This window comes from Martelella limonii (assembly GCF_013344475.1).
Lineage (GTDB): Bacteria > Pseudomonadota > Alphaproteobacteria > Rhizobiales > Rhizobiaceae > Martelella > Martelella limonii.
Window position 1 is genome coordinate 113,868 of sequence record NZ_JABUOU010000010.1, and the last position, 57,671, is coordinate 171,538.

Below are 57,671 nucleotides of genomic sequence, written 5' to 3' on the forward strand. Positions count from 1 at the left end.
GCGCCGCCCCTGGAGGCGCCGGCGCGGTACTGGCCGCGCACCGTCACGGCATTCGCGTTCTCTTCGGTGATCGGCTTCAGCGAGCGCAGGACCTTGAGCTTCTCGTCGCGCACCGCCTCTGCTTCCATCGAGTTCGGCGTTTCCATCGCCACCATGCAGAGCACGTTGAGGATGTGGTTCTGTACCATGTCGCGCAGCGCGCCGGACTTGTCGTAATAGCCCGCGCGGCCTTCAAGGCCGACCTCTTCGCCGACCGTGATCTGCACGTGGTCGATGTGATTGGCGTTCCAGAGCGGGGCATAGAGCGCATTGGCAAAGCGCAGCGCCATCAGGTTCTGCACCGTTTCCTTGCCGAGGTAATGGTCGATGCGGAAGACCTGCTCCTCGCGGAAGGTCTTGGCGATCATGGTGTTGAGTTCGAGCGCGGACTCGAGGTCGCGTCCGAGCGGCTTTTCAACCACGATCCGGGTCTGCTTGGTGATCAGCTTGTGGTCGCGGATGCCATCGCAGATCGGGCCGAAGATCGAGGGCGCAACAGCCATGTAGAAGGCGCGGACCCGTTCCTTGCCTTCCTCCAGCATCTTTTTCAGCTGATCCCAGCCCTTGTTGCTGGTCGCGTCGACGGGCACGTATTCGATGCGAGCGAGGAACTTGGCGACCTCGTCCTTGTCGTATTCGCCTTCCTTCAGATGTTCCTTCAGCGCCTTCTGGGCGTGGCTGCGAAACTGCTCGCTCGTCAGTTCGGAGCGCGAGGCGCCGATGATGCGCGTCGGATCCGTGAACTGGCCGGAAATCTGGCGGTGGTAAAGCGCCGGCAGAAGCTTGCGCTCCGTCAGGTCCCCGGTTGCGCCAAAAACAACATAGTCGAAGGGTTCGACCGGAATCATCTGACTGCTCATGGTCAGTCCTCTCAATCGTCAGCGGGTTGGCGGTGTTTTATCAAATCGATTTAAAAATGCCAGTCCGATTTCAAAAAAAAGCGGATGAAGGCGGGAGGTGGATCGGCATGTTACGCAACAGCATACTAGAACAGGTCCTTGAGTGCGAACCAGGTGAGCGCCAGAAACGCCAGCGGCTTGCGCAGCGGTTGGCCGCCAGGGAATGCGGGAATTTCGAGGTCGCGGTAAAGCCCGAGATCGGCGGAACGCCCGGCGATCTCGTCGGCATAGAGCTTGCCGCAATAATTCGACAGCATGACGCCATGGCCCGAGAATCCGCCGATCGACGTGACGCCCGGCATGATGTCGTGAACGAGCGGCCGGCGCGGCATGGTGATGCCGACCGACCCGCCCCAGGCATGGGTGATGTCGATATCGGCAAGCTGCGGATAGACCTGGGCAATCTGGCGGTGGAGGTGCTTGGTGATGTTTTTCGGATCATCGGCGGAATAGACCTCGCGGCCGCCGAACAGCAGTTCCCCCGTCGGCGCCTTGCGAAAATAGCGCACCACGAAGCGGCTGTCATCGACCGATTCGCCGCCCGGCAGGATCTTTGCCGCCTTGGGCAGCGGCGTGGTCGCCGCGATGAACGAACGGATCGACATGATCTTCGCCGCCGTCTTCGGCTCCAGATGTTCCTCGATATAGCCGTTGCAGGCAATCAGCGCGCGGTCGGCGGTGATATTGCCGCGCTCGGTTTCGACGACCACCTTGCCCTCGGTGCGGTCGATGTTCACGGCCTTTGTCAATTCGAACAGGCGCGCGCCCGCCTTGTCGGCGGCCGTCGCTGTGCCGACGAGCAGCTTCAAGGGGTGGATATGGCCGGTGCCGATGTCGCGGATGCCGCAGTGGTAGTGCGTTGAGCCGAGGCGTTCTGCGGTTTCCTCCCGGCTCATGAAGGAGAGGTGCGGATAGTCGTAGCGATCGGCGAGCACCTCCACGTGGTTGCGGTAGGTGTAATCCAGTCCCCGCTTGTGGGTGACGGAAAGCTGGCCCGGCTTGAAGTCGATATTGATCTTGTTAGCCCGGGCAAAATCCAGGAGATGCGACTTGGCATCTTCCGCCATGCGGAAGAACGCCGCCGAGCGTGCCTTGCCGAGCTTGTGTTCCATGTCCTCCGGCCACCAGTGCTGGCCGGTGCCGAGCTGCCCGCCATTGCGGCCCGAGGCACCATCGCCGAAGCGGGCGGCGTCAATCAGCACCACGTCGACGCCGTCCGCTGCAAGCTGGTAGGCGGCTTGCAGCCCGGTGAACCCGCCGCCGACCACCACGACATCGGCCGTTGTCGACCCGTCAAGCTGGGGGTAGGTCGGTCGTTCAGAAAGTGTCGCCTGATACCAGGACATGCCCGGGGCGATCGGGCTTTGCCATTCCATGCGCCTTAATTCTCCGTGATCACGAGGCCGCCATTATACATGAAGCAGCAGGAATTCCCGTTCCCACGGGCTGATGACTTGCATGAAGGTTTCGAACTCTCCGCGCTTGATGCCGGCATAAAGGTCGATGAACTCGTGCGAAAGCACCGGGTGCAATGCCGTTTCCGCTTCCATCAGCGCAAGCGCCTCGAGAAGCCCGCGCGGCAGGTCGACAATGCCTTCATTGGCGGTGTCGGCTGTCGGCGCCGAAGGATCGGTCATGTTCTCGATGCCGAGATATCCGCAGGCAAGCGAGGCGGCAAGCGCGAGATAGGGATTGGCGTCCGAACTTGGCAGCCGGTTCTCGACGCGCCGCGAATCGGGGTCCGAGACCGGAATGCGGAAGGCGGTGGTGCGGTTGTCATAGCCCCAGGCGGTGTTGACCGGGCAGGCCATGTCGGGCGTCAGCCGGCGATAGGAGTTCACATAGGGGGCCATCATCACCAGCGTGGCGGGCACGTATTTCTGCATGCCGCCGATGAAGTGGAAGAATTCCGGCGATGGCTCGCCATTGTCCAGCGTGAACACGTTGCGCCCGGTCTCGATGTCGATCAGCGACTGGTGGATGTGCATCGCCGAGCCCGGCTGGCCCTGCATCGGCTTCGCCATGAAGGTGGCGAAGGTGCCGTGCTTGGTTGCGGCTTCGCGGATGGTGCGCTTGAAATAGAACACCTGGTCGGCAAGCTCGAGCGGATCGCCATGGCGCAGGTTGATTTCGAGCTGCGCCGGGCCTTCCTCGTGGATCAGCGTATCGATCTCCAGGTCCTGCGCCTCGCAGAAGTGGTAGATGTCGTCGATCAGCTCGTCGAATTCGTTGATGCCGGCAATCGAATAGGCCTGACCGGCGACGATCGGCCTTCCGGACCGGCCGACCGGCGGCGTCAGCGGCAGATCGGGGTCGTCGTTCTTGGCAACCAGATAGAATTCGATCTCGGGCGCGACCACCGGCCGCCAGCCCTTCTTCTCATAGAGCTCGATCACCCGCTTCAGCACGTTGCGCGGCGTATAGGGCACTTCCTCGCCATCGGAACCGACGACGTCGCAGATCACCTGCGCGGTCGGATCGGCTTCCCATGGAACCGTTGTCAGCGTTGACAGATCCGGCACGAGCTTCAGATCGTTGTCGCGCGGCTCATAGCGGAAGCTGCCGCTTTCATCCGGATAATCGCCCGAAATCGTGTGCCGGTAGAGCGCCGAGGGCAGGGCCAGCGAGGTGTTGGAGGTGAATTTCGAGGTCGGCATCATCTTGCCGCGCGGCACGCCTGCAAGATCGGGCGTGATGCATTCGATATCCTCGATCCCGCGCGCCTTCAGCCAGCGGGCGGCCTCCTTCCAGTCGGAAACGCCCCGCGCCGAGGCGGGGGAGGAGAGGACGCTTGGCTTCTTTGCGCGTTTCAATCGGCTGCTGTGAGACTTGGATGCGGACTTCATGGTCATTTTTTTGGATGGCATTTCTTTGGCCGGGTATCTTTCGGGTTTTCTATATCATAACCACCGCAGAGACATTGGCGAGGGGGCAAGACGTGTTTTCTCGGCCAAATCCGCGTTGGAGGGTTCATGAAGGACTATGATGTCATAATCGTGGGTGCTGGTGCGGCCGGGCTGATGTGTGCCGCGCGCGCCGGAAAGCGCGGGCGCCGCGTGCTTCTCGTCGACCATGCGGCAAAGCCCGGCGAGAAAATCCGTATCTCCGGCGGCGGACGCTGCAACTTCACCAATATCCATGCGGGCCCGCGCAATTATATCAGCGAAAATCCGCATTTCGCCAAATCGGCGCTGGCGCGCTACCGGCCGCAGGATTTCATCGATCTCGTCGATCGCCATGGCATCGCCTGGCACGAGAAGACGCTCGGCCAGCTGTTCTGCGACGGCTCGGCGCGCGAGATCATCGCGATGCTGCTCCGGGAATGCGAGGAAGGCGGGGTCACGATCGCGCTTTCGACCTCGGTCTTGGATATCGCACGCACCGGCGACCGGTTCACGCTGAGGCTCAATGATGTGCCTGCCTCAGCAGAAGCCCTTGTGGTTGCGTCGGGCGGCAAGTCGATCCCGAAAATGGGGGCGACCGGCCTTGCCTATGAGATTGCTGCCATGTTCGGCGTGCCGATGGTCGAGACCCGTCCGGCGCTGGTGCCCTTCACGCTCGATCCTGTGTTGCAGGAGGCCTTGCAGCCGCTGTCGGGCATTGGCGTCGACAGCGAAGTTCGCTGCGGCAAGACCGCGTTTCGCGAGGCGATGCTGATCACCCATCGCGGCCTTTCCGGCCCTGCCATCCTGCAGATTTCGTCTTACTGGAAGCCCGGCGGCGAGATCGCCGTCAGGATGCTGCCGGATGTCGCGCTCGAGGATGAGCTCATCAAGGCAAAGCGGGAAAATGGCAGGCAGTCGGCCCAGACCGCGCTCGCGCAGCACCTGCCGAAACGGCTCGCGCAATTCCTTGCCGAGCGGCACGGGCCGCAAGGCGCGCTTGCCGATGCCAGCGACAAGGCGCTCAGGCGGCTTGCGGAAGCGGTTCAGGACTGGCGGATCAAGCCCAACGGCACGGAAGGCTACCGCACGGCCGAGGTCACCCTTGGCGGCATCGATACCCGTGCGCTGTCCTCGGCCACGATGGAGACGCGGTCTGTTCCGGGGCTTTATTTCATCGGCGAATGCGTCGATGTCACCGGCTGGCTCGGCGGCTACAATTTTCAGTGGGCCTGGGCCTCCGGCGTTGCTGCGGGCGATGCCGTCTGAGCGCTTTTACGGCCCTCAGCAGCCATGCAGCAAGCGCGTAACACGGTCGCGGAAGCGGTCTCGCAAAAGCGCGGTAATAGTCGTCCTCGGTGAGTCTGCGTTGCTCAAAAAACGCCTGGAAGGCACGATGGCGGTGTTCATGCATGGTGATGTCTCCCTGGTCGAAGCCATCCCCGTTATTAAGAGCGAAAATTACCGTTTGATACCGCCGCAAACGCACGCTATTTTTCATTTATGAAAAATGCTCCATGGTCGCTCTATCAACTGTTTCTGCTTGTCGTTCGACACGGCGGCCTCTCGGGTGCGGCGGATGAAAGCGGACTGAGCCCGGCTACGGTCGGCCGCCATATGCTCGATCTCGAAAAGCGGTTGGGGCGCGCCCTGTTCCGGCGCAGTCAGCGCGGCTATCGGCTGACCCAGGACGGAGAGAAGCTGTTTGCCATGCTGAGGGAGGCAGAAGGCAGTCTGCGCCGCGTTGCGGACTGGCAGGGCGAAGCATCAGCGCCGACCCTGGTGCGGCTGGCGATCGGCACATGGAATGCCTTTTTGATTAGTCAGCATATCAACGATATCCAGCCGCCCGGGGATCGTGTGCGCCTGCAATTCGTTGTCGGCGAGCAACGCGCAAGCCTTGCCCATCGCGAAAACCATATCGGCATTCGTTCATTCCGGCCGGAGGAGACCAATCTTGCCGCCCGGCGCCTCTGCGCCGTGGCCTATGCGCCGTTTGGAGCGAAAAATGCCCCCGCATCTCAATTGGAGCGATGGGTGGCCGTTAGCCAGGACGAGGCGGTTTCAGACTATCTGCGCTATCCGCACAGACAACGCGCTAGGGCGATCGCCATAACCGCCAGCCGTCCCCGTTCGATGCTCGATCTTGTCGAGGCCGGAGCGGGGATTGCCGTGCTGCCCTGCTTCATCGGAGATACCAATCAGAGGCTTGAGCGCGCTGGCGCCATCATCGACGAACTCACGCATGAGCAATGGCTGGTGCTCCACGATGATGACCGCCATCAGCGCGAGATCAGAAAGATAGCGGATCGGCTGGCGCGGTTCATGAAGGCCCGCCAGCAGCTTTACGCGGGAAAACGTTCGGAAGCGGACCTGTGAAACGCCATTCCAGTCGGGCCGGAGATGAGGATCTTGACGCCTGCCTCACTCGTCGGCGGCAGGCGGCGTCGCCTCGCTGACCCGTGCAAAGGCCGCCAGCGCATTGCCGTCGATATCAAGCGCGATCGGCGCACCATCGCCGGATGTGGGAACGGCCGTCAGATGCGCGGAGAGCTTTCCGGTATCGGTGTCGATCCGGCCATTGATGGTGATCTCTTCGTTTTCGGCCTCGATGGTGACGCCGTCAAGCGTCAGTTCCGCGCCGTTCAATGTGCCGCGTCCCTTGATCGCGCGAAATGCATAAGGCGATTGTTTGAGCGGCGAAAAGGCGAAGGAGCGGCTGTTTCGGGCGGTCTCCAGGATTGATGCGAGGTCCAGCCAGTTCAGCGTTCCCGCCTGTGCCGAAAACCGGAAGCTGCCGGTGAGCCCGTCCTTGCCGTCGCGCGCGAAGGGGAGCGCTGCGGCATAGTTCAGCTCGAGGCTCAGTGCATCGCTTTCGAGTGGCACGGCGACGCCCAACTGGCGGAACAGCGGGGCGGACTTTACCGCCTCGGCATTCAGCCGAACGTCGGCGCTGTCATCGTTGCGCACGGAGATGTGGGCGAACAGCGATCCGGTGTCGAGCTTGCTGTCGGCGATATCGAAGCTTGTCTGCTCATCGGTGCGGATCACGCTCGCCGCGACGTCGGAAAGGGTGATGTCGGAAAGGCGCACGGTGCCCGCCGAGATCCTGAGGTCGAGATCGGAGAGCGCGTAGCGTTCATCATCGTCCGACCGGTCCATCATCGTGTCGATCCAGCCGGGCAGCGATGATTCGGCATCGAAAAGCGCAATATCGCTGAACGCCATGGTGGCGGTCACGCGCGAAGGCCCGTCTTCGGCCTGGGGCACGATATCGAGAACGCCGCTTCCCTTGGCATCGCCGAATGCAAGGTCGATGGGGGAGAAGCGGAGCGCGTTGCCGCTGCGCGATACCTGCCCCTTGAGCGAGGCCCGCTCGACGCTTCCGAGCAGCCGGGTTTCGACGCCAAGCGCGGCCAGGAGCTTCTGGAGATCGCTCGTCGACAACGAGAATGTGCCGTCAAGGAAATAGGGTTCGCGCCCCGAGGCCGTGCCCTGATAGCTGACCGTATTGGCGGAATTGGTGATGCTCAGTTCAACCTTCGAGGACTGGCCCGCAAGCACGGCTGCGGGCTTTGCAGCCCAGACCGAAACCGTGGTCGGCTCGCCGGCAAATTCGGCAGAGCCGCTGAACTCGGCCGCCCCGTCCAGTCTTGCCCATTCGAAATCGCCGTTGACGGCCTTGATGATCCAGGGTTCTTCTTCGCCGGCGATCGCGATCGTGCTGTTTGCAAGCGTCAACGCGCCGGGTCCCTTGCCGTTCAGGACATCGACATGGCCGTCGCGTGCCGATGCGATCGCCTTGGCCATGGGGTTTGCGGCGGTCGCACCCTCGGCATCCTCGAAGATCAGAACCGCATTGTCGAGCGCCAGGTTGGAAAAGGAAGGGTGTCCGGTGAGCGCGCCGTAAAGGCTGATATCGGCGGTGAGTGTTCCGGCATTGCCGTAGACCAGAAGTCCGCCGCCCCCCGGACGGGGAACCGCTGCGCCATGGGTGATGAGCCTTGGGCGCGGCCAGTAGGAAATGTCCGCCTGCCCGGTGATCGATGCCGGCGCGCCCAGCCAGCCGCTCAGTTCCTCTTCGAAGGCGCTGCTCATTGCGCCGGGCGAAATCACCGAGGGCACCAGATGATAGGCACCGACCGCAAGCAGGATGCCGCCGGCGAGCCCGTAGCGCACGAGCGGGCTGCGACGCAGCCGTGGTGTGCGGCCGGACGTTCTGCCGGTGGTAAAGGGATTTTTCATAAGGTCAGGCCTGTCTGTGCACGCTCCTCAACCGGCGATAGCCGAAAATGCGCAGCGGCACAATGTTTCGACCGCACTTGCTTGCGACATTGGGGATCGCGGGCGAGCGGCGGCGGCAGGAAAGGCCGGGCGCGATCCCTGCTGCAGCGCCGGTGCGACAAGGACTTTCACCCGTCATCGGCAATTTTGGGAGCGCCGGGCCGGGGCCCGCTCCTTGGCTATTTTCGAGCCTGGTGTTGTAATCGCCGCCAAGACGGCCTATATCTCGTCCATCGACGATTGCTTGTGATGCCTTCGGCCATACGCCGACCGATTTCCTCTCAAAATCGATATTCTCGTGCCGCAGAGGATGAAAGCAAGCGGTCCGCGCCCGTTTTTCGGGTTCGCGTCTTCCTCACTCATGGCTTTTGCCGCTGATTGGAAGATTTGCACATAACCGCTCTTTTAGAAGAGCGCGGCCGACGATCTTATTTCGGCTTGATCTTATTGCCCGGTTGACCACGGATGTACTGGCAGCCACACCGGCATTGGTGTTTTTCACCTTATTTCAAGCTGTTCAAGAATTGTCATTCATTGTCGCTGACCACGGATGTACTGGCAGCGGCTGAGAAGAGGTCGGGTCATTCCCGGCCTTTTTGTTTTCGCTTCACCGGTTGCTGGATTTTTGCAGCCGGTGGCGAAAGTAAGCAACAACAAGGAGGTTTTCTTGCAGGTACTGGTAAGAGATAACAATGTCGATCAGGCGCTGCGCGTGCTGAAGAAGAAAATGCAGCGCGAGGGCATCTTCCGCGAGATGCGGGCGCGCCGTTCTTACGAGAAGCCTTCGGAAAAACGCAATCGCGAAGCGGGTGAAGCCGTGCGGCGCCTGCGCAAGCTCAAGAGAAAGCAGCTCCAGCGCGAGGGCCTTCTGCCGTCTCGCGGAAAGCGCTGATCGCGAAGAATTTCGATCACGGCCACGAGGTGGATATGACTGAGACAACGGAATTGAAGCCCGGCCGCGTGTCGGCCAGCGACAAGCTGGCGACGACTGACAAGGTGGCCCGCTCCATCATTGCTGAAGAGGCCTCTCTGAAGCAGAAGAAGACCGAGCGCCTGCGCCGCCTGCGTGAAGAGCGCGAGGCAGAGGCCGAAGAAAAGCCCGCTGCCAAGAAGGCTTCCGGCAAAAAGAAGTGAGGCCAAGGCCTTTAGACGATCACGACGGCTCGCAGCGATGCGGGCCGTTTTTGTATCGGCGGCCGGAGACGCAGTGTTCATGGTAACACCCATTGCGAACGCCTGAAAGGATGGGCATCTTCCCGGCAACAGTGCCGTATCCGGCTTGCGCGCGGAACGGCCAATCACATGGGCATCGAAGATGCCGGAGGTACGCATAAAATGAAGAAGATAGGATTTCTTTCCTTTGGTCACTGGACGCCGTCGCAGCAGTCGGCCACACGTTCGGCCGCCGATGTGCTTTCACAATCGATCGATCTGGCGGTTGCTGCCGAGGAACTGGGCGCCGACGGCGCTTATTTCCGCGTCCATCACTTTGCCCGCCAGCTGGCCTCGCCGTTTCCGCTTCTCGCCGCCATCGGCGCGAAGACGAAGAAGATCGAGATCGGGACCGGCGTCATCGACATGCGCTACGAGAACCCGTTCTACATGGTAGAAGATGCCGGCAGCGCCGATCTGATTTCCGGCGGCAGGCTGCAGCTCGGCATTTCCCGCGGCTCGCCCGAGCAGGTGGTCGAAGGCTACCGCTATTTTGGCCATGAGCCCGCCGAAGGCGAGGATGATGCCGCCATGGCGCGCCGTCATACGGAAGTGTTTCTGGAGCAGCTGGAAGGCCGTGGCTTTGCCGAACCCAATCCGCGCCCGATGTTTCCGAACCCGCCCGGCCTGTTGCGGCTTGAGCCGCACGCGGAAGGGCTCAGAAAGCGCATCTGGTGGGGCTCCGCGACCAATGCAACGGCCGAATGGGCCGCAGGGCTCGGCATGAACCTGCAGAGCTCGACGCTGAAATTCGACGAGACCGGCGAGCCGCTGCACAAGCAGCAGGCCGACCAGATCCGGACATTCCGCGCGGCCTGGAAGAAGGCCGGCCATGATTTCGAGCCGCGCGTTTCCGTCAGCCGCTCGATCTTTGCCCTGACAAACGATCTGGACCGGGCCTATTTCGGCCGCAGCGGCGGCGGGCAGGACCAGATCGGCTATCTCGACGAGAAAACCCGCGCCGTATTCGGCCGCTCCTATGCCGCAGAGCCCGACAGGCTGATCGAGCAGCTGAAGGGCGATGAGGCGATCGCGGAAGCCGACACGCTGCTCTTGACCGTTCCGAACCAGCTCGGCGTCGATTACAACGCCCATGTCATCGAAGCGATCCTGAAGCACGTTGCGCCCGGACTTGGCTGGCGTTGACCATGGATTGCGGGCGGCGCGCGCATGCACGCGCCGCCCTGTTTTTCCGCACCCCTGCAGAACCTGCTTGCCCCTCCGTGCATTCGCGCCTACCTTCCCCTTAAGCAAAGCAAAAACAACGGGCTTCGGCGCGTGTGGGTGGGGACCCAGGAGCATAGTTGCGTCGTGAATACTGCGCGGTCCGGTGAGGTCCGCCGGACATGATGCGGTCTTGCGCTTTGTGCACAAACAGGGGGACTTGCAGTGCAGTTTTTGGATACACTCTTCAATTATATCAATGATCTGACATGGGGCTGGGCGCTGGTTCCGTTCCTTGTCGTTCTCGGCGTGTTCTTCACGATCGCCAGCGGTTTCGTCCAGTTCCGCTTCTTCAAGCGCATGTTCGGCGTGTTGTGGGGCGATGAGGATGGCGATCCGAGCAAGATCAGCGCGCGCGAAGCGCTGTTCGTCTCCGTCGGCGGCCGCGTCGGCGGCGGCAATATCGCGGGCGTCGCGGTTGCCATCACCGCCGGCGGCCCGGGTGCCGTGTTCTGGATGTGGGCGATCGCGCTGGTCGGCATGTGCTCCGGCCTTGTCGAGGCCACGCTTGCCCAGCTCTACAAGCGCACCGAGCCCAATGGCGACTATCGCGGTGGCCCCGCCCGCGCCATCATCCACGGACTTGGCACGAATTATCGCTGGCTCGCCGTCATCTACTCTGTCTGCCTGATCGCAGCCTTCGCCATCGGCTTCAACGCCTTCCAGGGCAATACGGTGGCGGGTGCCGCCGCCGACAGTCTCGGCATTCCGCGCTACATCACCGGCGTCGTGCTGGCGGCGGCCACGGGCTTCATCGTCTTCGGCGGCATCCATCGCATCGCCAAGGTCTCCGATGTGATCATCCCGATCATGGCCTTCGGCTATATCGCCATGGCGCTGGTGATCATCCTGCTCAACATCACCGCCCTTCCGGCCGTGCTGTGGGATATCGTCGCCAATGCGCTCGGCTTCCGTGAGGCGGTTGCCGGCGGCATCGGCGCCGCAGTGTCGAACGGTCTGAGGCGCGGTCTGTTCTCCAACGAGGCCGGTCTCGGCTCGGCTCCGAACGTTGCCGCCACCGCCTATGTCCGCCACCCCGTGAGCCAGGGAATCACACAGAGCTTCTCGGTGTTCATCGACACCATCATCATCTGCTCCTGCACCGCCTTCGTCATTCTTCTTGGCGATGTCTACCAGCCGGGCCAGGAGGGTGTCGACGGCGTGATCCTGACGCAGCAGAGCGTTGTCGACCACCTTGGCAGCTGGGCGCAATATTATCTGACGGCGGCCATCTTCCTGTTCTCGTTCTCGTCGATCATCTACAATTACTATCTCGGCGAAAACGCGCTGGACTTCATGACCAACAAGAAGAGCGCGCTGCAGATCCTCAGGATCATCATCATCGCGATCGTCTTCATCGGCGCGGTGGCGCCCGGTGCCACATCGGTCTTCAACTTCTCCGACCCGATGATGGGCATTCTGGCCGTCGTCAACCTTCTGGCGCTGACCATGCTGTTCCCGACCGCGCTGCGCCTGATCAACGACTACCGCAACCAGCTTTCGTCCGGCATCAGGCGGCCGCTGTTCGATCCGAAGAAGTTCCCGGATCTCGACACCGACCCGACCGCCTGGCCGGACGCGAAGTAAGGCGCGAAGTAAGACGCGAAGGAACAGGGGCAACCGTAGCCTTCGGTTATCGGATGCAGTCTCGAACGCCAACCGCCGGGCTTTGTGTCCGGCGGTTTTTTCATGACCGGCGGTGCTTTAGCCGGATGAGCCGGTCAAATCGGCGGTTTCTTCGCTCAACGGTGCGCAAAGCAGATTGAGGCGACTTTTCAGCATGTCGATCTTGAAGCGGGCGGCGGCGAGCTCCGATTTCGCCTTTTCAAGCTCCACCGCGGCCAAGCACTGCTGGTCTGGCGCGGCGTCGCCATTCTTGGCTTCGGCACGCGCAAGAGAAGAGCGGGCGGCGGCAAGGTCGCTGTCTGCGGCGGCGATGCTGAGCTTCAATGTATCGAAATCATTCATGAAGGCGCGGCGGTTGTCCTGCGCGGAAAGAATGGTTTCCATGAGCGTCAACCGGGCATTCTGCGTCAGACGAAGAGCATCGCCCTCATCGATCAACGGCAGCACGTAGGAAACCAGGAACTGCAGGTTCAGGCCGCCCGCCTGCGTCATGAAGCTTGGGATCGAGGTCTTGAGTTTGGTAAAACGCGATTGGCGTGCAAGACCGAGCTGTGCATCTGCGGCGGCGACCAGAAGGTCTTCCAGCCGTTTTTTCCCCGACGATGCAAAGCAGGCTTCCGCGTTCGCGGTCGGCAGGGAACGGTAGTCCGGCAGCGCGGCGAGCATGGACCCTGCCGGCTCCACCTCATAACCGCCCTCTGCAAGCCCTGCGAGACCCAGAAGCGTGTCGCGCTTCGCGTTCAGCGATCGCACGACCGCCTTCTCCTCCCGGCGGACAGCGGCGATCTGGTCCCTCATGGCCGCAAGCTCACGCTCGCTCCTCCTTTCGCCCGGATCAACCTTTTCTTCGGCATCGATACGGCATTGCAGGCCCTTCGCCCTCAGCGCCACCGACTGTCTGCGAAAATCGACTTTGGTATAAGCATCGTAGGCGCTCAGAAGGTTGGACATGGCCGTCTTCTGCGCAATCTGATACTGGACGGGGATCAGCCTGCCTGCAACGTCCACCGTCGAATGGTCGAGCTTCAGCAGAGCCTTGGATATATCCCAGTTCACCCCGAGCACGACATTGGAGACGCTCGCGAGATTGGCAAGATCATCGCCGGTATAGGTGCTGCTCCGTCGCGCCTCGGCGCTGAAGCGCGGGAGCCGCTCCGATTTAACCTGATCGAGCGCCAGCATGGCGCGTGCACGGCTGATGCGCGCGCGCATGAAATCCTTGCCGCGGCTTTCCGCGCTTGCAAGCAGTTGAGGCGGGCCGATGGCGCCTGCGTTCCCGGTTGCGATCGGCGGAGGCGGCGCGCTCAGTTCCTGCTCGAGAAGATCGATACGCGACGTCGTATCCTGCAATTGCGGGGATGCGCAGCCCGCAAGCGTGAGCGCAGCCATCAGCGCGAAGGCTTGCGCCGCGCCCGGCGGTCGAAGACGCGATGACGGCGCGCACTGCCTCCATATCAGATTCAGGATGGAGGTGGGTTGTGCAGCCGCGAACGCGGGTTCAGCGCAAGCAGGGTGACTTGAAGCGCGTTCAGTCTGCGTCGAAACGGTCATTGTGTTTTCGCCTCGCAAGCCATGCATGGCGTCGCTCTCCATCAAAACTGACGGGAAAATAGCGGATGCGGCATTCTCCAAAACGGACTGCTTCGAAAACAGTCAGTTGAAAGTCCGCAGCGTCGGGAGCGCAACTCGTGAAGGCAAAGCTTGGCAAAAATGGGGAATCTTGCTGCAGCGCACGCGCATAAAAAAGCCTGACGGAAATCGTCCGTCAGGCGCGGTACGCAGACATGGGCTCAGCGTGTCAGGCTGAAGGCTTCGCCTCGAACACCACTTCGCCCTCATTGACGACGAATTCGACGGCCATGCCGGATTCCTCGGCGAGCAGCGCCGTGTAATAGGGCTGGACATTGTGCGACGTGATCGGGTCTTCCATGACGCCGCCATAGATGCGGGCAAATTCCGACGGCATCTGCACGTAATTGCCGCGGGTGCGGATGATGAAGGCGAAGATGTCGCCTGCGGCATCAAGACCCACATCGATGGTGCCGCCGCGCGGAATGGTGGACTGGGCGACGAGGAAGAGGTTGAGAAGCAGCTTCACCCGGTTCTTCGGCGCATTGATGCGCGGGCCGGCCCAGTTCAGTGTGACGCGCTTGCCGAGCGAGATCAGGTCGCGGGCTGCCGTTTCCGCCTCGCCGGTGTCGAGCGGCGTGTCGAGCGTGCCGGAGGCGCCGAAGGCGATCCGGGCGAATTTCAGATGGATGGTGGCCGAAAGCGTGCTCTGGCGGATGAGCTGCAGCGCGTCCTCATCCATCCCGCCCTCGTCGAGAAGCTCGAGCCCGTTGCCGGCCGCCCCGATCGGGTTGACGACATCATGACAGATGCGGCTTGCAAGAAGGGCCGCAAGATCTGCGCCGTTCAGGGTCAGGTTCGGGTTCTTCATCGCTTCGCACATCCTCAAGGCTTTGGCCTGTCACCGGCCGTCGCTGTCTTTTGCTGGTATCGCCGCAATCTTTCAAGCGATATTCGCATCACCGCAAAATCCTCGCATTTGGTAAATCCATTGTTAAGGGGTCTGGCCCACAATAGCGTCAGAGGCTTGCCGTCTGCCGGTATGTTGTTTCAAGGCAAATCGGGCATCGGCGCGCCAATACCGAAAGCAACAGGAATGGAACCGCCATGTTTGCCAGAAAAACCGCAAGGTCCGTGCCGGCACTTGTCTTCGCGCTCGTGATGACGGTGCTCTTTGCTGTTCCCGCAGCCGCACAGCAGCAGCCGCAAACCATGCAGAGCGGCACGTTTTCACCCGATGAGCTTGTGACCGCCGGCAATACCTTCTTCGGCGAGGCAAGCTCCGGTCTTGCGCAGACACTGCAGAATGCGTTCTCGAAATACGGCCTGCCGAACGGCTATATCCTCGGCGCGGAAGGCTCGGGCGCCTTCATCGCGGGGCTGACTTATGGCGAGGGCACGCTCAACACCAAGAATGTCGGCGCCCACAAGGTATTCTGGCAGGGCCCATCGCTCGGCATCGATTACGGCGGCGACGGGTCGCGGGTGATGATGCTGGTCTACAATCTGCCCTCGGTGCCCGATCTCTTTCACCGCTACGGCGGCGTTTCGGGATCGGCCTATATCGTTGCGGGCTTCTCGATGCAGGTTTACAAATACCGCAACGTCATTCTGGTGCCGGTCCGCTCCGGCGTCGGTGCGCGTCTCGGCGTCAATGTCGGCTATCTGAAGCTGACCCAGCGGCCGACCTGGAACCCCTTCTGACGGAGCGCCGTTTGGCCGATCTGAAGCGTGAAATCGAAAACCGCTATGCTGAGCTGTTGGGCCGCATCGATGCGGCGCATGGCTCGGACCGCGAGGATGAAGCCCTGCGCGATGCCTTTGCGGAGCTTGCGGCCATGATGATCGCCTACAGCCATCGCGAGGGTGCCGAGGAAGCGCTGGAGGCGGCGCTTTGCAGCGGCGGCGCCGGCAACGCTCACCGCGTGAGCCTTGCAGAACGCGCCCGCGCGCTGATCGACGAACGCCGTTAGCGCAATTCCAGGTGAAGTGGACACCGGTTCACCGTCCGGAATTGCGTAAAAACAAAGAGATAGAGCAATTTCGCGTTTCCGTGAAACGCGGATTTGCTCTAGCCGATCCGGCCCTTGGCAAGTGCCAACTGATAGAGCGCAATTGCCGCGGCATTGCCGACATTGAGGCTGTCGAGGCCGGGTGCCTGCGGGATCCGGATGGTCCTGAATGTCTCCATGATCTCCGCCGGCAGGCCTTCGCCCTCGGTGCCGAGCACCAGCGCGGTGCGGCCGCGCGGGCTGACGTGCTGAAGCGCCTCACTCCCTTGCGGGGAAAGCGCGATCACCTCGAACCCGGCCTGTGCAAGCGTGCTCAGAAGTGCTGCCCCGTCACCCTCGCGGGTCCACGGCATCTTCAAAACGGAGCCGACGGAGACGCGGATCGCCTTGCGATAGAGCGGATCGCAGCTGGTCGCGTCAAGGAAGATCGCGTCGGCGCCAAGGGCGGTGGCATTGCGGAAGATCGCGCCGGCATTGTCATGATTGGAAAGCCCGACACAGACGACGACGAGCGCGTCATCGGGGAGCGTTGCGGCGAGGTCGGCTGCACTGTGGGTCCCGGTGATCCGCCCGAGCGCCAGCACCCCGCGATGCATGTCGAAGCCGGTGATGGCGTTCATGACCTGGCTGTTGCAGGTGTAGACCGGCACATCGTCCGGATAGGCGGCGAGCACGTCTTCAATGCCTGCGAGCCGGTTTTCCAGCACCAGGATGCAATCGGCGGAAAAACGCTCTGCAGGCGCCTCGGCCAGCACCCTCAGCACCACCGTGCCTTCGGCGATGAAAAGCCCTTTGCGCCCGACCAGATCCTTCTCCCGTATCGCCCGAAAGGGGGCAATGCGCGGATCATCGGGATCGGTGATCGCGATCATCTCAGTCGAAGCGCAGTTCGACATCGGCGGCCATGCGGCCGGAATTGATGTCGAAGAGATAGAGCGTCTGCTCGCCGTTTTCCTTGGTGCCGTAGATCAGCGCCTGGCCATCGCCATAGCTCACGTCGGAGATCGTGAAACCGCGGGGCAGGTTCGCCGTCAGCGCGCGCGGCGCATCAGCGGGAACCACCGCGCCGCCGCGTTCGGCAACCGGCGCCTCGTCCGGGCGGCTCATCACCTTGTAGAGAATGGCGCCGAAAACCGCCATCAGCGAGATCATCATGATCAGCGCCGATATGATCTGCAGCCGCAGCATCCGCCGCCGCACCAGTTCGACAGCCGGGTCGAGCGGCTTGTCTTCTTCGTCGTCTTCAATGCGATGTTGCGACATTGTCCATTGCTCCGCAGGCCGGTTTCGCTTAACAAGCGCGGACCGCACTTGCAAAGTTAAGATGACAGACGACCCGTTTAAACAAAGCCAGCCCGATAGAAAAGACTTTCTCGTCCCCGAGGGTACGAAAGAACGTCTGGATGCCTTCATCGCGCACGAGATGGGCGACGGCGTGTCGCGCACCCGCGTCAAGGCGCTGATCACGGAGGGCGCTGTCTCGATTGGCGGAAAGCCGGTCGTGGAACCGAGCCGGAAGGTGAGGCCGGGCGAGGCGATCACGCTGGTCATGCCCGAACCCGAAGATGCCGAGCCGGATGGCGAGGATATACCGCTGGAGATCCTGCATGAGGACGACGATATCATCGTCATCAACAAGCAGGCGGGCCTCGTGGTTCATCCGGGCGCCGGCAACTGGACCGGGACGCTGGTCAACGCGCTGATCTTCCATTGCGGCGACACGCTTTCGGGCATTGGCGGCGTGCGCCGTCCGGGGATCGTTCATCGTCTCGACAAGGATACGACGGGCGTGATGGTGGTCGCCAAGAACGACGCCGCCCACCAATCCCTTGCCGCCCAGTTTGCCGATCACGGCCGCACCGGCCCGTTGCAGCGCGCCTACAAGGCGCTGATCTGGGGCCGGCCGAAAGTGCTGCAGGGCACGATCGACGCACCGCTTGGCCGCGCGCCAGACCGCATCCGCCGCGCCGTCAAATCCGCTGACAGTGCGGATGCAGATTTCGCGATCACCCATTACACCGTCTTGCGCCGTTTTGGCGAAAAGCCGGACGGCACGGCGCTTGCGAGCCTCGTGGGATGCAGGCTGGAAACCGGCCGCACCCATCAGATCCGCGTGCACATGGCCCATGTCGGCCATCCCCTGATCGGCGACAAGATGTATGGCGCCGGGTTCAAGACCAAGGCCAATCTTCTGGAAGAGGACGCGGCATCCGTGGTGCGCAGCTTCCCGCGTCAGGCGCTCCATGCGGCGCTGCTGGTGATCGAGCACCCGGCAACCGGCGAGGAAATGCGGTTCGAGGCGCCGCTGCCGGATGACATGGAAGCGCTTTGCGCGGCCTTCGAGGGCTGAGATTTCACAAACATTCCAGTAAATGGAGTGTTCACCCTTCAGATACCTTGAAAGCCCGGTCTGCCTTACTTAAATCGGGTTCTCCCTTCAGAAATCGACGGATCGGGTTGTGGGGCGATGCCCCGCGAGCGCCGTTGGATTTGAGAAGGATTGCAACACCAAGGGGGTGAAAGCATTGGCCAATACGCTTCCCAGCATTCGTGCCGGAGAAAACGGTCTCAACCGCTATCTCGAAGAAATCCGCAAATTCCCCATGCTCGAGCCGCAGCAGGAATATATGCTTGCCAAGCGGTATCAGGAACATGATGACCGGGGTGCCGCCCACAAGCTCGTCACCAGCCACCTGCGCCTCGTCGCCAAGATCGCGATGGGCTATCGCGGCTACGGCCTGCCGATCGGCGAGGTCGTGTCCGAAGGCAATGTCGGTCTGATGCAGGCCGTCAAGAAGTTCGATCCCGAACGCGGCTTCCGTCTGGCCACTTATGCGATGTGGTGGATCAAGGCGTCGATCCAGGAATATATTCTCCGGTCCTGGTCGCTCGTGAAGATGGGCACCACTGCCAATCAGAAGCGCCTGTTCTTCAACCTGCGCCGCCTGAAGGGCAAGATCCAGGCGATCGAGGATGGCGATCTGAAGCCGGAGCAGGTCACCGAAATCGCGACCAAGCTGAATGTCAGCGAAGAGGAAGTGATCTCGATGAACCGCCGCCTTGGCGGGGATGCGTCGCTCAACGCGCCGATCCGCGCAACGGAAGGCGAATCCGGTCAGTGGCAGGATTGGCTGGTCGACGACCATGACAGCCAGGAAGAGATGCTCGTCAACCAGGATGAGCTCGAAACCCGCCGCGACATGCTGTCGTCAGCCATGGACGTTCTGAACGACCGTGAAAAGCGGATCTTCGTTGCCCGAAGGCTTGCGGAAGACCCGGAAACGCTGGAATCGCTTTCCGGAGAATTCTCGATCTCGCGCGAACGCGTTCGCCAGATCGAGGTCCGCGCGTTCGAGAAGGTGCAGGACGCCGTGCAGAAGCAGGTCGCGGCAAATGCCAAGGCTGTCCGCGCCGTGCGCGAGGGCGCCGACGACTGATATGCACACTGATCGTCTGTAAAAGCAAAAGGCCGCGCCGGGAAACCGGTGCGGCCTTTCCTGATCGAGGCTTGCTGTCAGTTGTTGTTGTCGCCGATATCGCCGAGCGCCTGCCACTCCTGCACGGCCCGGTCGAAGATCGCCATGCCGGTGGTGCCCTTTTCAAGGGTCAGCAGTGCGCGGCGGCCGTTGCGGTAGGTCACCGGGATATCGATCCAGTTGCGCTCGGCAAGGAGCGCCATGTTCTGCCCGCGGGCCTGATCGAAATCATTGAGCGCCAGCATGTAGAGATCGTCGGTGATCTTGGCCGAGACCGCGATCAGCGGATCGCCGCGCGAGGCCTCGGTATTCTTCAGCGACATGCGCTGGACATTATCGACCGCGCCGCCCTGGAAATTGTCGCCAAGGGTAAACGAGATGTCGATCAGGTGGCTTGCCGGAAGCGAGGAATCATCGTTGCGGCGGAAGGTCACGACGCCGGAAAGCCCGGCATCCGGCACATTCATCACGCCCTCGATCACCGGTTCGGAGACAGCCGTGCCGTTGTTCTCCTGCTTCAGCTCCCAGGTCACCGTGCCCTGGAATGCCGAGGGAACGGTCTGGCCGAGCTGTTCCTCGTAAAGATACATCTTCTGGGCCGCGCCCACCGGCGGAGCCGGATCGGCGGTGTCCTGCCCGGCGCTTGCGGGTGCGGTGGAGCCCGCCGTCTGGCTTGCGACCGAACGGGCGGGGCCTACGTTTTCGCCGGCGGCAGGCAGGCCCTCATCGACCTCGGTGCCGTCCGGCAGAAGCCGCTGGGTAAACTGTTTTTCCGTGCCGCCTTCTTCGCTCTCGGGCGCGGTGGTTGCGGGCGCGCCTGCGGTTTCGGTGGCAGGCTCTGCGTCCGTTTCCGCGTCGGGCGGGGTCGCGGTGGTTTCGGCCGGTGTTTCCGTCTCTGTCACCGCGTCGCCGGGCGCCATCAGGCTGTCGCGGTTTTCATAGGCGAAATAGCCGCCAACGGCGATCACGGCGACAAGAACCACGGCTCCAACCGCAAGCGCGATCCGCTTGCCGCTTCCGGATTTTTCCTCTTCGAAGCCGTCATCGTCATCATGGCGGCCCGCGCCGGTCAGGCGGTCATCCTCGTCGAAACCGCGTTCGTCCGGCTCAAGTCCCAGGAGACTATCGACATGAGCCCAGTCCTTTTCGGAGACGGATCGGGAGCCTGCAGCAGCCGGCGGTTCATATCCGGGCGTTGCCGCAGGGGCTGCCTCAAACTGCCAGTCGTCGGCAGGGCGGGGCTCATCGTCCTCGTCGGATTCCACCACGACGGAGCCTGCTTCGCTTTCCTCGTCCTCGGGACGGTCGAAGGAGTAGCCCTGGTCCTCATCGGGATCAGGCATCGTCTCGAAGACGACCCTGTCGGGGCGGTTGACCGCCTCGAAGGTCGCGCCCTGCAGGAAACCCATGGAGCGCGGCTCGGCGGCCGGCTGCTCTTCGGGCTCCGCCGTAACATCGTCGTAAGGCTCGTCTTCGGCATAGTCCGGCGCGGTCGGAGCCGGGGCGGGGTCTTCGTAATCTTCCGCAGGCGCCTCGGCTTCATGCACGGGCTGGTCATCGACAGCCGGTTCGTCGTCATGGAACGTGGCTTGCGGAAACACGTCCTCTTCCGGCTCGTCGGCGGGCATGGCGACGGTGAAATCGCTTTCAACCTCGGCGATGGCGGCGTCGATCTTGTCGATCTGGCGCTTGATCATCGCTTCCGGCGGCGGCGGGTTCATGTTTTCCATCTGCCGGATCACAGCAGAGCGCGCCTTGTCGTAGACGCGCGCGCGCAATTCCGGAGACTGTTCGGGAAGTCCCTCGACTGCGCGCCTGATAACTGCCGTAAAATCCGCCATGAATCACCCCTATTGTGCGGGACATTTCCGCAACAATACTATGTTTTTTGCTTAGTCTTCAAACGGATCGGTCACAAGAATGGTGTCGTCGCGTTCAGGACTTGTGGATAGAAGCGCCACGGGTGCGCCGATCAGCTCTTCAACCTGACGTACGTATTTGATCGCCTGGGCCGGCAGGTCCGCCCATTTGCGGGCGCCGACGGTCGATTCCTTCCAGCCTTCCAGCGTCACATAGATCGGCTTGACGCGGGCCTGTGCGCCCTGGCTTGCCGGCAGCGCCTCGATCCGCTCTCCGTCAAGCTCGTAAGCGACGCAGATCTTCAGTTCGTCGAGGCCGTCGAGCACGTCGAGCTTGGTGAGTGCGATGCCGGTGATGCCGTTGGTGGCAACAGCCTGGCGCACCAGAACGGCGTCGAACCAGCCGCAGCGGCGCTTGCGGCCGGTAACGGTGCCGAATTCATGGCCGCGCTCGCCGAGGAAATTGCCGACCTCGTCGTTGAGCTCGGTCGGAAACGGGCCTTCGCCGACGCGGGTGGTATAGGCCTTGGTGATGCCGAGTATGTAGCCGAGCGAGCCCGGGCCCATGCCGGAACCGGCAGCGGCCTGGCCTGCCACCGTGTTGGACGAGGTGACGAAGGGATAGGTGCCGTGGTCGATGTCGAGCAGCGTGCCCTGAGCGCCTTCGAACAGGATGCGGGCGCCGGCGCGGCGCTTCTTGTCGAGCAGCAGCCACACGGTTTCGCGGTAGGGCAGGACCTTGTCGGCAACCGAGGTGAGCTCTTCCATGATCGTTTCGTGGGCGATCTCGGGCGCGCCGAAGCCGCGCCGCAGCGCATTGTGATGGGTCAGCAGCCGGTCGACCTTGGCGGGCAGGGTCTCGATATTGGCAAGGTCCATCAGCCGGATCGCGCGGCGGCCGACCTTGTCTTCATAGGCAGGGCCGATGCCGCGGCGCGTGGTGCCGATCTTGGTGCCAGAATTGGAAGCCGCATCCTCGCGCATGCCGTCAAGCTCGCGGTGGAGCGACAGGATCAGCGTGGCATTGTCGGCAATGCGCAGGTTTTCGGGAGAGATCTTGACGCCCTGCGCCTCAAGCCTTCCGATCTCCGCGATCAGCGCATGCGGGTCGACGACGACGCCGTTGCCGATGACGGCAAGCTTGCCTTCGCGCACGACGCCGGAGGGTAGCAGCGAGAGCTTGTAGCTGACGCCGTCGATCACCAGCGTGTGGCCGGCATTGTGCCCGCCCTGGTAACGCACGACGATATCGGCGCGCTCGGAGAGCCAGTCAACGATCTTGCCCTTGCCCTCGTCGCCCCATTGCGAACCGACCACTACTACGTTTGTCATTGCACCTACCCGGAATGTCTTAGTCACGGTTAAACCGCAGCATCTATAACCATGTAGCTTTCATAATGCGATCCCCCACCCCCTCAGTTCAGAAATTTTCTCGTGACAGCGGCATGGAGGACGGATTATTCCGTCCATACCTCGAATAGATTGGCGAATGACATGAAATCAGGCGCGCACGCCATCGAATGGCAGGCCTATCTGCTTCTCACCATCACGGCATTGCTTTGGGGCGGAAACATGACAGCGGGCAAGCTTGCCGTCGGCCATGTCTCCCCTATGGTGCTGAACTTTCTGCGCTGGACCATGGCGGCGATCGTGCTTTCACTGTTCTCTGCGCCGCAGCTGCGAAAGGACTGGCCGGTGGTCAGGCGCAACTGGCCGGCCATCCTCGCCTTCGGCGCGGTCGGCTATACCGGCTATAACGCCTTCATCTATTCGGGCCTGAAGCTGACATCGGCGATCAACGTCTCGATGATCCAGGCGATCCTGCCGTTCTGCATCCTCGCCATCAACTTCGCCCTGTTTCGCACCCGCTCGACGATCATGCAGATGTCCGGCTTCTTGCTGACGCTCGCAGGTGTCGCCACCGTCGTCTCCCAGGGCGAGCTGCGCAAAGTCCTGCATCTCGACCTCAATCTCGGCGATCTGCTCGCCCTTGCCGCAGCGCTCTGCTATTCCGGCTACACCGTCGCGCTGCGGTGGAAGCCGCCGCTCGACTGGCGGGTGATGGTCATCTCGTTCTGCGGCGGTGCGGTGGTCGCTTCGGTGCCGCTCATGCTCCTGGAGATGTCGGCGGGCGCCGCAATCTTTCCCCATGACGCGATCGGCTTTGGCGTGGTGATCTATGCCGGCCTGTTTCCCTCCCTGATTTCACAGGCCTTCTTCATCCGCGGCGTCGATGTGATCGGAGCCAACCGGGCCGGCATCTTCATCAACCTGATCCCGGTCTTCGGCACGATCATTGCCGTACTGGTGCTGGGCGAGGAGCTTGCGGGTTTTCACGCCATTGCCCTCGTGCTCGTCATCAGCGGGATTGCGCTTGCCCAGAGGGGCAAACCGAAGACGGCCTGAGACTGTGCGCAAAAAGAGAGCAGCCGGAACGCAAAACGATGCTTTTGCCGGTTAAGCGCTTTGCCTACACCTGTGTTCGACGCCGCAAAGAAACGGCGGGGAACATGAGACAGGTGAGACATGGCCAAGCGCTTCTACTGGAATGAACTGACAAGCCCGGACTTTGCAGCGCTTGATGCCGAGACCACGGTTGCGATCCTGCCGCTGGCGTCGACCGAACAGCACGGGCCGCATCTTCCCGTGGCGACCGATGTCGCGATCGCGCGCGGCATGCTCGACACGCTTCAGGAAAATATTCCCGACCATCTCGATGTTCTGGTGCTTCCGGTCCAGGAAATCGGCAAGGCCAACGAGCACATCCATGGCCCGGGCACGCTTTCGCTGGGCGCCGATCTCCTGATCCCGGCCTGGACCGCGATCGGCGAGAAGGTCGCGGCTGCCGGGCTGCGCAAGCTGATCATGGTCAACAGCCATGGCGGCAATCTCGACATCATGCATATCGTCGCCCGCGAAATGCGGGTGCGCTTCAATATGGCGGTGGTATCCACCCAATGGGGCCGCTTTGGCCATCCCGAAGGCATGATCAGCGATGACGAGCGGACCTTCGGCATTCATGCCGGCGAGGTGGAGACGTCGCTGATGCTGCATTTCCGCCCCGAGCTCGTGAAGATGGAATATGCCGAGAATTTCGCCTCGCTGGCTGAGTGGCAAAAGGACAATACCCGCCATCTCCAGCCGCTTCCGCCCAATGCGCTCGCCTGGATCGCGCACGACCTCAACCCCAAGGGCGCCGTCGGCAACGCGGCCGCGGGCACCGCCGAGAAGGGAAGCGCGATCGCCAAACATCAGGTGGCGGGCTTCATCGAACTGATCGAGGACCTGAAGGCCTATCCGCTCGACAGGCTCTATTCGCCGGCCTGAAAGCGAAAGCCGGGCGACATTGCTGCCGCCCGGCTCCGGATGTCTGGAAATCCCGAGGGAAATCAGTGTGCCTTGGACATGTCGCCGAGCACCTGCTTGTCGGCAACGGTCGAATCCGCCTTCAGCGTGTAGACCATCGGCACGCCGGTCGCGAGGTTGAGTTCCAGGATTTCCTCCTGGCTCAGCCGGTCGAGGATCATCACGAGGGCGCGCAGGGAATTTCCATGGGCGGCCACCAGCACCTTCTCGCCCCTGAGAACGCGCGGCAGGATTTCGGTCAGGTAATAGGGCCAGACGCGCGCGCCGGTATCCTTCAGGCTTTCGCCGCCGGGCGGGGGCACGTCGTAGGAGCGGCGCCAGATGTGAACCTGCTCCTCGCCCCATTTCTTGCGGGCGTCATCCTTGTTGAGGCCGGCGAGATCGCCGTAGTCGCGCTCGTTGATCGCCTGGTTGCGGATGGTCTCCAGATCGCCCTGGCCGATCTCGTCCAGAATGATCTGGCAGGTGCGCTGCGCGCGCGACAGGTCGGAGGTGAAGGCGACGTCGAACTTGATGCCGGTCTCGGCCAGCGCCTTGCCGCCCGCATGGGCTTCGGCCACGCCCTGTTCGGTGAGATCAGGGTCCTTCCAGCCGGTGAAAAGGTTCTTCAGGTTCCATTCGCTTTGGCCGTGACGGACCAGAACCAGTGTGCCGCTCATGAATATATTCCTCTTGAAAGGTTGCTAGCTTTTAAGCCCGAGCACGTCGAGCATGGAATAAAGACCGGGCTTTTCGTCCCGCGCCCAAAGGGCCGCCGTCACCGCACCGCGGGCAAAGATGCTGCGGTCGGTTGCCGAATGCGACAGCGTCACCGTTTCGCCCTCGCCGGCGAGGAGCACGGAATGTTCGCCGACGACCGAACCGCCGCGCAGCGTCGCAAATCCGATGCTGCCTTCCTCGCGCGGCCCGGTATGGCCATCGCGCACCTTCACGGCCTTTTCCTTCAGCGACACGTCCCGCCCTTCAGCGGCCGCCTCGCCCAGAAGGAGCGCTGTGCCGGAGGGCGCGTCCACCTTGTGGCGGTGATGCATTTCCAGAACCTCGATGTCCCAGCCCTTTGCCGAAAGCGCGGCCGCTGCCTGCTTGACCAGCACGCCGAGGAGGTTGACGCCGAGGCTCATATTGCCGGACTTGACGATCCGGGCATGGCGGCTTGCGGCCTTCACCTTGTCCTCGTCAGCCTCGGACATGCCGGTGGTGCCGATCACGTGGACGATGCGGGCCTGCGCGGCAAGTTCGCTGTATTCGACGGAGGCCTGCGGCACGGTGAAATCGAGCACGCCATCGGCATCGAGGAAGGCCTTCAGCGGATCGTCACTCACAACGACCCCGAGCTCGCCGACGCCGGCCATCAGGCCTGCATCCTTGCCGAGAAAAGCGCTGTCCGCACGGTCGATCGCCGCGTGCAGGACGCAGCCCTCGGTTTCCGAGATGACGCGGATGAGGCTTTGGCCCATGCGTCCGCTGGCGCCCACGACGACGAGCTTCATTGCCGGAGAATTCATGTGTGTTCCTGATATCATGCGTTGCAGTCCGGCCTTCGCAGCGCCTGCAAAAACCGCGCCGAGCTTATTGCATGGTCACGCGGAAGGAAAGGGCGCGCCGGCGTGAAACGCGCTCAGTCGCGCCAGCGGCGGCCCGAAAGCGCGAGCCCGAAGCGGGTCGGCGTGCGGGCGTAGGTGGCAAGGCCGAAGAGGGCTGCGAGCGGGTGCGTCACGACATAGGTCGGGATCGCGGCGAGCAGCCTGGTATGCGGTGCCTTGTCCTCGAAGGCGGCGCGGAATTCCGGGCTCTTCAGCGCAGGCAGGATCTTCTCGGAAATGCCGCCGGCCAGATAGACGCCGCCGCGCGCCATGAACACCATCGCCATGTCGCCTGCCAGACGGCCGAGATAGGTCGCAAACAGCGACAGCGTTTCGGTTGCCTGCGGATCGGTCTTGTCGAGGCCGTGCTGGCTGACATCCTTGGGCTCGAAAGGCTTCGGCTCGATGCCATCCGCGGCGCAGACGGCGTTATAGAGGTTCACCATGCCGCGGCCGCAGAGAATCTGCTCCGCCGCAACCCGGCCCTCGATTGTCTTGATGTGCGGGAACACCTGATAGTCGCGGTCGGTTCTCGGGCCGACATCGATATGGCCACCTTCCCCGGGAACGGGGATCCAGCGTTCTTCGGCATGCACCAGGCCGGCCACGCCCAGACCTGTGCCAGGGCCAAGCACGACGCGCGAGGCCAGCATCTTGTCCGCGACATCGCCGATCGGCTCGCGGAACTTGTCCGGCATGTTGGCGATCGCCAGCGCCTGGGCCTCGAAATCATTGATGACGATGACGTCGATCAGGCCGAGATTTGCGATCATGTCGTGGGGCTTGACCACCCAGTCGCAATTGGTCAGCGGAATTTCGTCGCCGCGGATCGGGCCTGCAACGGCGAGGATGGCGCTTTTCGGCTGCAGCGACGACTTGTCCATTACCGCAGCCTGGATGGCATCGTCGATCGTGGCGAAATCGGCGGTATGCACGATCGGGAATTCTCGCGGCTCTGCATAGGGATCGACGAGGAGCGAGAACCGCGCATTGGTGCCGCCGATATCGCCGATCAGGATCGGAAAGGCGAGGGGTTGTTCAAGCGGAATTCTGGCCATGGCTTCTGCCCCTTGCATCAAGTGTGCGCGGCGCGGAAATGCGCCCCTGGATTTATGCTGCAGCCCGGCGCCCAAACGGCGGGGCCACGGTTTCCTACATCAGTTCAAACCGCTTTGAAAGTCCCGGCTTATCCCTGTGGCCTCTGCTGAGGAACAGGGCCGATCTCGGGCCAGGGCGCCAGGGGCGGCAGCGGAATGGTTGGCGTCAGGGCCGCCTGCGGCAGAGTGGCCGGCGCCGGCGCATCGAGCACGGCTTGGCAGGCACCCGGAAGATCCGACATGATGGTGTAGCTCGGCCGGGTCGGCTTGGGCTGCGGCTTGGTCGGTTTCTTCGGCGGGGTCGCAGGCTTTGCCGGCGCCCATGGCTCATCGGAAAGCCAGTAGGCGAGATTGGCGCCGCAGCCGTCATCTGCCATGTCCACCCTGTTCTGCGCCTTGCAGTCGGCGGAGCCCGGCCGGCAGAACAGGCGGATGTGGAAATGGTAGTAGTGGCCGTAATAGGGGCGGACCTTGGCAAGGTTCGTGCGGTCGCCCTTCCAGTCTTCGCAGAGCGCCTTCTTGATGCCGGGATGAACGAAGATGCGCTGCACCTCCGGATAGCTTGCCGCCCGCATGATCAGGCGTTCATGGGCGGGGGTGAATTTCTGCTTGTCGACGAACAGCGTGCCGTCTTCCTTCAGCATCGAAGTGGCGGACATGTCCTCGCGTTCGCGGAGTGTCAGCGTCCGGTTGGGCATCGGCGTCAGCCAGATATCGGCGTCAAGACCGACCTGATGGGAGGCATGGCCGGAGATCATCGGCCCGCCACGCGGCTGGGAAATGTCGCCAACCAGAAGCCCCGGCCAGCCGTCATATTGCGCGGCCTCGCGCGACAGCTTCTCGACAAGGGCGATGGTATCGGGGTGACCGAAGCGGCGGTTGCGCGACACCCGCATGGTCTGCCAGGTGGGGCCGTCGATCGGCAGCGCCTCGGCGCCGGCGAGGCAGCCCTTGTTGTAGAAGCCGATCGATTGCGGCTTGCCCGCCGTCGGCGTGGTCTCCGAGGCGAACAGAACCTTGGCGGGGGGCGGAAAGTCCTGGCTTGCAGCCGGGGCCGACAGACCCGCTGCCACGGCGAGTATGGAAAAGGCCCTGAACCAGCGCATCGCGTCCTCCTTGTCGGCGTTTTGCAACGAAATTTGGAACCGTTGCGAATTCCGCCTGTTTTCCGCCTCACGAAAAGGCTACTTGAACACCCGGGTCGATATTAGTTTATTCTTGGTCCGGAATTGAGAAAAGCAAGAACGGGGAAGGCAAAAACAATGTGGATAAGGGCTGTGAGCGCTGCGTGGATCGTGGTGGCGGGCGTTGTGCTTGTCGCGCCTTCAGCCTTGGCGCAAAGCGTTGAGGGCGACGGATGGCGTTATTCCTCGGCGCTGACCGGCACGCCGCAATACCCCGAAGATTTTGCCCATTTCGATTATGTGAATATCGATGCGCCGAAGGGCGGCGAGCTGAAATGGTCGGCGACCGGCACGTTTGATTCGCTCAATCCCGTGCCCTATGGCGGCACCAAGGCGGCCGGCCTCAGTCTCGTGTTCGAAACGCTGATGGCGCCGTCGGAAGGCGAGATCGACGCGATGTACGGCCTTCTCGCCGAGGCTTTTCGATTTCCCGAAGACATCTCCTCCGTGACCTACAGGCTGCGGCCTGAGGCGAAATTCTCCGATGGCGAGCCGGTCACGCCGGAAGACGTCGTCTTTTCGTTCGAAAGCTTCAAGAAGCTCAACGCCCTTTACGCAAACTATTACAGCCACGTCGAAAGCGCGGAAGTGACGGGCGACCACGAGGTCACCTTTCATTTCGACGAGACAGGCAACCGCGAATTGCCGCAGATCGTCGGCCAACTGATGGTCATCCCCAAGCACTGGTTCGAGGACAAGGACGGCAATGTCGTCCACGACATTTCCGCAAGCACACTCGAGAAGATCGTGGGTTCCGGTCCCTATGTGATCGACACCGTCAATCCTGGCTCCTCGATCACCTATCGTCTCGATGACAATTACTGGGGCAAGGATCTCAACGTGAATGTCGGCCGCAACAATTTCGGCAAGATCCGCTACCTCTATTTCGCCGACAAGGACGTGGCATTCGAGGCCTTCCGCGCCGGTTCGTTCGACTTCTGGATCGAAACGAGCGCCAAGCGCTGGGCGACCGGCTACAATTTCCCCGCCGTCAAGGACGGCAAGGTTACCCGCGAGGCGGTGGAAAATCCGCTGCGCTCAACCGGCATCATGCAGGCGCTGGTGCCCAACAATCGCCGGGCGCCGTTCGATGACAAGCGGGTCCGCGAGGCGCTGATCTACGCCTTCGATTTCGAGACGATCAACAAGAACCAGTTGAGCGACGCCTATGCCCGCGACAATTCGTTCTGGTTCGGAACCGATCTTGCCTCTTCAGGCCTGCCCAAGGGCGAGGAGCTGCAGATCCTGGAATCGGTGCGCGATAAGGTGCCGGACGATGTCTTCAACAAGGCCAACAAGCTGCCCGTCGGCGGCACGGAAGAGGAATCACGCGCCAATCTGCAGAAGGCCTTCGAGCTTTTGAAGCAGGCCGGCTTCCAGAGGCGCGGTGGCCAGCTGATCAATGCCGAAACTGGCAAGCCCTTCGCCTTCGAGATCCTGCTCGACAACCCTTCGCTTCAAGTCGTCGTGCTGCCCTATATCGAAAACCTGCGCAAGCTCGGCATCGATGCCTCGGTGCGGGTGGTCGATAGCTCGCAATATCAGAACCGGGTCGACAACTTCGATTACGACATGATCTGGGAACTCTGGGCGCAGTCGCTCAGCCCCGGCAACGAGCAGTTCAACTATTGGGGTTCGCGCTCGGCCGAGCAGCCCGGATCGAGAAACTATGCCGGCATTGCCGATCCCGGCGTCGATGCGCTGATCGAGAAGGTCGTGTTCGCCGATGACCGCGACACGCTGGTTGCCGCCACCAAGGCGCTCGACCGGGTGCTGCTGGCCAATGACTACATCATCCCGCTTTACTATTCGAAGGATTACCGCATCGCCTACTGGGACACGATTACCCACGGCGACTTCCCCGAATACGGCCTCGACTTCCCCGCCGGATGGTGGTCGACGGAGGCGAAATGAGAGTGCTGTTTGGTGGCGTGTCGCTGGCGGCAGAGGTCGGTCATCGTGGTTCAGGCCGGTTCGAGACGCACCGGACGGCTAACGCAAGACGGGCTTTCGAGATGGCCTCCGGGCATTGCCACGTGCTCCCGATATTCTCTCCCGCTTGCGGGAGAGATGCCCCGAGAGGGGCAGTGAGGGTGATGCAGCATGTCAGTCTTGTGAGGGCGCCCGCGTGGATAGGCTCCCCCCTCACTGTCGCTGTCGCGACATCTCTCCCCTCCGGGGCGAGAGGGGCTTATGCGGCGATGGGTCTTCATGATGGGAGCTTCAAGGAAGCTTCGCTGCGATCCCATCCCGTCGGGAGCGCTGCATAATGGGTTCCTACATCCTGCGCCGCATCCTGTTGATGATCCCGACGCTGATCGGGATCATGACGATTTCCTTCATCATCGTGCAGTTTGCCCCCGGCGGACCGGTGGAGCAGGTGATTGCCGAGATCAACGGTCAGGGCGGCGGCGCCGAAAGCCGCATTTCCGGCAGTTCGGATGCCGGGATCTCGATGGACAGTTTCAACAGCGCCGCCTCGTCCAACTATCGCGGCGCGCAGGGGCTCGATCCGCAGCTGATCGCGGATCTCGAACGCCAGTTCGGCTTCGACAAGCCGCCGCTGACGCGCTTCCTGATGATGATGCGGGACTATCTGACCTTCGATTTCGGGGACAGCTTCTTCCGCAATTCATCCGTCATCGATCTGATTATCGACAAGCTGCCGGTCTCGATCTCGCTTGGCGTCTGGGTGCTGATCCTGTCCTACGGCATCTCGATCCCGCTCGGCATCCGCAAGGCGGTGAAGGACGGGTCGCGCTTCGATGTCTGGACCTCGGGCGTGATCGTCATCGGCTATGCCATTCCGGGCTTTTTGCTCGGCATATTGATGATCATCCTGTTTGCCGGCGGCTCGTTCTTCGACCTGTTCCCGCTGCGCGGGCTCGTCTCCGACAATTTCCACCAGCTCAACTGGTGGCAGAAGGTGCTCGATTATTTCTGGCACCTGACCCTGCCGCTGGTCGCGCTGTCGGTGTCCTCGTTTGCAACGACGACGCTTCTGACCAAGAACTCCTTCATCGACGAGATCGGCAAGCAATATGTCGTCACCGCCCGCGCCAAGGGGCTTTCCGAGCGCAAGGTGCTCTACGGCCATGTGTTCCGCAATGCGATGCTGATCGTGATCGCGGGCTTTCCGGGCTCGTTCATCCTCGCCTTCTTCACCGGCTCGCTTCTGATCGAGAATGTGTTCTCGCTCGATGGGCTGGGGCGGCTCGGCTATCTGTCGCTGGTCAACCGGGATTATCCGGTGGTGTTCGGCACGCTCTATATCTTCTCGCTCCTGGGTCTCGTCATCGGGCTTGTTTCCGACCTGATCTACACCTGGATCGATCCCCGGATCGATTTCGAAAAGAGGGATGTGTGAGATGAGCGAACTCGCATTCCCTGACGCCATCGCAAACGTGCCGAAATCCGGCATCCTGTCGCCGATGAACGTCCGCCGCTGGCAGAATTTCAAGGCAAACCGGCGCGGCTTCTGGTCGCTGTGGCTCTTCCTGTTCCTGTTCATCATCAGCCTCGGCGCGGAATTCGTCGCCAATGACAAGCCGCTGATCGCGTCCTATCAGGGCGAAATCCTGTTTCCGGTGCTGGTCGATTACCCGGAGGAAAAGTTCGGCGGCTTTCTGGCCGTCACCGATTACCGTTCGGATTTCATCCGCGAGGAGATCGAGGCCAATGGCTGGATGATCTGGCCGCCGGTGCGCTATTCCTATCGCACCATCAATGCCAATGTTCCCTATTCCGCGCCGACGCCGCCTTTCTGGCTGATGAGCAAGGAGGAGCGCTGCGCGGGCTATTCTGAGGGCGTCGATGACCCGGCATGTGTTCTCGGCAACATGAACTGGCTCGGCACGGACGATCTTGCCCGCGACGTGCTGGCGCGGGTGATCTACGGGTTCCGCATCTCCGTGCTGTTCGGCCTGCTGCTCACCGGTTTCTCGGCCGTCATCGGCGTCAGCGCCGGCGCGGTTCAGGGCTATTTCGGCGGCTGGGTCGATCTGCTGATGCAGCGCTTCATCGAGATCTGGTCGTCGCTGCCGACGCTCTACATCCTGCTGATCATCGCCGCGATCCTGCCGCCCGGCTTCTGGGTTCTGCTCAGCGTGATGCTGGTATTCTCATGGGTGAGTTTCGTGGCGGTCGTGCGCGCGGAATTCCTGCGCGCGCGGAATTTCGAATATGTCCGCGCCGCCCGCGCACTCGGCGTCGGCAATGGCACCATCATGTTCCGCCACCTGCTGCCCAATGCCATGGTGGCCACGCTCACCTTCGTGCCGTTCATCCTGTCGGGTGCGATCGTCACCCTGACCTCGCTCGATTTCCTGGGCTTCGGCATGCCGCCCGGCTCGCCCTCGCTCGGTGAACTCGTCAATCAGGGCAAGAGCAACCTCCAGGCCCCCTGGCTTGGCATCACCGCCTTCGTCACGCTCTCGCTCATGCTGTCGCTGCTGGTCTTCGTCGGCGAGGCGGTGCGCGATGCCTTCGATCCGAGGAAGACGTTCCAATGAACCCGATCCTCTCCGTGAAAGATCTCTCGGTCGCCTTCCGCCATGGCGGTTCCAGCAATCTCGCTGTCGACCGGGTGTCGTTCGATATCATGCCGGGCGAGGTGGTGGCGCTGGTGGGCGAAAGCGGCTCCGGCAAGTCGGCCACGGCCGCATCGGTGCTCAGATTGCTGCCCTACCCGGCGGCGAGCCATCCGAGCGGCGAGATCCTGTTCGAGGGCCGCGACCTGCTAGAGGCTGACGACCGGACGCTGCGCGACGTGCGCGGCGGCGATATTACCCAGATCTTCCAGGAGCCGATGACCTCGCTCAATCCGCTGCATCCCGTGGAGCGGCAGGTGGGCGAGACGCTGGCGATCCATGGGGGTCTCACCGGGGCTGCCGCCCGCAAGCGCGTGCTGGAGCTCCTCAACGAGGTTGGCATCCGCGAGCCGGAAAAGCGGCTTGGCGCCTTCCCGCACGAGCTTTCCGGCGGCCAGCGCCAGCGCGTGATGATCGCGATGGCGCTCGCCAACCGCCCGAAACTGCTGATTGCCGACGAGCCGACGACCGCGCTCGACGTTACCGTTCAGGCGCAGATCCTGAAACTGTTGAAGACACTGCAGCGCGATCACGGCATGTCGATGCTGTTCATCACCCACGATCTCGGCATCGTCCGCAAATTCGCCGACCGGGTCTGCGTGATGACGAAGGGCAAGATCGTCGAGCATGGTCCGGTTGCCGAGATCTTCGATGATCCGCAGCATGACTATACGAAACACCTGCTTGCCGCAGAACCCAAGGGCTTGCCGCCGGCGCACGATCCCTCGCGTGAGGTGGTCATGGAGGCGGACGACGTGAAAGTCTGGTTTCCGTTAAAGGCCGGGCTGCTCAGGAAAACCGTCGATCACGTGAAGGCGGTGAACGGCATTTCGCTGAAGTTGAGAGCCGGCGAAACCCTCGGCGTCGTCGGCGAGAGCGGCTCGGGCAAGACCACGCTCGGCCTCGCCTTGACGCGGATGATCGCGTCGGAAGGCCGCATCGCCTTCATCGGCAAGGACATCAATGCCTATTCCTATCGTGAGATGAAGCCGCTGCGCGAGGAAATGCAGATCGTGTTCCAGGACCCCTACGGGTCGCTGTCGCCGCGCATGTCGATTGGCGAGATCGTCGCCGAAGGGCTGAAGATCCATGAGCGCGGACTGACCGCGCGCGAGCGGGAAATCCGCGTGTCTGAAGCGCTGGAGGAGGTCGGCCTCGATGCCGCCACCCGCTGGCGTTACCCGCATGAATTCTCCGGTGGTCAGCGCCAGCGCGTCGCGATCGCCCGCGCCATGGTGCTCAAACCCCGCTTCGTGATGCTGGACGAGCCGACTTCGGCGCTCGACATGAGCGTGCAGGCGCAGGTGGTCGATCTGCTGCGCAGCCTGCAGAAGAAGCACAATCTCGCCTATCTCTTCATCAGCCACGACCTGAAGGTGGTGCGTGCGCTCGCCAACGAGATCATCGTCATGCGGCTTGGCGAAGTCGTCGAGCGCGGTCCTGCCAGAGACGTGTTCGAAAATCCGAAGGCCGATTACACCCGGGCGCTGCTTGCCGCCGCCTTCGATATCGAGCCCGTCGAGGCCGGCTGACACCGCAAGCCTTCCCCCTCAACTACGTCAAATGACGTATGTGGGGTTTTCCGCCACTCAACGATAGTTGGCCGAGGCGCGCCTTCCACCGCGCCCTGACGTCCAAAAGCCATTCAGGCAAAATCGTTGAGGGGAACTGAAAACATGAATTTCACAAAGGGATTGACCAGCGCAGCACTTCTTGCAGCGCTTACCACCGCCGGCATGTCCGGGGTGGCCCATGCCCAGGAAGACACGATCAAGGTCGGCATTCTCCATTCGCTGTCCGGCACGATGGCGATTTCGGAAACCACGCTGAAGGACGCCATGCTGATGCTCATCGACGAGCAGAATGCCAAGGGCGGCCTGCTGGGCAAGCAGCTTGAAGCCGTCGTCGTCGACCCTGCCTCCGACTGGCCGCTGTTTGCCGAAAAGGCGCGCGAACTGATCGAGGGCGACAATGTCGCCGCCGTCTTCGGCTGCTGGACGTCGGTCTCGCGCAAATCCGTGCTGCCGGTGTTCGAGGAACTCGACAACATTCTGTTCTACCCCGTCCAGTATGAGGGCGAGGAAAGCCAGCGCAACGTGTTCTACACCGGTGCCGCCCCCAACCAGCAGGCGATCCCCGCCGTCGACTACCTGATGGAAAATGACGGCGTCGAGCGCTGGGTTCTCGCCGGTACCGACTATGTCTATCCGCGCACCACCAACAAGATCCTCGAAGCCTATCTCAAGGATCACGGCGTTGCCGAAGAAGACATCATGATCAACTACACGCCGTTCGGCTTCTCCGACTGGCAGACGATCGTTTCCGACATCAAGAAGTTCGGCTCCGAAGGCAAGAAGACCGCCGTGGTCTCCACCATCAATGGCGACGCCAACGTTCCGTTCTACAAGGAACTCGCCAACCAGGGCATCTCGGCCTCCGATATCCCGGTCGTCGCCTTCTCCGTCGGCGAGGAAGAGCTTGCCGGTCTCGACACCGCGCCGCTGGTCGGCCATCTCGCCGCCTGGAACTACTTCCAGTCCGTCGATACCGATGCGAACTACGAGTTCATCGATGCCTGGCACGCCTTCACCGGTGACGATGCCCGCGTGACCAACGACCCGATGGAAGCCCATTACATCGGCTTCAACATGTGGGTGAAGGCCGTTGAAAAGGCCGGCACCACCGATCCGGATGCCGTCATCGACGCGATGATCGGCGTGGCTGTTCCGAACCTCTCCGGCGGCTATTCCGCGATGATGCCGAACCACCACATCACCAAGCCGGTGCTGATCGGCGAAATCCAGGACGACGGTCAGTTCGACATCGTCTACGAGACGCCCGGCCTCGTCGCCGGCGACGCATGGTCCGACTACCTGCCGGACAGCAAGAACCTGATTGCCGACTGGCGCGCTCCGATGTCCTGCGGCAACTTCAATGTCGAGACCGGGAAATGCGGCGGCATGTCCGAGTAAACTGAGCTCGACGCCGGGCGCGGTCAGCCATGATCGCGCCCGGTCAACAGGGGGGCGGCCGGACATTGCGAGGGCCGTCAAGCATGGGGGCGCATATGTCCGTTTTCTTCCGCAAGCGCTATTTCAGAGCTTTCGTTTCAGTCATCCTTTTCATTCTGACATGTGCGCCCCTTTCTTTTGCCCAGTCCGACCTGTCCGGCATGATCGGTCAGTTCGGCTCGGTGCGTGGCTTCGGCGAAACCGAAGCGCTGGTAAACGAACTTGCAGCAACCGGCGACGATGCCGCCGTTCCCGCGCTGAAGGCGCTGGCCAATGGCGATCTCTATGCCCGCAAGGATGATGGCCGCGTGTTCATCACCCGCAAGGGGTCTTCCAGCCGCAATCTTTTGCTGATCGACCCGCTGACCGGCGAGGAGGCGGGCGAGGCATCCAAGCGCGATCTCGACAAGATCAAGGTCAACAACAATCTCCGCTCCACGATCGACGCGGCGCTGGCCGGCATGACGCTGATGAGCCCCAACCGCGCAGTCCGGCTTTCGGCGGCAGAATCGCTTCTGAAGGCACCGAGCGAGGACAATCTGGTTCTCCTCGAAAAGGCGATCGAGACGGAGGACGACAGCGAGATCGCTGCCCTTCTTGCGCAGGCGCGCGCCGTTTCCGTGCTGAATTCCGGCCGCAGCGCCGAGGAAAAGGCAGAGGCAATCTCGGATATCGCCGACATTGGCGGCCGCGAGGCGATCTCCATCCTGTTGTCGGCGCGTTCGAGCGTCGGCCCGGAGCTGCAGGACGACATCGATGCCGCGCAGGCGAAGATCGAGAAGCGCCTCGCCTTCTGGGATGCGGCGCAGAATGTCTGGTACGGGCTGTCGCTCGGTTCGGTTCTGCTGCTGGCCGCGATCGGCCTTGCCATCACCTTTGGCGTCATGGGCGTCATCAACATGGCGCATGGCGAAATGGTGATGCTCGGGGCCTATTCCACCTTCGTCGTCCAGCAGGTGATCCGCACCTCCTATCCGCATCTGTTCGACTGGTCGTTGGCAATCGCGCTTCCGGTCGCCTTCATCGTCACCGGCGCTGTCGGCCTGATCATCGAACGCGGCGTGATCCGCTTCCTCTATGGCCGGCCGCTCGAAACGCTGCTTGCCACATGGGGCGTGTCGCTGATCCTGCAGCAGGCGGTGCGCAGCATTTTCGGCCCCACCAACCGCGAGGTCGGCAACCCATCCTGGATGGCGGGCTCCTTCGATCTCGGCGGGCTGGTGATCACATGGTCGCGGTTATGGATCGTGGCGTTCTCGCTTGCCGTGTTCTTCGCCCTGCTTCTCCTGATGAAGCGCTCTGCCTTCGGGCTGCAGATGCGCGCCGTCACCCAGAACCGGCGGATGGCAGCCTCCATGGGCATCCGCACGCCCTGGGTCGATGCCTTCACCTTCGCATTGGGTTCGGGCGTCGCGGGCCTTGCCGGCGTCGCGCTGTCGCAGATCGACAACGTCTCCCCCAATCTCGGCCAGTCCTACATCATCGACTCATTCATGGTCGTGGTCTTCGGCGGCGTCGGCAATCTCTGGGGCACGCTCGTCGGCGCCTTCTCGCTCGGCATCCTCAACAAGTTCCTGGAGCCCTATGCCGGCGCGGTGCTCGGCAAGATCCTGGTGCTGGTCTTCATCATCCTGTTCATCCAGAAACGGCCGCGTGGTCTGTTCGCACTCAAGGGAAGGGCGGTTGAATCATGATCACGGCTTATCTTCTCCGCTCGCTCGACCGCAAGGTGTCGATCGCGATCATCGCTCTGTTCGTCATTGCCCTTCTGGTGCCGCTCCTGAACATGGCGATCCCGGCCGACAGCGCCTTTCATCTTCCCACCTATCTGGTGTCGCTGTTCGGCAAATATCTCTGCTATGCGCTCTTGGCGCTGTCGCTCGATCTGGTCTGGGGCTTCTGCGGCATTCTCTCGCTCGGCCATGGCGCCTTCTTCGCGCTCGGCGGCTATGCCATGGGCATGTATCTGATGCGCCAGATCGGCGCGCGCGGCGTCTATGGCGATCCGGTGCTGCCGGATTTCATGGTGTTCCTGAACTACAAGGCGCTGCCCTGGTTCTGGCATGGCTTCGACATGTTCTGGTTCGCGATGGCGATGGTGCTGCTGGTGCCGGGCGCGCTTGCCTTCGTGTTCGGCTGGTTCGCCTTCCGCTCGCGCGTCAACGGCGTCTATCTCTCGATCATCACCCAGGCCATGACCTATGCGCTGCTTCTGGCCTTCTTCCGCAACGACATGGGCTTCGGCGGCAATAACGGGCTGACCGATTTCAAGGATATCCTCGGCTTTTCCGTCCAGGCCGACGGCACCCGCGCGGCGCTGTTTGCAGCCTCGGCGATCTTCCTCGCGCTCGGCCTGTTCATCGCCTCGGCAATCGTGCGCTCCAAGGCCGGCAAGGTCATGGTCGGCGTGCGCGATGCCGAAAGCCGGGTCAGGTTCCTGGGCTACCGGGTGGAAAACTACAAGCTCTTCACCTTCGTCGTCTCGGCCATGATGGCGGGCGTTGCCGGCGCGCTCTACGTGCCGCAGGTCGGCATCATCAACCCCGGCGAATTCGCCCCCGCAAACTCGATCGAAGTGGTGATCTGGACCGCGGTCGGCGGGCGCGCAACGCTGATCGGCCCGATCATCGGCGCGATTCTCGTCAATGGCGGCAAGACCATCTTCACGGGACTGTTCCCCGCCTTCTGGCTGTTTGCTCTTGGCGGTTTGTTCGTCGCCGTCACCCTCTTCCTGCCGAAGGGCATAGTCGGCACCATCGCCGCCCGGTTTTCGAAAAGGCCCGGCCCTGATGCGAAGGACCGCATGGAACATTCAGAAGAGGCGGAAGCCGGTATCGACGGCATCTCCGAGGAGCCAGCCCGATGAGCAATCCTGAAAAACGCGCGAAAAGCCTGCTCTATCTCGACAATGTCTCGGTCTCCTTCGATGGCTTCAAGGCGCTCAACAGCCTGTCCTTCGTCATCGATCCCGGCGAACTGCGCGCCGTGATCGGCCCGAACGGGGCCGGCAAGACGACGATGATGGACATCATCACCGGCAAGACGAGGCCTGACGAGGGCGAGGTGTTCTTCTCCGATACGATCGACCTGACGCGGCGCGACGAGGCCGACATCGCCCAGCTCGGCATCGGCCGCAAGTTCCAGAAACCGACCGTGTTCGAAAGCCATACGGTGTGGGACAATCTGGAGCTGGCGCTCAACCGCAAGCGCGGCGTGTTCTCGACGCTGTTCTACCGCCTGTCCGGGACGGATCGCGACCGCATCGACGAGATCCTCGAAACCATCCGCCTGACCGACCGCAGGGCCGAGCTTGCCGCCAACCTCTCCCACGGCCAGAAGCAGTGGCTGGAGATCGGCATGCTGCTGGCGCAGGAGCCGAAGCTTTTGCTGGTGGACGAACCTGTGGCCGGCATGACCGACGCCGAAACCGTCGAGACCGCGCGGCTTCTGCGCGAGATTGCAAAGGATCGCTCGGTCGTCGTCGTCGAACACGACATGGGCTTCGTCCGCGACCTCGGCGTCAAGGTCACGTGCCTTGCCGAAGGTTCCGTGCTCGCCGAAGGCTCTATCGACCACGTGTCGAACGACCCGAAGGTCATCGAGAACTATCTCGGGAGGTGAGGATGGGGCACGGGGGAAGCGCTGCGAACTGCCGCCTGGATCCTCGGGTCAAGCCCGAGGATGACCCAAGTGGTGGGGTGGGGAGTATTCTGCAAGACCCGGGTATTTCGCTCACCCCGTTTTCTGGCGTCTCAAAGCCACGGCAGGCCGTTCTCGCTGCGTTCGCCGCTCTTGCGCTCCGCTCCCCCCACGCGTCATCCTCGGGCTTGACCCGAGGATCCAGGCAGGTGCGCTCAGAGGAACGTCTCGTAAAGATCGTCCCAGCCCGGATTCATCCCGCTCACCAGCGCGATCTTCCATGCCCGGTTCCATGCTTTCAACGCCTTCTCGCGGGCAATCGCGCTGCCGATCTCGAAATGCTCCTCGTACCAGACCAGCCGGTGGCAGCCGTAGCGGCTGGTGAAGCCGGGAACGAGACCTTCGCGGTGTTCGTGAATACGCCGCTCGAGATCGCGGGTGACGCCGATATAGAGCGTTCCGTGTGGCCTGTTGGTGACGATGTAGACATAACCGCTCATGCCATCCGCCTGGATCCTCGGGTCAAGCCCGAGGATGACACAAGTGGGGAGGCGGTGAAGCGGATGCGGGCGCGGAGCGAGCAGAAACGCCGTGGTTGTCACGGCGGTCCGCATCTCTCTCCCGCGTCATCCTCGGGCTTGACCCGAGGATCCAGGCCGCACGTCGCCGCCCCTCCTTATGCGCACCCCTTACCCATCCAGGAAGGCTCCACCCATGCTGACCGTTGAAAACGTCAACCTCCACTACGGCGCGGCACAGGCGCTCAGGAACGTCTCGCTCACAGCGGAGATGGGCAAGATCACCTGTGTGCTCGGGCGCAATGGCGTCGGCAAGTCGTCTTTGCTCAGAGCCGTGACCGGCCAGCATCCGATTTCCGCGGGCGCGATCAGTTTCGGCGGCGACAAACTCGACGGGCTCGCCCCCTATGCGCGCGCCAAGCGCGGCGTCGGTTACGTGCCGCAGGGCCGCGAAATCTTTCCGCTGTTGACGGTTAGGGAAAATCTGGAGACCGGCTTTGCGCCGCTTGCCCGCGACGAGCGCACCATTCCGGACGATATCTTCAAGCTGTTTCCGGTGCTGCAGACCATGCTGTCGCGGCGCGGCGGCGACCTTTCCGGCGGCCAGCAGCAGCAGCTTGCGATCGGCCGCGCCATGGTCACCCGGCCGAAGATCCTGGTGCTGGACGAGCCGACCGAAGGCATCCAGCCTTCGATCATCAAGGATATCGGCCGCGCCATCCGCTATCTGCGCGACAGCACCGGCATGGCGATCCTGCTGGTCGAGCAATATCTCGACTTTTGCCGCGAGCTGGCTGACAAGGTCTACATCATGGACCGCGGCGTGATCGTGCATGAGGGCGAGGCGGCAACGCTCGATACCGCCGAAGCGCGGCGGCATCTGACGGTGTGATGCTTCGGCGCGCATAATGAGGAGAAATTGTGCGCTTCGATGGAGCAGCGCACGGGGTTCAGGCGTTTTACCTTTTGTCCGGGCAAGCGGAAAGATCGGGAATTTTCCGGTGGCCCGCGCTTACCGTCGATACGGCACGAAACTTGCGTAGAGCCGATCGACAGCAGCACGATAAAAAAGGAAAACCAATGGGCTGGACGGAACAAACAGGTGTGCGGGCAGGTGCGCCCTCGCGCGAAAGGTGGAGCGGTATCGAAGAACAGGGTGCGGCGGCGCGCGCCAAGGAGGGGGCATGTACGGCGGGACGGAACTTTTGACCCCGGGGTCGATCGCAAGGCCGCAGAGGACCTCCGGCACGGGTCGCGTTTGCGCCAAGCTTTCCGGCGGCAAGACCCGGCTTGAGACCTTCTATCAGGAAGGGGCTGCAAAGGTTCGCATCCCCGAAAGCTTCGATGGCGCCATGGAAGCGGTGCTGATCAACACGTCGGGCGGGCTCACCGGCGGCGACCGGCTGCAATGGGATCTGGACGCGGGCGATGGCACGGCGCTGACCGCCACCACGCAGGCCTGCGAGAAGATCTACAAATCCGATAGCGGCCCGGCGGCGATCGATACGGAATTGCGCGTCGGCGAAAACGCCCGGCTCGACTGGCTGCCGCAGGAAACCATCCTGTTCGACGATGCCTCTCTCAACCGCAGGCTCGATGTCGATCTTGCCGAGACGGCCGAGTTTCTTGCGATAGAGGCTGTGCTTCTCGGCCGCAAGGCCATGGGCGAAGCGGTGCGCTACGGCAATTTCCGCGACCGCTGGCGGGTGCGCCGCGCCGGCCAGCTGATCCATGCCGAGGACGTCCGCATGACCGGCGATATCGAAAATCTGGTGGCGCAGACGGCGGTGCTCGGCGGCGATGTCGCCTTCGCCACGCTGCTTTATTGCGGGCCCCGCGCGGAGGCGTTGATGCCGAAGGTGCGCGAGGCGCTGGGGGCGGCTTCCGCCGGCGCGAGCGAGTGGAATGGCAAGCTGGTCGCCCGCATTGTCGCGGCCGATGGCTATCATTTGAGAAAAAGTCTGATTCCGGCACTAAGGGTCTTGCGGGACGGCCGGAATCTGCCGAAAGTCTGGCATCTGTGAGTTGCAAGGAAATGAGAGAACCGCATGAACCTGACGCCCCGTGAAAAGGATAAATTGCTGGTTTCCATGGCCGCCATGGTCGCGCGCCGAAGGCTGGAGCGGGGCGTGAAGCTCAACCATCCCGAAGCGATCGCGCTGATCACCGATTTCGTGGTCGAGGGCGCGCGTGACGGTCGCCCGGTCGCCGAACTGATGGAGGCCGGCGCCCATGTGATTTCCCGCGACCAGGTGATGGACGGCATCGCCGAGATGATCCACGACATCCAGGTCGAAGCCACCTTCCCCGACGGCACCAAGCTGGTGACCGTGCATGAACCGATCAGGTGAGGAGCCGAAATGCTTGAGCTGCGTCCGAACTGCGAGTGCTGCGACAAGAACCTGCCGCCCGACAGCGCCGAGGCGATGATCTGCACCTTTGAATGCACATTCTGCAGCGATTGCGTCGACGTCGTCCTGCGTGACATCTGCCCGAATTGCGGCGGAAACTTCACCCCGCGTCCCATCCGTCCGGCCCAGGCACTCGCCCGGCACCCGGCGTCCACTGTCCGCGTCTTGAAGGCCGAGGGCTGCGGCCCACGCCAGGCGGCGTGAAGAGGAGAACGACATGATCCCCGGTGAACTGATCGCCGCTGACGGCGAGATTGAGATCAATGCGGGCCTCGAGACGGTAACTGTGACCGTTTCCAACACCGGCGACCGGCCGGTGCAGGTGGGCAGCCACTATCATTTCTTCGAGGCCAATCCGGGACTTTCCTTCGAGCGCGACAAGACGCGCGGCATGCGGCTTGATATTCCCGCCGGCACGGCGGTCAGGTTCGAGCCCGGCCAGACCCGCGATGTTACGCTGGTGCCCTATGCGGGCGGCCGCACGGTTTACGGATTCCGTCAGGATATCATGGGGAAGCTTTGATCATGACTGCTCAACATTATCACGGCAGCTGCCAGTGCGGCGCTGTCGATTTCGATGTCGAGGCCGATCTCGACCACACCGTCACCTGCAATTGCTCGCGCTGCAAGCGCCTCGGCTCGGTGCTGACCTTCGTGCCGCGCGACAAGTTCACGCTGAACAGCGGTGAGGACAGCCTTACCGAATACCTGTTCAACAAGCAGAAGATCCATCACCTGTTCTGCAAGACCTGCGGGATCGAGGGCTTCGCCCATGCCACCGGTCCGGATGGTTCGGCGGTGGTTGCGGTCAACGCCAATTGTCTCGACGGCGTCGATCCCAAGAGCCTGAGCCCGCACGCATATGACGGCGCTGCCGTATAAAACCTTCCGCCCCGCCCCAGGAGGAATTCCATGCCCTTTAAAATGTCCCGCGCCGCCTATGCCTCGATGTTCGGCCCGACCACGGGCGACAAGCTCAGGCTTGCCGACACCGAGCTCTTCGTCGAGGTCGAGAAGGATTTCACCCATTACGGCGACGAGGTGAAGTTCGGCGGCGGCAAGGTGATCCGCGACGGCATGGGCCAATCCCAGGTGACGCGGGCGGATGGCGCGGTCGATACCGTCATCACCAATGCGCTGATCATCGATCACTGGGGCATCGTGAAAGCCGATATCGGCATCAAGGACGGGCGCATTTCGGCAATCGGCAAGGCCGGCAATCCGGATACGCAGAAGGGCGTCGACATCATCATCGGCCCCGGTACCGAGGCGATCGCGGCGGAGGGCAAGATCATCACCGCCGGCGGCATGGATGCGCACATCCACTTCATCTGCCCACAGCAGATCGAGGAAGCGCTGATGAGCGGGCTAACCTGCATGCTGGGCGGTGGCACGGGCCCGGCCCACGGCACGCTCGCCACCACCTGCACGCCCGGCCCATGGCATCTGGAGCGGATGATCCAGGCGGCCGACGCCTTTCCGATGAACCTTGCCTTTGCCGGAAAGGGGAATGCATCGCTGCCCGGCACGCTTGAGGAAATGGTGCTGGGGGGCGCCGCCGCGCTGAAGCTCCACGAGGACTGGGGCACGACGCCGGCTGCGATCGACAACTGCCTGTCCGTTGCCGACAAATACGATGTGCAGGTGATGATCCATACCGACACGCTGAACGAAAGCGGCTTTGTGGAAGACACGGTTTCCGCCTTCAAGGGGCGTACCATCCATGCCTTCCACACAGAGGGCGCCGGCGGCGGCCATGCGCCGGACATCATCAAGGTCTGCGGGTTTTCAAACGTCATCCCCTCGTCGACCAACCCGACCCGCCCCTATACGAAAAACACCATCGCCGAGCATCTCGACATGCTGATGGTCTGCCATCACCTGTCGCCGTCGATCCCCGAGGACATCGCCTTTGCCGAAAGCCGGATCCGCAAGGAGACGATCGCGGCGGAGGACATTCTCCATGATATCGGCGCGTTCTCGATCATCTCCTCCGACAGCCAGGCCATGGGCCGCGTCGGCGAGGTCGCGATCCGCACCTGGCAGACCGCCGACAAGATGAAGCGCCAGCGCGGCAGGCTTTCGCAGGAGCAGGGTGACAACGACAATTTCCGGGTGAAGCGCTATATCGCCAAATATACGATCAACCCTGCCATCGCCCACGGGCTCTCGCACGAGATCGGCTCGGTCGAAGTGGGAAAACGCGCGGACCTCGTGATGTGGTCGCCGGCGATGTTCGGCGTGAAGCCGGATCTGGTTCTGCTGGGCGGCATGATCGCCGCGGCCCCGATGGGCGATCCGAACGCCTCGATCCCGACCCCGCAGCCGATGCATTACCGGCTGATGTTCGGCGCTTACGGCAAGGCCCGCACCAATTCCTCGGTCACCTTCGTGTCGGAAGCCTCGCTCGATGCCGGCCTCTCGCACAAGCTCGGCGTCGCCAAGCAGCTTCTGCCGGTGAAGAACACCCGCGGCGGCATCTCCAAGGCCTCGATGGTCCACAATTCCGCAACGCCGGAGATTTCCGTCGATCCGGAAACATACGAGGTTCGGGCGGATGGCGAGGTGCTGACCTGCGAGCCGGCCGACGTGCTGCCGATGGCGCAGCGGTATTTCCTGTTCTGAGCATGCGGCAGGTCAGTCAGGCGACGACTTTCGACACTAGTTCGGGATAGGAATAAGGTCTGCTTGGGCCGCAAATGTCGCTCGAGAATAGCAGTTGGCTCTCCGTGAGCCAGCCGACAGGGTCACCTTTGAACGTAAACAGGCCCCCAAATTTCGTACTTCGCAAAGCCATTCCCGTCGAGCTGCGTCATCCTCGGGCTTGTCCCGAGGATCTATTCACTGCTGGCGCGAGCGGAACTGGCGTTTTGACACAAGCTCTCACTGAGAATTGTGGGCTCCTTACCACTGTCGTGGTGAGATGTGCTTGGATCCTCGGGTCAAGCCCGAGGATGACCCCGAGTGAGGGGACAGGCTGCCTTCAAAACCAAAACGACAACGCGCTGATGGCCTGGTAGCCATGCACTTATCGCATACCAGCTATGACAAGCCGCCGATCGGCCCCGCCGACCTTTCAACGCCTCCCCAGAACCGTTAAAATCCGGCCACGATAAAATTCCCAAGACTGATTAAGGAGATCGCAATGATCGGCCGTAAAGTTCCGAACGTTACCTTCCGCACGCGCGTCCGCGATGAAAGCATTGAGGGACCGAACCCGTTTCGCTGGCAGGACATGACCTCGAACGACTACTTCAAGGGCAAGCGCGTTGTGCTGTTCTCGCTGCCGGGCGCGTTCACGCCAACCTGCTCGACCTATCAGCTGCCTGATTTCGAGAAGCTGTTCCCCGAGTTTCAGGCGCAGGGCATCGACGAGATCTACTGCATGTCCGTCAACGACGCCTTCGTCATGAATGCCTGGGCCAAGGGGCAGAACCTCGCGCACGTGAAGGTCATTCCGGATGGCTCGGGCGAGTTCACCCGCAAGATGGGCATGCTCGTCAACAAGGACAATCTCGGCTTCGGCATGCGCTCCTGGCGCTATGCCGCCATCATCAATGATGGTGTCGTCGAGCAGTGGTTCGAGGAAGAGGGCTTCTCCGACATGTGCGAGACCGACCCCTACAGCGTCTCTTCGCCGCAGAACATTCTGGAAAACCTGAAGCGCGAAGCCAAGGCCGCCTGAGGCCTTCCGATCCGCTTTGAAGGAAAGAAGGGCGGCCGGCCAATGGCCGCCTTTTTGTTGCTCGGCGCGTCCCCATCCACGTGCTTGCCAAGCGTCGCAATCTTGTTATGAAGGAAGGCATGCCCGGCATCGTTGCAGAGAGCATCGTTACAGGCCGGGCGCTCAGAGGGAATTGCATGCAGCGCGTCACGAGTTTCATTCCTGCGGGAGAACATGGCGGGCCGGTTGCCGGCCGGGTCGAACTCACCCATGAGGGCCGGCATTTGCGCCGCAAGGCCCTGAAGCTTGAAGACGGTTCCAGCGTGATGCTTGATCTGAAGGACGCGGTGCTGTTTGCCGATGGCGACAGGCTGGTGCTGGAAGACGGAACGCTGATCGAGATCGCCGCCGCGCCCGAGGAACTCTTCGAAATCCATGCCCATGGCAGGCTTCATTTGATCCAGCTTGCCTGGCATCTCGGCAATCGCCATCTGCCGGCGCAGATCGAGGAAGGCCGGATCCTGATCCTGCGCGACCACGTGATCCGCCAGATGCTGGAAGGCCTCGGCGCGCATGTGCACGCGGTGGTGGAGCCGTTCCAGCCGGTGCGCGGCGCCTATCATGCGGCGGGCGGTCACGATCATTCTCACGGAGACCACGATCATCACGGCCATCACCACCACCATGATTGATGGCGCAGCCGTTTCCGGCGCACCGCTTCTGAGGCTTCTCGCCTGGCTTTCGCCGGCCTTTCCGCTGGGCGGCTTTTCCTATTCAGGCGGGCTGGAGCGCGCGGCGCATGACGGCTTCGTGCGCGATGCGGACGGGCTGCAAGCCTGGCTTGCAGCAGGGCTTGCGCATGGCTTTCTGTGGAACGATGCCGTGCTGCTTGCGGCAAGCCACGGCACGGACGCGCTGGATGATATCGCAGCCCTTGCCGAAGCGCTTGCCGGTTCGCGCGAGCGCCACGGCGAGACGATGGCGTTGGGCTCCGCCTTCATGGGCGCAGCCAGCGCATGGCCGTCGCCCGTGCTCGAGCGGCTGCCAGATCCGGTTGCCCTGCCGGTCGCCTTCGGGGCGGTTGCGGCCGCCCATGGCATCGGCATCGAAGCTGCCTGCCAGGGTTATCTCCATGCCCAGGTGTCGCAGGCGATCTCCGCGGCAATCAGGCTTTCGCTTTCGGGCCAGGTGGCAGGGCTTCGGGTTCTGTCAGCCCTCGAGGCGTCCATTCTTGACACGGGCGCCCGCGCCGCCGCCGCAAGCCTTGAGGATCTCGGCGCCTGCACCTTCCGCGCGGATATCGCAGCACTTCGCCACGAAACCCAGCATTCCCGCCTGTTCCGCTCGTAAACTGACGAGGTAGACCCATGAAATCCGCAAACGGACCCCTTCGCGTCGGTATCGGGGGCCCTGTCGGCTCCGGCAAGACGGCGCTCACCGAAAAGCTCTGCAAGGCGATGAGCCGCGATCATTCCGTCGCCGTCGTCACCAATGACATCTATACCCGCGAGGATGCGGATGCGCTGGTGCGCATGCAGGCGCTCACTTCGGACAGGATCATCGGTGTGGAAACCGGCGGCTGCCCGCATACCGCCATCCGCGAGGATGCGACGATCAACCTGCAGGCGATCGCCGAACTCAATGCCCGGATTCCCGATCTCGACGTGATCTTCATCGAATCCGGCGGCGACAATCTCGCGGCGACCTTTTCGCCGGATCTCGCCGACATCACCATCTATGTGATCTCGGTCTGCCAGGGCGAGGAAATCCCGCGCAAGGGCGGGCCGGGCATCACCCGCTCCGACATGCTGGTGATCAACAAGAAGGATCTGGCGCCCTATGTCGAGGTCGATCTCGGCGTCATGGCAGCGGATGCCGATCGCATGCGCGCAGGTGGCCCCACGGTGTTCACCGACTTGAAGCGCGGCGAGGGCGTGGCGGATGTGGTCGCGTTCCTGAAGGAAAACGGCGGGCTCTGAGGGCGCTCAGAGCGCCTTCAGCGCCTCGATATCGGTGATCTCGATGGTGCGGCCCTGCACATGGACGCCGAGCGTCTTCAGCGTGGCGAAGGCGCGTGACAGCGCTTCCGGCGCCAGGCCAAGCTTGCCGGCAAGCAGGCTCTTGCGGCAGGCAAGCCGGAATGTCTGCGGCGAAGCGCCACCCGGACATTGCTCGATCAGATAATGCGCCACCCGCTGCAGCGCGGTGTTGAGCCGGTCGCCGGCAATGCAGTCGCGGGCGTCCTGAAGCTCTGCGGAAACGGAGGCGGCAATGGCGCGGGCGAAGCTGCCGTCATCGCCTGCCGCGATCTCACGCACCTTTTCCAGATCAAATGACACCAGCATCGCCTTGTCGGCGGCCTCCGCATCATAGGTCCAGATGTTGCCGGCAAACACCAGTTCGGCGCCGAAGGTATCCCCCGGCCCGCAGATGCGGATATCGGCCTCGCGGCCATCGCTGTTCTGGCGGAACAGGCGCACATAGCCGGTAACCACGCTGAAGAACTGCCGCGCCCGATCGCCTTCGTGAAACAGCTTCTGGCGCGGCGCGGCGGTCGTGAATGTCGCGCATTCCATCAGCCGGTTGGCCGATGGCAAGGTCATCGCCGCCGTCAGGCCGGTCTCGATGAATTGGGCTTTCATGCGGTCGTTCATGCTGAGCGTCGTGTTCATTGTCGCGCCTCCGCGGCCTTCATGGCGTTTTTCCACCTCATCGGCTCCCTCATCGCTGACCCGGGCCCGCCCGGCGAGCGGCCGCCCGCTGGATCGGCAGGCAGGGCGAAGGCCACCGTCATCGCGCAGAATAGAACGCCGCGGCAGCATAGGGATTGATTTCAATCAAGCGCGGCAGGCGCCGCATCGCGCCACCCTCCACAAGTATAAATCGGGCATATTATAAAATAATAAAACAGGTATATTCAAAATTAACTGTAATATAAATTCGGTTTTTGGCGCACTATTACATGATATAAATAGATATTAATCGACTATATTGACGTAAAAATCTCAGTTTGTTAGTAATGACTCGAGAATTACAAAAATAATATCATGTAAAATGGTGCGCCTTCGTTGCTTCGGGCTTTGCCCGTGGGCTTTGCTGTTATCGGGGGATATCGGAATGCTTGCCATCGATCGTCGTTACATGTCTCGACCGGAGCCCAGGGGACGCCGCAGCGCCATGCGCAGCCTCATGGCCGGCACGGTCTTCTCCGGTGCGTTGCTTCTCGGCGCGGGCGGCTTCTATTTCTCCGGCAGCGGCGCGGCGCTTGCCGATTGCTACACCCAATCGGGGACGACCTACACATTCTCGGGCAATACCTGCACCCAGGACATTCCGGAGCCGGGCGCGCTCTATTCCAGCACGAGCACACTCACCTGGAATTTCGAGAACGGCGCCAACATCACGCTGACCGACGGGCCCTTCTATGTCGGCTCTCCGGGCTCTGCAGCCGGGCTCGGAGCGGGCAATCAGGCGAACATGTACGTGAATGTGCAGAACTCCGGCACCGTGCTGACCATGGGCAACGGGGTGCCGATCTATATCGGCTACAGCGGCGCTTCATATGCAGGAGCCGGCTATCTTTATGTCACGAGCGGTGCTCGCGCGGTCCTTAATGATATTACCGTATCAAGCGGGTTAGGCGTCTATAGCGATAGCGCAAGTAAAAATCAGTATAATAACGTTGGTGTTCGATTTGGCGCGGGTACGACGGCAACCGCAAATAATATAACTTTGGTGGGAAGTCTCTCGCAAGCGGTTACGAACGGTCAACTAACAGCAAGTCAGGTTAACGTGGAGGGCGACTTTATTGTAGACGGTGGCGGCTCTTTTCAGGGTGATATTAATATCGAATCTGGTGGACATTTACAGGTAATCGGTTCTGGAAGTCAGTCAAAAGTTAGAAATCTTCATTCAAATGGAGGGCAGGTATGGCTCATGAACGGAGGAACTTTACTTTTTCCGGAGCCATACTCGTCAAATAGCATTTCCTTGAATGGAAATTCATCATTTGTTATTGGTGATCCATCAAATTACGGAAATCCACAGTACGGACCCGGAATATTAATGTATAGCAATTTGCCTACGTTGCAATCGGATGGTTCTTCCAAATTTATATTCAATCATAACGCTGTAGAATCTGACAACTATCAGTTTCCATCAATAGTATTTGCAAAGAATGCGATAACAGCGGATTTCTACTCTGGTTATACATGGTTCTATTTTATATTAGCTGGCGCATATGGTAGTAAATTCAATATATACAATGGTGCGACTCTAAATGCACGCGCTACAAATAGTGCGGATATTGTTGTTTTGGGCGGGAATTTAATCCTCGCAGGTGGCCAAAACTCAGTTGATGTACAGTCAGGAACTGTCAGCTTTGACAACGCAGAAGTAGCAACGTCTGTAACGATCGCACCTGGAATCGTTTCTTATTGGACTCCAAGTGGAAATGGTGACGGTTTAGCTGCTGTAAACGGTGATTTGAGGCTAAATGGAACCGCAAATATTTATGTATATCTTAAGAATAGCCCTCAAATTCTTGTGAGATATTATGGAAGTTTGCTATCGAAATTCTCTGACGTAAAAGTATATGCTGTATATGATGGTTACGCGGAGATTCCGAAGACAGCGTATGAGTTAGATTATAATTATCAAGGTCTCAACAAGATCGCTGTCATTGTGCGAACCGAGCCTCCCGCCGGCGACTTCGTCTACTGGAGCCCAGGTTCCGGCACCCCTCCGGCGGGCGGCGCCGGCGGTTCGGGCAGTTGGGACACGACCACCAGCAACTGGACGATCGAGGCCGGCGGCAGCCGTGGGGTTTGGCCCAATGCCGGACAGACCGCCTATTTTTCCAGTGGTTCCGGCACGGTCACCGTCAGCGGCTCCAACAATGTCGTCTTCGGCGGGATGGAGATCACGGGCGGGAACTACACCTTCACCGGCGGCAACCTGAAGATGAATGGCGGTGGTGCGACCATCTATGTGGATTCGGGAAAGACCGCCGAGCTCAACCTCTCCGTAAGCGACAATACCCAGTCGGCCCGGCTGACCAAGACCGGCAGCGGCACGCTCATCCTCTCCGGCAGCAATACGTATAATGGCGGAACGGACATTCAGCAGGGCACGCTGCAGCTTGGCAGCAACAGCACCAATGGTACCGTCAGGGGGGCTGTTAGCGGCGGCGGCACGCTCTCCATCCTGGCGTCCTCGAACATTGAATTCGGCAATAATATCAATTCTTTCTCGGGCAATGTCGAGATTGGAAGCATAGCGGCGCACATTGTCGTGACGCTTACAGCCGACAATAGCAGCTACAGCGGCACGACCTCTTCATACGGTCCAGCGCCGACGATCAACGTCGTTGGAAAGCTTGGCGGCGATGTCGTCATCCAAAGCAACAGTTATGCCACGCTGTCCGGCACAGGGACTGTGGGTAGCCCTGGCCGTACTGTTACGATCTTCGGGCCGGATCAACCGGGTGCCAACGGATTGATATCCCCTGGCGACTATCGCTACGGCAATGACTATACCGCGATCGGGACGCTGACGATCGCCGGCAATCTGTCTCTGGTAACTCCGCAATCGGCTCCGGGGAAGGACCTCGCTCCGATTACACTTTTGCAGACTGGCGACAGTAGCGCCAATAGCGATCTGATCGTGGTGAATGGCAATCTCGCCATCAGCGGTGCGCTGATTGTCGATTTCTTTGGAACCCGATATGGAAACGACAATCCCTATGTCCTGTTCACTTATGGCGGCAGCGAAGTCGGTGAATATTCATATATTGAGATATTAGATGAAAATGACAATTCCCGTCACCTCGGAGATAATGAGTATAGTATAGATTACCATTACAATGGAAATAGTGTCGTTCTATACGTTTATAAAGGGTTTTCCGACCAGGACTTCTACTGGAACGGCGGTACAGGCGGCAATGCGCCGCAGGCGAATGGTGCGGGCGGAAACGGTACATGGCAATCCGCAAGTTCGACTGGCACCAAGAACTGGAGCAATCAAAGCGGCAGCCAGACAAGCGCCTGGGTCAACGGCAAGACCGCGCATTTCGCCACCAGCGCGGGCACGGTCACAGTCGGCGGCAGCGATATTTCGGCAGCGGGGCTGGTCTTCGAGATCTCGGGGTATGTCATCACCGGAAACGGCATTACCCTTTCGGGTCCGTCGCCAACCATCGATGTCGGCGGTAACGACGCGCTCGTCGATGTAACGATAACGAGCAGTGGCCTCACGAAGACCGGCAGCGGTACGCTGACCCTGTCGCAGGCCAATCAGATCACCGGCACCTTGACGATCAGCGCGGGGATGCTTCAGCTCGGCGGTGGTGCAACGTGGCAGAACGGCTCCGTGCAGAGCGCGATCAATGGATCTGGAACCCTGCAGCTCTACGCGCTCGGCGACATCTCGTTCGGCAACGATATCAACAACCTGCTGGGCGATTTCCAGCTGAGAAGCACCGATACCAGCATCATCACGCTGACGGGGTCGAACGGCTCCTATAATGGCACCACCACCAATGCCGGCGGAACGGTGGTAATGAATGTCATGGGTAGCCATGGCGGCTCGATCTTCATCAATGGCAATACCACATTGGCAGGCACCGGCACGGCCGGCGGCAATGTTACCATCGGCCAGAACGGCAACGTCGGCAACCTGAAGCCCGGCGATTATACCGCCGGCGAGAATGCGACCGGCACGCTGACGATCGGCAACAACCTGACACTTGCGGGCGGGGCGCTGACGACCTTGCAAATCGGTGACGGCCCGTCAGACCTCGTGGTCGTTCAGGGGTGGCTCACCCTGGGCGGCACGCTCGCCGTCTATTTCTCCGGCCAGAACTTCGACACGCCCTATACGCTGTTTACCTATGGCAGCTATTCCGGCAGCTTCGGCAGCGAGCAGGTCTGGCAGAACGGCACGCAGCTGTCGCAGAGCGACTACAGGATCATCCCCAATTACAATGGCAATAACGAAGTCGTTCTGGTCCTTCTCGGCGCGCTGACGGATCAGGATTTCTACTGGAACGGCGGCACCGGCTCAAATTCCCCGCAGCCGAATGGGGCCGGGGGAAGTGGCACATGGGCCAGCGAAACGGAAACGACCTATACCAACTGGACCGGACAGTCCGGCGAAAAGCTGAGCGCCTGGGTGAATGGCAAAACGGCGCATTTTGCGACGGGAGGTGGCACGGTAACTGTTGGCGACTGGGGTATTTCGGCTGCAGGGCTTAGCTTTGATGAAGGCAACAGAGGCTATAAGATTGTCGGCAGATCCATCACGCTTACCGGCTCTTCTCCCGTCATTTACGTTGATCCCGGCGACCATCTTTTTCTTATTGAACAAGCAGAAATAGCAAGCTTCATCATTTCGGAAAATGGTTTTACAGTTTCGGGCGGTGGCTACCTTTTTCTTTATGCAGATAATACAGAATCCGGTGATATAACATTGACGGATGGTAGTTATCTATTTCTCGGAAATACAGGCGAAAGTAACGCTTTTGTAAGTGGCTCCATCAGTGGGGATGGAAGCCTTGTTGTATATGTAGCGGAGAATAGATATTTCGATAATGATATAACAGGGCTATTGGGTGATTTTAACATCTACTCTTCGGTGGGCGACTATGTAGAACTGGAGATAGATGATAATACAAATGCGAGATTTTTTGGAAAGACGACGGTTTCTTTCCTCCAGGGCGGGTTGGTGCTCAACGGTTCTCTCGGGGGGGATGTCTATATACAGAGCGGTTTACTCGCTGGTGAAGCGACCATCGGTGGCTCTGTAACGATGTATGGAGATAGTTATAACGTTGCCACTGTTAAACCTACCGGAACGATGACGATCGCTGGGGGGATGCAGTTTGCGTATAATTCCGAATTGTATATGGATGTTGGCGATTCAGATTCAGACTTAATCAACATCGCAGGTGCGGCCGATCTTTATGGAGGTGTTTTCTATATTTACTTCTCCGGCGAGAACTACGGAGATCCCTACACGCTCATTACGTATGGAAGTAGTAGCGGTGCTCAATTCTGGGACGATTATGTCTATGACATGAACGATGGCGGCCGGACGCTTAGCAGCAGCGAATACCACCTCGACTACAATTACAATAACACGAATTCTGTCGTTCTGATCGTCTACGGTGCCCTGCCGGGACAGGAATATTACTGGAACGGCGGCACCGGCGGCAATGCGGCGACCGCCTATGGCATGGGCGGCAACGGTACCTGGAGCAGCTCCGCCGGCACGCGCAACTGGACCGATGATACCGGCAGCAACATCAGCGGCTGGAGCAATGGCAAGACCGCGAATTTTTACCGCAATCCGGGCACGGTCACGGTCTCCGGCAGCGGCATTACCGCAGCAAGCCTGGTCTTCAATGTCGGCGGCTATCTCTTGACCGGCGACGGGATCGCGCTTTCCGGCACGCTGCCGGCGATCCATGCCGATACCGGCACGACGACGCTCGATGTCGCGATCACCAGCACCAATCTGGCTCTGCCGGGCGCCGGCACGGTGGTTCTGACCCGCTCGAATGCGATCACCGGCACGGTAACGGTCGAGGGCGGCACACTGCAGCTCGGCGCTGCGGGCTATGGCACCGGCAGCTTCTCCGCCGCCATTTCCGGCTCCGGCCTGCTCGGCATCTATGCGTCAAGCAATTACGCCTTCGCCAATTCGTTCAGCGGCTTCTCCGGCGATCTGCACCTTGCAAGCTCCGGTTCCAGCATCATCACCATCAGCGGCACGAACGGCGGATACCAGGGGGCCACCACCAATGTCGGCGGCACGCCGATCCTGAACGTCTCGGGCAATCTCGGCGGCACCGTCACCATCGATGGCGGGATGACGCTTGCGGGCAATGGCACGGTGGGAAGCGCCGACACGACCGTTGTCATCGGCGCGACGAGCACGAGCTACCTGAAGCCCGGCGACTACAGGTTGGGCGAGACCGCGACCGGCACGCTGACCATCGGCGGCGGCCTGACGCTCAACCCGACATCATCGGGGATCGGCGCATCCACCCGCCTGCAGATTGCAGACACCAACACGGATCTCGTGGTGGTCGGCGGCGCGCTGGGTCTCGGCGGCTATCTGAGGGTCGACTTCTCAGGCACCAAATTCGGCCCCTACAATCCCTATGTGCTGTTCAGCTACGACAGCTATACCGGGGATTTCGACAAGGAGGAGGTCTACGACGTCGCGAACGGCAATGCGCTGATGACGTCGGATGAATACAAGATCATCCTCGACTACCAGAATACCAACCAGGTGGTGCTGATCGTCTACGGCCAGATCGCCGATCAGGATTTCTACTGGAACGGCGATGACGGCGCCAACCTGCCGGTCGCAAACGGCGTGGGCGGCGATGGCAGCTGGAAGGATGCAAGCGCCACCAGCACCAAGAACTGGAGCGACAAGGCCGGTCAGATGATCAGCGCGTGGGTCAATGGCAAGACCGCCAATTTCGACACGCTTGCAGGCAACGTGACCGTTGACGGCACCAGCATTTCGGCCGCAGGCCTCAACTTCAATGTCGATGGCTACATCCTGACCGGCAATGCCATCACGCTCTCCGGCGCGGCGCCGGCCGTCAGCGTCGCCTCCGGCGATGCCACGCTCGACATCGTCGTCACCGCCACCGGTCTCACCAAGACCGGAACAGGCACGCTGATCCTGACCCAGACCAACCCGGTCTCCGGCACGATCGCGATCAGCGGCGGCACGCTGCAGCTCGGCGCCTATGGCTATGGCAACGGGTCCGTCACCGGCGCGATTACCGGAAGCGGCCTGCTCAGGATCTATGCGACTGCGGATCAGGTGTTTGCAAACGACATGACCGGCCTGACCGGCAATTTCGAGCTTGCCAGCGATGCGGCGAGCATGATCAGCGTGACCGGCGCAAACGGCACCTATGCGGGGACGACCAGCAATGTCGGCGGCACGCCGATCCTCAACGTCATGGGCGCGCTCGGCGGCACCATTTCGGTTGATGCCGGCATGACGCTTGCAGGCACGGGCACGGTCGGCAGCGCGGGCACGATGGTGACCGTCGCCGCCGTCAGCGCGGGCAGCATCAAGCCCGGCGACTATCGCAATGGCGAGACCGCGACCGGCACGCTGACGATCGGCGGCGATCTAACGCTGACCACGTCCGCGACCATTGGAGAGGGATCGACGCTCTGGCTGCAGATCGGCGACACCAATTCCGACCTTCTGAACGTCACCGGCGCGCTGGCGCTCGGCGGCCTGATCAGGGTCGATTTCTCGGGCACGCAATATGGTCCGGACAATCCCTATCTGCTGGTGAACTACGGCAGCTATACGGGCGATTTCGGTTCAAAAATGGTGGTTGAGGGCGGGCGGACGCTCACGCCCGACGAGTACGAGATCCTCGTCGGCTACAACAATACCAACACCATCGTCCTGATCGTCTACGGCACGATCGCGGATCAGGATTATTACTGGAACGGTCTCACCGGCGCCAACCAGCCGACCCCTTACGGCGCGGGCGGGGACGGTAGCTGGCGGGATGCAAGCGCAAGTGATACGCGCAACTGGACCAATGAGGAAGGCTCTCAGCTCAGCCCCTGGGTTGACGGAAAAACGGCGGTCTTCGATACGCTCGCCGGCACCGTCACTGTCGAAGGCACCCAGATCCAGGCCTCCGGCCTCTATTTCAATGTTGACGGCTATCTCCTGACCGGCAACGGCATCTCGCTCACCGGCACCTCGGCGGTGATCGATGTCAGCGCGGGCGGCGCAGCCTATCAGGCCATCCTCGACATCGTGCTCACGGGCAGCGGGTTTACCAAATCCGGTGGCGGCACGCTTGTCCTGACGGAGGCCAACCTCATCACCGGCACCGTCACCATGAATGGTGGCACGTTGCAGCTCGGCGATTCCGTCCGCGGCAATGGCTCGGTCGGCGGACCGATCGCCGGTTACGGCGATCTGGTGCTTTATGCCGCCGCCAACCTCACCTTCGACAACGACATCACCGGTTTGAATGGCAGTTTCGCCATCGAGGGCCCGAGCGATGTGCTGATCGCGAATACCGTCAATGCCACGTTTGCCGGTCCGACCGATTTCCTCGGCACCGGCACCCTCAACGTCACCGGCAGTCTCGGCGGCGCGCTCAGGCTGCAGAGCGGCACGCTTGCCGGCAACGGCGTGCTTGGCGGAACCGTGACCGCCTACAGCGGATCGACGATCGCGCCCACCGGCGTGCTCTCGATCGGCGGCGATCTCGTGTTCCAGTCGGGCTCCGGGCTGATCATGATGGTCGGCGGCGCAAATGCGGATCTGATCGATGTAACGGGCGCGCTCAATGCAAGCGGCAATCTCACGGTGTCGCTGGCAAACGGCAGCACGTCGGGGGTCTATCCGCTGATCAATGCCACCAGCGTATCCTCGACTTTCACCGTGCTCTCCAAGCCGAATGGCTCGACCGTTGAATATCTGCCCAACCAGGTGCGTCTCGTCGTTACCGACGCCAACGGCC

At 61.6% G+C, this 57,671-nt stretch carries 48 protein-coding genes (2 of these 48 cut by a window edge); 32 read left to right on the forward strand and 16 right to left on the reverse strand.

Going from position 1 to position 57,671, the window contains the following annotated elements; translation table 11 throughout:
- The 3 genes from zwf to HPQ62_RS18060 all read right to left on the reverse strand — a co-directional run.
- Positions 1 to 899, reverse strand: partial view of a glucose-6-phosphate dehydrogenase gene (zwf, locus tag HPQ62_RS18050; RefSeq protein WP_174803977.1) — the 5' portion only. It extends 574 nt beyond the left edge of the window; 899 of the gene's 1,473 nt are visible here — the first part of the coding sequence; it begins with the start codon at positions 897 to 899; its stop codon lies beyond the left edge, outside the window.
- Positions 900 to 1,024: 125 nt separating this feature from the next.
- Positions 1,025 to 2,314 carry an NAD(P)/FAD-dependent oxidoreductase gene (locus HPQ62_RS18055; protein ID WP_174803978.1) on the reverse strand — a complete coding sequence of 430 codons (1,290 nt, stop codon included), beginning with the start codon at positions 2,312 to 2,314 and terminating at the stop codon, positions 1,025 to 1,027.
- Between the two features lie 33 nt (positions 2,315 to 2,347).
- Positions 2,348 to 3,784 (reverse strand): glutamine synthetase family protein, encoded by a 1,437-nt coding sequence (locus HPQ62_RS18060; protein ID WP_425312649.1) that lies wholly within the window; start codon positions 3,782 to 3,784, stop codon positions 2,348 to 2,350.
- Between the two features lie 126 nt (positions 3,785 to 3,910).
- Between HPQ62_RS18060 and HPQ62_RS18065 the strand changes: the two genes are divergently transcribed.
- Positions 3,911 to 5,089 carry a BaiN/RdsA family NAD(P)/FAD-dependent oxidoreductase gene (locus HPQ62_RS18065; protein ID WP_174803980.1) on the forward strand — a complete coding sequence of 393 codons (1,179 nt, stop codon included), beginning with the start codon at positions 3,911 to 3,913 and terminating at the stop codon, positions 5,087 to 5,089.
- 234 nt (positions 5,090 to 5,323) lie between these two features.
- Entirely contained in the window at positions 5,324 to 6,199 is an 876-nt protein-coding gene (locus HPQ62_RS18070) for a LysR family transcriptional regulator (protein WP_174803981.1), read from the forward strand.
- 45 nt (positions 6,200 to 6,244) lie between these two features.
- Here HPQ62_RS18070 and HPQ62_RS18075 read toward each other — a convergent pair whose 3' ends face one another.
- Positions 6,245 to 8,065 carry an AsmA family protein gene (locus HPQ62_RS18075; protein WP_174803982.1) on the reverse strand — a complete coding sequence of 607 codons (1,821 nt, stop codon included), beginning with the start codon at positions 8,063 to 8,065 and terminating at the stop codon, positions 6,245 to 6,247.
- 706 nt (positions 8,066 to 8,771) lie between these two features.
- Between HPQ62_RS18075 and rpsU the strand changes: the two genes are divergently transcribed.
- The 4 genes from rpsU to HPQ62_RS18095 all read left to right on the forward strand — a co-directional run bounded on the left by rpsU (position 8,772) and on the right by HPQ62_RS18095 (position 12,127).
- On the forward strand, positions 8,772 to 8,996 hold the full coding sequence (rpsU, locus tag HPQ62_RS18080; RefSeq protein WP_174804031.1) for a 30S ribosomal protein S21: 225 nt from the start codon (positions 8,772 to 8,774) through the stop codon (positions 8,994 to 8,996).
- Positions 8,997 to 9,031: 35 nt separating this feature from the next.
- On the forward strand, positions 9,032 to 9,238 hold the full coding sequence (locus HPQ62_RS18085; RefSeq protein ID WP_174803983.1) for a hypothetical protein: 207 nt from the start codon (positions 9,032 to 9,034) through the stop codon (positions 9,236 to 9,238).
- A gap of 201 nt (positions 9,239 to 9,439) precedes the next feature.
- A complete protein-coding gene (locus HPQ62_RS18090; protein WP_174803984.1) occupies positions 9,440 to 10,462 on the forward strand; it encodes an LLM class flavin-dependent oxidoreductase in 1,023 nt (340 codons plus the stop codon).
- Between the two features lie 243 nt (positions 10,463 to 10,705).
- Positions 10,706 to 12,127: an amino acid carrier protein gene (locus tag HPQ62_RS18095; RefSeq protein WP_174803985.1), complete on the forward strand. Its 1,422-nt coding sequence runs from the start codon at positions 10,706 to 10,708 to the stop codon at positions 12,125 to 12,127.
- Between the two features lie 117 nt (positions 12,128 to 12,244).
- On the opposite strand, the gene HPQ62_RS18100 is transcribed toward HPQ62_RS18095, so the two are convergent.
- A complete protein-coding gene (locus HPQ62_RS18100) occupies positions 12,245 to 13,555 on the reverse strand; it encodes a hypothetical protein (protein WP_174803986.1) in 1,311 nt (436 codons plus the stop codon).
- A gap of 409 nt (positions 13,556 to 13,964) precedes the next feature.
- Positions 13,965 to 14,606 (reverse strand): histidine phosphotransferase ChpT, encoded by a 642-nt coding sequence (gene chpT, locus HPQ62_RS18105; RefSeq protein WP_174803987.1) that lies wholly within the window; start codon positions 14,604 to 14,606, stop codon positions 13,965 to 13,967.
- Between the two features lie 236 nt (positions 14,607 to 14,842).
- Between chpT and HPQ62_RS18110 the strand changes: the two genes are divergently transcribed.
- Complete coding sequence (locus tag HPQ62_RS18110; RefSeq protein ID WP_174803988.1) at positions 14,843 to 15,439, forward strand: DUF1134 domain-containing protein; 597 nt, start codon at positions 14,843 to 14,845, stop codon at positions 15,437 to 15,439.
- 11 nt (positions 15,440 to 15,450) lie between these two features.
- The gene (locus tag HPQ62_RS18115) at positions 15,451 to 15,708 is read left to right on the forward strand and encodes a hypothetical protein (RefSeq protein WP_174803989.1); all 258 of its coding nucleotides are present in this window, start codon (positions 15,451 to 15,453) and stop codon (positions 15,706 to 15,708) included.
- A gap of 98 nt (positions 15,709 to 15,806) precedes the next feature.
- Here the strand turns inward: HPQ62_RS18115 and HPQ62_RS18120 are convergent, their stop codons facing one another.
- Together HPQ62_RS18120 and HPQ62_RS18125 are read right to left on the reverse strand one after the other, a co-directional pair.
- Positions 15,807 to 16,643 carry a TrmH family RNA methyltransferase gene (locus HPQ62_RS18120; RefSeq protein ID WP_174803990.1) on the reverse strand — a complete coding sequence of 279 codons (837 nt, stop codon included), beginning with the start codon at positions 16,641 to 16,643 and terminating at the stop codon, positions 15,807 to 15,809.
- On the reverse strand, positions 16,621 to 17,010 hold the full coding sequence (locus HPQ62_RS18125; protein ID WP_174803991.1) for a hypothetical protein: 390 nt from the start codon (positions 17,008 to 17,010) through the stop codon (positions 16,621 to 16,623). Before HPQ62_RS18125 ends, HPQ62_RS18120 begins: the two co-directional genes overlap by 23 nt.
- A gap of 61 nt (positions 17,011 to 17,071) precedes the next feature.
- On the opposite strand from HPQ62_RS18125, the gene HPQ62_RS18130 reads away from it, so the two are divergent.
- Positions 17,072 to 18,097 (forward strand): RluA family pseudouridine synthase, encoded by a 1,026-nt coding sequence (locus tag HPQ62_RS18130; protein ID WP_174803992.1) that lies wholly within the window; start codon positions 17,072 to 17,074, stop codon positions 18,095 to 18,097.
- 175 nt (positions 18,098 to 18,272) lie between these two features.
- Complete coding sequence (gene rpoH, locus HPQ62_RS18135; RefSeq protein ID WP_174803993.1) at positions 18,273 to 19,184, forward strand: RNA polymerase sigma factor RpoH; 912 nt, start codon at positions 18,273 to 18,275, stop codon at positions 19,182 to 19,184.
- A 77-nt stretch (positions 19,185 to 19,261) separates the two neighbouring features.
- On the opposite strand, the gene HPQ62_RS18140 is transcribed toward rpoH, so the two are convergent.
- Both HPQ62_RS18140 and HPQ62_RS18145 read right to left on the reverse strand, forming a co-directional pair.
- Complete coding sequence (locus HPQ62_RS18140) at positions 19,262 to 21,064, reverse strand: hypothetical protein (RefSeq protein WP_174803994.1); 1,803 nt, start codon at positions 21,062 to 21,064, stop codon at positions 19,262 to 19,264.
- Positions 21,065 to 21,115: 51 nt separating this feature from the next.
- Positions 21,116 to 22,414 carry an adenylosuccinate synthase gene (locus HPQ62_RS18145; RefSeq protein ID WP_174803995.1) on the reverse strand — a complete coding sequence of 433 codons (1,299 nt, stop codon included), beginning with the start codon at positions 22,412 to 22,414 and terminating at the stop codon, positions 21,116 to 21,118.
- Between the two features lie 183 nt (positions 22,415 to 22,597).
- On the opposite strand from HPQ62_RS18145, the gene HPQ62_RS18150 reads away from it, so the two are divergent.
- Positions 22,598 to 23,488, forward strand: a complete 891-nt coding sequence (locus HPQ62_RS18150) for an EamA family transporter (protein ID WP_174804032.1) — start codon at positions 22,598 to 22,600, stop codon at positions 23,486 to 23,488.
- Between the two features lie 120 nt (positions 23,489 to 23,608).
- Positions 23,609 to 24,409 (forward strand): creatininase family protein, encoded by an 801-nt coding sequence (locus tag HPQ62_RS18155; protein ID WP_174803996.1) that lies wholly within the window; start codon positions 23,609 to 23,611, stop codon positions 24,407 to 24,409.
- Between the two features lie 62 nt (positions 24,410 to 24,471).
- Here HPQ62_RS18155 and HPQ62_RS18160 read toward each other — a convergent pair whose 3' ends face one another.
- From HPQ62_RS18160 to mepA, 4 genes are all read right to left on the reverse strand, one after another.
- Entirely contained in the window at positions 24,472 to 25,107 is a 636-nt protein-coding gene (locus HPQ62_RS18160) for a 2,3-bisphosphoglycerate-dependent phosphoglycerate mutase (RefSeq protein WP_174803997.1), read from the reverse strand.
- A gap of 24 nt (positions 25,108 to 25,131) precedes the next feature.
- A complete protein-coding gene (dapB, locus tag HPQ62_RS18165; RefSeq protein WP_174803998.1) occupies positions 25,132 to 25,953 on the reverse strand; it encodes a 4-hydroxy-tetrahydrodipicolinate reductase in 822 nt (273 codons plus the stop codon).
- A 113-nt stretch (positions 25,954 to 26,066) separates the two neighbouring features.
- Positions 26,067 to 27,089, reverse strand: a complete 1,023-nt coding sequence (locus tag HPQ62_RS18170) for a glucokinase (RefSeq protein WP_174803999.1) — start codon at positions 27,087 to 27,089, stop codon at positions 26,067 to 26,069.
- A gap of 128 nt (positions 27,090 to 27,217) precedes the next feature.
- The gene (gene mepA, locus HPQ62_RS18175) at positions 27,218 to 28,234 is read right to left on the reverse strand and encodes a penicillin-insensitive murein endopeptidase (protein ID WP_174804000.1); all 1,017 of its coding nucleotides are present in this window, start codon (positions 28,232 to 28,234) and stop codon (positions 27,218 to 27,220) included.
- Between the two features lie 156 nt (positions 28,235 to 28,390).
- Here mepA and HPQ62_RS18180 point away from each other — a divergent pair, with 156 nt between their 5' ends.
- The 8 genes from HPQ62_RS18180 to urtD all read left to right on the forward strand — a co-directional run bounded on the left by HPQ62_RS18180 (position 28,391) and on the right by urtD (position 39,533).
- A complete protein-coding gene (locus tag HPQ62_RS18180) occupies positions 28,391 to 30,226 on the forward strand; it encodes an extracellular solute-binding protein (protein ID WP_174804001.1) in 1,836 nt (611 codons plus the stop codon).
- Positions 30,227 to 30,581: 355 nt separating this feature from the next.
- Entirely contained in the window at positions 30,582 to 31,679 is a 1,098-nt protein-coding gene (locus tag HPQ62_RS18185) for a microcin C ABC transporter permease YejB (protein ID WP_174804002.1), read from the forward strand.
- Between the two features lies 1 nt (position 31,680).
- Positions 31,681 to 32,823, forward strand: a complete 1,143-nt coding sequence (locus HPQ62_RS18190) for an ABC transporter permease (protein WP_174804003.1) — start codon at positions 31,681 to 31,683, stop codon at positions 32,821 to 32,823.
- Positions 32,820 to 34,433, forward strand: coding sequence for an ABC transporter ATP-binding protein (locus tag HPQ62_RS18195; protein ID WP_174804004.1), 1,614 nt, complete (start codon positions 32,820 to 32,822; stop codon positions 34,431 to 34,433). The genes HPQ62_RS18190 and HPQ62_RS18195 overlap by 4 nt, the downstream gene beginning before the upstream one ends.
- A gap of 144 nt (positions 34,434 to 34,577) precedes the next feature.
- Positions 34,578 to 35,873, forward strand: coding sequence for an urea ABC transporter substrate-binding protein (gene urtA, locus HPQ62_RS18200; RefSeq protein WP_174804005.1), 1,296 nt, complete (start codon positions 34,578 to 34,580; stop codon positions 35,871 to 35,873).
- Between the two features lie 95 nt (positions 35,874 to 35,968).
- Positions 35,969 to 37,606 carry an urea ABC transporter permease subunit UrtB gene (gene urtB / locus HPQ62_RS18205; protein WP_425312650.1) on the forward strand — a complete coding sequence of 546 codons (1,638 nt, stop codon included), beginning with the start codon at positions 35,969 to 35,971 and terminating at the stop codon, positions 37,604 to 37,606.
- Positions 37,603 to 38,778 carry an urea ABC transporter permease subunit UrtC gene (urtC, locus tag HPQ62_RS18210; protein ID WP_174804006.1) on the forward strand — a complete coding sequence of 392 codons (1,176 nt, stop codon included), beginning with the start codon at positions 37,603 to 37,605 and terminating at the stop codon, positions 38,776 to 38,778. Before urtB ends, urtC begins: the two co-directional genes overlap by 4 nt.
- Entirely contained in the window at positions 38,775 to 39,533 is a 759-nt protein-coding gene (gene urtD, locus HPQ62_RS18215) for an urea ABC transporter ATP-binding protein UrtD (protein ID WP_174804007.1), read from the forward strand. Before urtC ends, urtD begins: the two co-directional genes overlap by 4 nt.
- 233 nt (positions 39,534 to 39,766) lie before the next feature.
- On the opposite strand, the gene HPQ62_RS18220 is transcribed toward urtD, so the two are convergent.
- Positions 39,767 to 40,051, reverse strand: a complete 285-nt coding sequence (locus tag HPQ62_RS18220) for a GIY-YIG nuclease family protein (protein ID WP_174804008.1) — start codon at positions 40,049 to 40,051, stop codon at positions 39,767 to 39,769.
- A gap of 214 nt (positions 40,052 to 40,265) precedes the next feature.
- On the opposite strand from HPQ62_RS18220, the gene urtE reads away from it, so the two are divergent.
- The 11 genes from urtE to ureG all read left to right on the forward strand — a co-directional run bounded on the left by urtE (position 40,266) and on the right by ureG (position 48,123).
- The gene (gene urtE / locus HPQ62_RS18225; RefSeq protein WP_174804009.1) at positions 40,266 to 40,961 is read left to right on the forward strand and encodes an urea ABC transporter ATP-binding subunit UrtE; all 696 of its coding nucleotides are present in this window, start codon (positions 40,266 to 40,268) and stop codon (positions 40,959 to 40,961) included.
- 292 nt (positions 40,962 to 41,253) lie between these two features.
- Positions 41,254 to 42,093 (forward strand): urease accessory protein UreD, encoded by an 840-nt coding sequence (locus tag HPQ62_RS18230; RefSeq protein ID WP_174804010.1) that lies wholly within the window; start codon positions 41,254 to 41,256, stop codon positions 42,091 to 42,093.
- Between the two features lie 24 nt (positions 42,094 to 42,117).
- The gene (locus HPQ62_RS18235) at positions 42,118 to 42,420 is read left to right on the forward strand and encodes an urease subunit gamma (RefSeq protein ID WP_174804011.1); all 303 of its coding nucleotides are present in this window, start codon (positions 42,118 to 42,120) and stop codon (positions 42,418 to 42,420) included.
- Positions 42,421 to 42,429: 9 nt separating this feature from the next.
- Positions 42,430 to 42,684 carry a DUF1272 domain-containing protein gene (locus HPQ62_RS18240; protein WP_174804012.1) on the forward strand — a complete coding sequence of 85 codons (255 nt, stop codon included), beginning with the start codon at positions 42,430 to 42,432 and terminating at the stop codon, positions 42,682 to 42,684.
- A gap of 13 nt (positions 42,685 to 42,697) precedes the next feature.
- Positions 42,698 to 43,003 carry an urease subunit beta gene (locus HPQ62_RS18245; RefSeq protein WP_174804013.1) on the forward strand — a complete coding sequence of 102 codons (306 nt, stop codon included), beginning with the start codon at positions 42,698 to 42,700 and terminating at the stop codon, positions 43,001 to 43,003.
- 2 nt (positions 43,004 to 43,005) lie between these two features.
- The gene (locus HPQ62_RS18250; protein WP_174804014.1) at positions 43,006 to 43,362 is read left to right on the forward strand and encodes a GFA family protein; all 357 of its coding nucleotides are present in this window, start codon (positions 43,006 to 43,008) and stop codon (positions 43,360 to 43,362) included.
- A 30-nt stretch (positions 43,363 to 43,392) separates the two neighbouring features.
- Complete coding sequence (gene ureC / locus HPQ62_RS18255) at positions 43,393 to 45,105, forward strand: urease subunit alpha (protein WP_174804015.1); 1,713 nt, start codon at positions 43,393 to 43,395, stop codon at positions 45,103 to 45,105.
- A 520-nt stretch (positions 45,106 to 45,625) separates the two neighbouring features.
- Entirely contained in the window at positions 45,626 to 46,165 is a 540-nt protein-coding gene (locus HPQ62_RS18260; RefSeq protein WP_174804016.1) for a peroxiredoxin, read from the forward strand.
- Positions 46,166 to 46,341: 176 nt separating this feature from the next.
- Positions 46,342 to 46,836, forward strand: coding sequence for an urease accessory protein UreE (gene ureE / locus HPQ62_RS18265; protein WP_174804017.1), 495 nt, complete (start codon positions 46,342 to 46,344; stop codon positions 46,834 to 46,836).
- Positions 46,829 to 47,494 (forward strand): urease accessory protein UreF, encoded by a 666-nt coding sequence (locus HPQ62_RS18270; RefSeq protein ID WP_174804034.1) that lies wholly within the window; start codon positions 46,829 to 46,831, stop codon positions 47,492 to 47,494. Before ureE ends, HPQ62_RS18270 begins: the two co-directional genes overlap by 8 nt.
- A gap of 17 nt (positions 47,495 to 47,511) precedes the next feature.
- Complete coding sequence (gene ureG / locus HPQ62_RS18275) at positions 47,512 to 48,123, forward strand: urease accessory protein UreG (RefSeq protein ID WP_174804018.1); 612 nt, start codon at positions 47,512 to 47,514, stop codon at positions 48,121 to 48,123.
- A gap of 6 nt (positions 48,124 to 48,129) precedes the next feature.
- On the opposite strand, the gene HPQ62_RS18280 is transcribed toward ureG, so the two are convergent.
- Positions 48,130 to 48,816 carry a Crp/Fnr family transcriptional regulator gene (locus tag HPQ62_RS18280; RefSeq protein ID WP_174804019.1) on the reverse strand — a complete coding sequence of 229 codons (687 nt, stop codon included), beginning with the start codon at positions 48,814 to 48,816 and terminating at the stop codon, positions 48,130 to 48,132.
- A 2,011-nt stretch (positions 48,817 to 50,827) separates the two neighbouring features.
- Here HPQ62_RS18280 and HPQ62_RS18285 point away from each other — a divergent pair.
- Positions 50,828 to 57,671, forward strand: partial view of an autotransporter-associated beta strand repeat-containing protein gene (locus HPQ62_RS18285; protein ID WP_174804020.1) — the 5' portion only. Its footprint extends 8,180 nt past the window's final position; the window shows 6,844 of its 15,024 coding nt (coding positions 1-6,844); the start codon lies at positions 50,828 to 50,830; its stop codon lies beyond the right edge, outside the window.

What these genes read in the sequence shown, in the direction of transcription:
- HPQ62_RS18055 (WP_174803978.1), bottom strand. Translation starts at nt 2,314, where the DNA reads ATGGAATGGCAAAGCCCGATCGCCCCGGGCATGTCCTGGTATCAGGCG.
- HPQ62_RS18060 (WP_425312649.1), bottom strand. Translation starts at nt 3,784, where the DNA reads ATGAAGTCCGCATCCAAGTCTCACAGCAGCCGATTGAAACGCGCAAAG.
- HPQ62_RS18065 (WP_174803980.1), top strand. Translation starts at nt 3,911, where the DNA reads ATGAAGGACTATGATGTCATAATCGTGGGTGCTGGTGCGGCCGGGCTG.
- HPQ62_RS18070 (WP_174803981.1), top strand. Translation starts at nt 5,324, where the DNA reads ATGAAAAATGCTCCATGGTCGCTCTATCAACTGTTTCTGCTTGTCGTT.
- HPQ62_RS18075 (WP_174803982.1), bottom strand. Translation starts at nt 8,065, where the DNA reads ATGAAAAATCCCTTTACCACCGGCAGAACGTCCGGCCGCACACCACGG.
- HPQ62_RS18085 (WP_174803983.1), top strand. Translation starts at nt 9,032, where the DNA reads ATGACTGAGACAACGGAATTGAAGCCCGGCCGCGTGTCGGCCAGCGAC.
- HPQ62_RS18090 (WP_174803984.1), top strand. Translation starts at nt 9,440, where the DNA reads ATGAAGAAGATAGGATTTCTTTCCTTTGGTCACTGGACGCCGTCGCAG.
- HPQ62_RS18100 (WP_174803986.1), bottom strand. Translation starts at nt 13,555, where the DNA reads ATGGCTGCGCTCACGCTTGCGGGCTGCGCATCCCCGCAATTGCAGGAT.
- chpT (WP_174803987.1), bottom strand. Translation starts at nt 14,606, where the DNA reads ATGAAGAACCCGAACCTGACCCTGAACGGCGCAGATCTTGCGGCCCTT.
- HPQ62_RS18110 (WP_174803988.1), top strand. Translation starts at nt 14,843, where the DNA reads ATGTTTGCCAGAAAAACCGCAAGGTCCGTGCCGGCACTTGTCTTCGCG.
- HPQ62_RS18120 (WP_174803990.1), bottom strand. Translation starts at nt 16,643, where the DNA reads ATGTCGAACTGCGCTTCGACTGAGATGATCGCGATCACCGATCCCGAT.
- HPQ62_RS18125 (WP_174803991.1), bottom strand. Translation starts at nt 17,010, where the DNA reads ATGTCGCAACATCGCATTGAAGACGACGAAGAAGACAAGCCGCTCGAC.
- HPQ62_RS18130 (WP_174803992.1), top strand. Translation starts at nt 17,072, where the DNA reads ATGACAGACGACCCGTTTAAACAAAGCCAGCCCGATAGAAAAGACTTT.
- HPQ62_RS18140 (WP_174803994.1), bottom strand. Translation starts at nt 21,064, where the DNA reads ATGGCGGATTTTACGGCAGTTATCAGGCGCGCAGTCGAGGGACTTCCC.
- HPQ62_RS18145 (WP_174803995.1), bottom strand. Translation starts at nt 22,414, where the DNA reads ATGACAAACGTAGTAGTGGTCGGTTCGCAATGGGGCGACGAGGGCAAG.
- HPQ62_RS18155 (WP_174803996.1), top strand. Translation starts at nt 23,609, where the DNA reads ATGGCCAAGCGCTTCTACTGGAATGAACTGACAAGCCCGGACTTTGCA.
- HPQ62_RS18160 (WP_174803997.1), bottom strand. Translation starts at nt 25,107, where the DNA reads ATGAGCGGCACACTGGTTCTGGTCCGTCACGGCCAAAGCGAATGGAAC.
- dapB (WP_174803998.1), bottom strand. Translation starts at nt 25,953, where the DNA reads ATGAATTCTCCGGCAATGAAGCTCGTCGTCGTGGGCGCCAGCGGACGC.
- HPQ62_RS18170 (WP_174803999.1), bottom strand. Translation starts at nt 27,089, where the DNA reads ATGGCCAGAATTCCGCTTGAACAACCCCTCGCCTTTCCGATCCTGATC.
- mepA (WP_174804000.1), bottom strand. Translation starts at nt 28,234, where the DNA reads ATGCGCTGGTTCAGGGCCTTTTCCATACTCGCCGTGGCAGCGGGTCTG.
- HPQ62_RS18180 (WP_174804001.1), top strand. Translation starts at nt 28,391, where the DNA reads ATGTGGATAAGGGCTGTGAGCGCTGCGTGGATCGTGGTGGCGGGCGTT.
- HPQ62_RS18185 (WP_174804002.1), top strand. Translation starts at nt 30,582, where the DNA reads ATGGGTTCCTACATCCTGCGCCGCATCCTGTTGATGATCCCGACGCTG.
- HPQ62_RS18190 (WP_174804003.1), top strand. Translation starts at nt 31,681, where the DNA reads ATGAGCGAACTCGCATTCCCTGACGCCATCGCAAACGTGCCGAAATCC.
- HPQ62_RS18195 (WP_174804004.1), top strand. Translation starts at nt 32,820, where the DNA reads ATGAACCCGATCCTCTCCGTGAAAGATCTCTCGGTCGCCTTCCGCCAT.
- urtA (WP_174804005.1), top strand. Translation starts at nt 34,578, where the DNA reads ATGAATTTCACAAAGGGATTGACCAGCGCAGCACTTCTTGCAGCGCTT.
- urtB (WP_425312650.1), top strand. Translation starts at nt 35,969, where the DNA reads ATGTCCGTTTTCTTCCGCAAGCGCTATTTCAGAGCTTTCGTTTCAGTC.
- urtC (WP_174804006.1), top strand. Translation starts at nt 37,603, where the DNA reads ATGATCACGGCTTATCTTCTCCGCTCGCTCGACCGCAAGGTGTCGATC.
- urtD (WP_174804007.1), top strand. Translation starts at nt 38,775, where the DNA reads ATGAGCAATCCTGAAAAACGCGCGAAAAGCCTGCTCTATCTCGACAAT.
- HPQ62_RS18220 (WP_174804008.1), bottom strand. Translation starts at nt 40,051, where the DNA reads ATGAGCGGTTATGTCTACATCGTCACCAACAGGCCACACGGAACGCTC.
- urtE (WP_174804009.1), top strand. Translation starts at nt 40,266, where the DNA reads ATGCTGACCGTTGAAAACGTCAACCTCCACTACGGCGCGGCACAGGCG.
- HPQ62_RS18230 (WP_174804010.1), top strand. Translation starts at nt 41,254, where the DNA reads ATGTACGGCGGGACGGAACTTTTGACCCCGGGGTCGATCGCAAGGCCG.
- HPQ62_RS18235 (WP_174804011.1), top strand. Translation starts at nt 42,118, where the DNA reads ATGAACCTGACGCCCCGTGAAAAGGATAAATTGCTGGTTTCCATGGCC.
- HPQ62_RS18240 (WP_174804012.1), top strand. Translation starts at nt 42,430, where the DNA reads ATGCTTGAGCTGCGTCCGAACTGCGAGTGCTGCGACAAGAACCTGCCG.
- HPQ62_RS18245 (WP_174804013.1), top strand. Translation starts at nt 42,698, where the DNA reads ATGATCCCCGGTGAACTGATCGCCGCTGACGGCGAGATTGAGATCAAT.
- HPQ62_RS18250 (WP_174804014.1), top strand. Translation starts at nt 43,006, where the DNA reads ATGACTGCTCAACATTATCACGGCAGCTGCCAGTGCGGCGCTGTCGAT.
- ureC (WP_174804015.1), top strand. Translation starts at nt 43,393, where the DNA reads ATGCCCTTTAAAATGTCCCGCGCCGCCTATGCCTCGATGTTCGGCCCG.
- HPQ62_RS18260 (WP_174804016.1), top strand. Translation starts at nt 45,626, where the DNA reads ATGATCGGCCGTAAAGTTCCGAACGTTACCTTCCGCACGCGCGTCCGC.
- ureE (WP_174804017.1), top strand. Translation starts at nt 46,342, where the DNA reads ATGCAGCGCGTCACGAGTTTCATTCCTGCGGGAGAACATGGCGGGCCG.
- HPQ62_RS18270 (WP_174804034.1), top strand. Translation starts at nt 46,829, where the DNA reads ATGATTGATGGCGCAGCCGTTTCCGGCGCACCGCTTCTGAGGCTTCTC.
- ureG (WP_174804018.1), top strand. Translation starts at nt 47,512, where the DNA reads ATGAAATCCGCAAACGGACCCCTTCGCGTCGGTATCGGGGGCCCTGTC.
- HPQ62_RS18280 (WP_174804019.1), bottom strand. Translation starts at nt 48,816, where the DNA reads ATGAACACGACGCTCAGCATGAACGACCGCATGAAAGCCCAATTCATC.